The following is a 57,671-nucleotide window of genomic DNA, read 5'->3' on the forward strand; positions in this document are numbered from 1 at the left end:
ACGCCGCCTCGGCCGACAGGCGCGCCGCCCCGGCCATCGTGCCGGCGACGATCGCGACCATGCCGCGCGTGTATTTGTGCGAGTCCGGATCGGGCGCGGCGAGGCGCGGCGGCGCGATCATCGCCACCCGGCCGGCCAGCGCGGAGGCCGGCAATCCGATCGGCACCAGCCGGATCGCGCCCATCGTCCGCATCGCCGGCTGCAAGACGTGCGCAGGCTTGAGGGCGCCGAGCGCCAGGGTGAGCGTGAAGCCGGGTGCGTCCTCCACCAGCAAGGCCCCGTCATCGCTGCCGACGCCCGAGGGCAGGTCGACCGCAACGGCCAGCGCCGCCGCCTCGACCAGCCGGCGGAGCGGATCGGCGATCGCCGGCTCCAGCGGCCGTGACAGGCCCGTCCCGAACAGGGCGTCGACGACCACCGGCGCCGCTGCGGCCTCCGCCACATCCTCGACCGGCCCGCTCCACTGCGACGCGGCGGCCTTCGCCAGGTCGCTTCGCGGCTCGCCGCTGCGCGCGACCCGCACCATATGGCCCATGGCGCGCAGATAGGCGGCCGCGACATAGCCGTCGCCACCATTATTGCCAGGCCCGCACAGCACCAGCACCTCCGCCCCGCCGGCGAGGCGGCGGACCGCCTCCCCCACGCCGCGTCCCGCACGGTCCATCAACCCGCCGAGATCGCCATGCGCTTGTTCGGCCGCGCGCATGGCGTCGGCGGTGACGACGGGGCATCCTTCGATCGATATCATCCCACTGGTCTAGCGCAATTCCATCCGATGAGCGATCCAGCCCTGCCGGTCAGATATCCGCATAGACATGACGCTCGGCCGCCGCACCGGGATGGGTCACCGCGCCTTGATGCGCCGGGCCGACATTCTGCGCGTAGCGCCACAAGGCGCCCGAGCCATAGCCGTTGACGCGCGGGGTCCAGGCGGCGCGGCGCACGGCGAGCACCTCTTCGTCGACCAGCAGGTCGATCGTACCCGCCTCGGCGTCGATGCGGATGCGGTCACCCTGCTCGACCAGCCCGATCGGGCCGCCCTCGGCCGCTTCCGGGCCGACATGGCCGATGCAGAAGCCGCGCGTCGCGCCCGAAAAGCGACCGTCGGTGATCAGCGCGACCTTCTCGCCCATGCCCAGACCATAGAGCGCGGCGGTGGTGGACAGCATCTCGCGCATCCCGGGCCCGCCCTTCGGCCCCTCGTACCGGATGACGACGACCTCGCCCTCCTCGATCGACCGCGCCTCGACTGCGGCGAACGCATCCTCCTCGCAATCGAAGACGCGCGCCGGCCCCTCGAACTGGAGGCGCTGCATCCCCGCCACCTTGACGATCGCGCCATCGGGGGCGAGCGAACCCCGCAGGCCGACGACGCCGCCGGTCGGGCTGATCGGCGTCCGCACGTCGTAGATGACCTTCTGGTCGGGGTTCCACGTCACCTGGTCGATATTCTCGCCCAGGGTGCGGCCGGTGACGGTCAGGCAATTGCCGTCGAGCAGGCCGCCCACCAGCATCGTCTTCATCAACATATAGACGCCGCCCGCCTCGTACATGTCCTTGGCGACATAGCGGCCGCCCGGCTTCAGGTCGGCGATATAGGGGGTGGACTTGAACGCCTCGGCGACGTCGAACAGGTCGAAGTCGATACCGGCCTCGTTCGCCATCGCCGGCAGGTGCAGCGCCGCATTCGTCGAGCCGCCGGTCGCCGCGACGATCCGCGCGGCGTTGACGAAGGCTTCGCGGGTGCAGATGTCGCGCGGACGGATATTCTTCGCCACCAGTTCCATCACCTGCGCGCCCGCCGCGACCGCGATCTGCTCGCGCGTCGTATAGGGGGCGGGCACCATGTTGCTGTTCGGCAGCGACAGGCCGATCGCCTCCCCGACGCATGCCATGGTGTTGGCGGTGAACTGGCCGCCGCACGCGCCGTGGCCGGGGCAGGCGACCTTTTCCAGCTCATGCACCTCGGAGATCGGGCAGGCGCCGGCGGCATATTTGCCGACGACCTCGAACACGTCGACCACCGTCACGTCCCGGTCGTTGTAGCGGCCGGGCAGGATCGAGCCGCCATAGACGAAGATCGACGGGATATTGAGCCGCAGCATGGCCATCATCATGCCGGGCAGCGACTTGTCGCAGCCGGCAAAGCCGACCAGCGCGTCATAGCAATGGCCGCGCACCGAGAGTTCGACCGAGTCGGCGATGACCTCGCGGCTGACCAGCGAGGCCTTCATGCCCTGATGACCCATGGCGATGCCGTCGGTGACGGTGATGGTGTTGAAGCGGCGCGGCATTCCGCCGCCCTGGATCACGCCGGCCTGCGCGGCATCGGCCTGGCCATCGAGCGTGGTGTTGCAGGGCGCGCTGTTGTTGCCGGCGGAGGCCAGGGCAACGAACGGCTTGGCGATATCCTCCTCGGAGATGCCCATCGCGTAATAATAGGAGCGATGCGGCGCCCGCTCCGGACCAACGGAAACGTGACGCGACGGCAGGCGGGATTTGTCGAACTGGCTCATGGCGCACGCCTATGTCGCGGGAGCCCCCTTCAACGCAAGTAGATTGCGTGCGCTTACGCGATCAGAGCAGGTCGAGCGCCTTGCGCACGCCGTCCATCGTGAACGGCTTTTGCAGAACGGGCCGGTCGCGGAACCGCTCGTCGACGCTCTCGTCGCTGCCGCCGGTGGCGAAGACGAAGGGAACCCCCGCATCCGCCAGCGCCTCGGCGATCGGCGTACTCTTCTCGCCGCCGCGCAGGTTGACGTCGAGGATCGCGGCATCGATGCCGCCCTGCCCGACGCGTTCAAGCGCTCCGGCCACGGTATCGACGCTTCCGGCCACCCCCTGTTCGAGGACGTCGAGGAAATCCTCGAGCATCATGGCGATCAAGGGCTCGTCCTCGACGATAAGGATTTGCTTCGCAACGGTCATCGCATGTCTCTTAGCCATGTTCCGACAAGCGACGCAATGACAGGCGTATCCGATTTGATCTGCATCAAGCTGGACGCAGCAGATCGCGGGCGGCTTCGCCCAGTTGCTGAACGGAGAAGGGCTTGGGCAGGAAGGCGACCTTGTCGATGTCGATCGACTTGCGCAACTGCTCCTCGGCATAGCCGGACATGAACAGCACCGGCAACGCGGGATAGCGCTTGCGCACCTCCCGCACCATGGTGGGGCCGTCCATCGTCGGCATCACCACGTCGGAGATGAGCAGATCGGGCTGCCCGCTGGTACGCAGCACTTCCAGCGCCGTCTCGCCATTGTCGGCGGTCAAGACGGTATAGCCCTGGCGCACAAGGGCCCGTTCGGCCACTGCGCGGACCATATCCTCGTCCTCGACCAGCAGCACGACACCCGAGCCCCAGGTGTCGCCCTGGCGCGGCAGGGGCTTGGGCGGCGCGCGCAACGGATCGGCGACGGCGCTGTGCACCGGCAGATAGATGGTGAAGGTCGCGCCCTGACCGGGCTTCGACTCGGCGAAGATCCAGCCGCCCGACTGCTTCACGATGCCATAGACGGTCGACAGGCCGAGCCCCGTGCCCTTGCCCAGTTCCTTGGTGGTGAAGAAGGGTTCGAAGATCTTGCCGATGATGTCGGGGGGAATGCCGGTGCCGGTGTCGCTGACCGACAGGGCGGTATAGTCGGCCGGCGGCAGGATGTCCGACCCCATGGCGCGGACCTCGGCGGCGGTGACGGCGCGGGTCTGGATGGTCAGGGTGCCGCCGCCCTGCGGATTGGCGCTGACGATCGCGTCGCGCGCATTGACCGCCAGGTTGACGACCACCTGCTCCAGCTGACCGGGATCGGCGCGGACGGGCCCCAGGTTGCGGCCATGCGTGACCTCCAGCCGCACGGTCTCGCCCATCAGCCGCTTGAGCAGGTTGGACACTTCCGACACCACGTCAGGCAATTGCAGCACCTGCGGGCGCAGTGTCTGCTGGCGCGAGAAGGCGAGCAGCTGGCGTGTCAGGCTCGCGGCACGGTTCGAATTGGTGCGGATCTGCTGGATGTCGTCATAGTCGCTGTCGCCGGGTGAATGGCGCATCAGCATCAGGTCGCAATGCCCTAGGATCGCGGTTAGGATATTGTTGAAGTCGTGGGCGACGCCGCCGGCCAACTGGCCGACCGCCTGCATCTTGGTGGCCTGCGCCACCTCGCGCTTCAGCCGGCTCTCCTCGCTATTGTCCTTCAGGCTGAGCAGCACCGCCGCATCGCCCAGGCCCCGCGCGCCCGCGATGGTCAGCGCCACCGGCTCGTCCGGATGGTCCTTCAGCCGCACCGCCATGTCGGCGGAATGGGTCGCGCCGCTGGCGAAGCGGCGGATCGCGTCCGCCACCGCCGACTTGTCCTCGCGCACCACCAAGTCTCCCGGATAGAGCGGCGGGGCCGCCGCATCGACACCGGCGGCGCGGACGAAGGCGTTGTTCATCTGGAGGAACCGGCCGTCACGGTCGACCAGCGCCATGCCGAACGGCATCAGCGACACCAGGCTGCGCACATGGGCGGAGGCCGAGGCGCCGATCGCCGGCGCGTCGTGGCGGTCGTCCAGGATCGCGAGCAGGATCGGCATCTCGTCGCCCTCCGCGAAGGGAAGCTGGATCAGCCGCAGCGGCGATCCCTCCAGCCCCTCGCGCTCGAACCGGACCAGGCCCAGGCTGTCGGTGATCAGGCAATGGGCGAAGTCGCGCCCGATGATCGACCCGCTGCCACCGCTCGCCCGCTGCGACAGGACCGGCGTGGCCGCCCGCACCCGGCCGTTCGGGGTGAGCAGCGCGACCATCACGCCGCCCTGTCCGAGCCGGTCGCCGATCGTACCGCCCAGCATCGACTCGATCCGCGCGGCCAAGTCATGCTCGCCGGTGGTGACGAAGCGCCAGACCAGGACATCGGCATCCTCGCCGGCGCGGATGACCGTCGCGTCCAATCCCATTTCCGCGCCGATCAGGCCCTTCACCTCGGCACGGCCGTCCCGCCACGCGGTCCGCCCCGCCTGCCCCAGGGCCGCGACGCCCGCCGTGTCGAGCGGCAGCACGGGCGGCGTCGGCAACCCCTCGAACAGCGCCTCATAGGCATCGTTGGCGCAGACCAGCCGGCCGGCGCGGTCGGTGACGGCCACGGCCGCATCGGTGGTCGCGGCGATGGTGCGGGTGATCGTCCAGTCGATCCGCGCCATCCCCGTCTCGGCCGGCGGCCGCAGCAACCGCCACGCCGCCATCGCACCACCCGCGACGAAACCCGCCGCCAGGAAGCCGCCCGCCATCGCGATGCTGCCGATCGTGACCAGGATGAGCAGCGCCGCCGCCAGCGCCGCCGCGCCGATGGCGAGGGCGGCGACGCGGATCGACGAGGGACTGGGCGTGAAGGAGGGCATCGGGTTATCCGTGTCCACGGGCAATGGCGCGGCGTCAAGCACCGCGCCGCCGATGCCGATGTCCGATCACCAGATGCGGACGCGCTGCTCCGGCGTCAGGTACAGCGTTTCGTCCGACTTGGGCTGATAGGCGGCATACCAGGGATCGAGATTGCGGACGACCCAGGCCCGTTGCTGCGACGGGCTGTGCGGATCAGTCAGCAAGCGATTGCGAAGATTCGCGTCGCGATAGTTGCGCCGCCACACCTGCGCCCAACCCAGATAGAAACGCTGGTCGCCGGTGAAGCCGTCGATCACCGGTGCCGCGCGCCCCTTGAGCGACGCCTTATAGGCATCATGCGCGACCGACAGGCCGGCCAGATCGGCGACATTCTCGCCCAGCGTCAGCGCCCCCTTCACATGCAGGCCGGGCAACGGTTCATAGGCGTCATACTGGCGCACCAGCGCGCCCGTGCGCTGCTTGAAGGCGGCGACATCGGCCGGCGTCCACCAGTCGATCAGCCGGCCCCTGGCGTCGAACTTCGATCCCTGGTCGTCGAAATGATGGCTCAGTTCATGGCCGATCACCGCGCCGATGCCGCCGTAATTGACCGCCGGGTCCGCCTTGGGATCGAAGAAGGGCGGTTGCAGGATCGCCGCCGGAAACACGATCTCGACCATGCCGAAATTGGCATAGGCGTTGACCGTCATCGGCGTCATGCCCCATTCCCAGCGCTGGATCGGCTTGCCGAGATGACCGATATTATAGTCGTGCAGCCACTGCGCCGCCCGCAGGGAGTTGCCGAACGCATCCCCCTTTTCGATGCGCAGGCCCGACAGGTCGCGCCAACGGTCGGGATAACCGATCTTCGGCGTGAAGGCGGCCAGCTTGGCATGGGCGGCCTTCTTGGTGGCCGGGGCCATCCAGTCGAGCTTGTCGATGCGCTGGCCCATCGCCGCCAGCACGTTGCGGACCAGCATGTCCGCCGCCGCCTTGGTCTCGGGCGGGAAATAGCGGGCGACATAGACCTTGGACACATCGTCGGACAGCGCGGCCGAGGTGAAGGACACCGCCCGCTTCCAGCGATCCTCCTGCTGGGGCGTGCCCGACAGGACCGTGCCGTAGAAGGCGAACTGCTCCCGGTCGAAGGCCTGGGGCAGCACGTCGGCGAATTCGTCGAGCGACCGCAGCAGCAACTGGTCCTTCAGCACCGGCAAGGGCGTGGCGGCAATCAGGCCTGCGATCCCCGTCACCGCGCTCGGCTGTGCGACGACGACGTTGTCGACCGGCGTGCCGACCGCCTTCAGATAGGTGGCGAAGTCGAAGCCGGGGGCCGTGCGCGTCAGATCGGCGACGCTCATCCTGTTATAGGTCTTGTCGCGGTCGCGACTGTCGATCCGCGTCCAGCTGACCTGCGCAATCCGGGTCTCGAAATCGAGCACCGCCTTGGCGCGCGCCTCCGCATCCGCCTCGCCCGCCAGCGTCAGCATCTTCGCCAGATGCGCTTGATAGGCGGTGCGCGCCTCGACCAGCTTGGGGTCCGCCGACAGATAATAGTCGCGGTCGGGCATCCCCAGGCCCGACTGGCGGACGCCGACGCTATAGACGTCGGACTGGCGCGCATCCTGGCCGACGCCGCTGGCAAAGGGGATGCCCACGCCGTTGCGGTCCGCCTTTGCGACCAGGGCGGCATAGCCCGCCTTGTCGTTCAGCCTCTTGATCATGTCGAGCCAGGGACGGATCGGCGCCAGTCCCTTCGCCTCGATCGCGGCGGTGTCGAGATAGGAGGCATAGGCCTGGCCGATCTTGCTGCCGCCGGCCGCTTCCAGAATGCCTCGCGTCCGATCGCGCGACAGGTCGGCGAGCGTGTCGAACGCACCATAGCTGGCCTTGTCGGCCGGGATCGCGGTGGTCTTGGCCCATTCGCCATTGGCATAGGCGTAGAAGTCGTCGCCGGGCGAAGTGGTCTTCATCATGCCGGCTTCATCGAAACCGAAGCGGCCGATCTGCGGCGCATCGCCGGCCGGGGCAACGGTCGGCGTCTGGGTCTGGGCGTGGAGCGCGACCGCCGAGGCGGCGGCGAGCAGGCTGGCGAGAAGAAGTCGCGTCATGGCTGTCCTGAATAGCGTCGATAGGCCAGCTTCGCGCCAATCCATTGCCTTCGCAACCGGTTATATCGGGTTTCGCTGAACCTGTACGAAGCGAGGCGCGGGCGAAACCCCGCCGGGTGGAGGGCCCTGTCCGTCGTGACGGACAGGGCCCCATCCCTCACCAGATCCGGACCCGGTCGGCGGGTGCCAGATACATGTCCTGACCCGGCTTCGCGCCGAACGCCGCATACCAGGGGTCGAGGTTGCGGACGGTCAGCGTCCGCTCATGCCCCGGCGAATGCGGATCGGAGAGCAGCGCCTGGCGCAGCGCCGGCTCGCGCCACTTGGTCCGCCACACCTGCGCCCAGCCCAGATAGAAACGCTGGTCGCCGGTCAGTCCGTCGATCACCGGCGCCGGCTTGCCGCCCAGCGACTTGTGATAGGCGTCGAGCGCCACGGTCAGCCCGGCCAGGTCGGCGATGTTCTCGCCCAGCGTCAACTCGCCCTGGATATGCTGGCCGGGGATCGGCTCATAGGCATTGTACTGCGCGACCAGCTTGTCGGTGAAGCTCTTGAACCGCTCCACATCCTGCGGCGTCCACCAGTCGGTCAGCTTGCCGGTGGCGTCGTACTTGCGGCCCTGGTCATCGAAATGATGGCTGATCTCATGCCCGATCACCGCGCCGATGCCGCCATAGTTGATCGCCGGGTCCGCCTTGGGATCGAAGAAGGGCGGTTGCAGGATCGCCGCCGGGAAGACGATCTCGTTCATCACCGGATTGGCATAGGCGTTGATCGTCATCGGCGTCATGAACCACTCGCCCCGGTCGAGCGGCTTGTCGAGCTTGTTGAGCTCACGCTGATATTCGAAGGCATTGGCGCGCGCGACATTGCCGACCAGATCGCCACGCTGGACGGTCAGCGCCGAATAGTCGCGCCACTTGTCAGGATAGCCGATCTTGGGCGTGAAGGCCGCCAGCTTCTGCAGCGCCTTCGCCTTGGTCTCGGGCGCCATCCATTGCAGGTTCTTCAACCGGTCGCCCATCGATGCGATGACATTCTTCACCAGCGCATCGGCGGTCGCCTTGGCCTCGGGCGGAAAGTAGCGCGCGACATATTGCTCGCCGATCGCCTCGCCCATCGCGTTGCTGACGGTCGACACCGCCCGCTTCCACCGGGCCTGCTGCTGCGGCGTGCCCGACAGGGTGGTGCCGTAGAAGGCGAAGTTCGCCTGGTCGACCGGCGCGGCCAGATAGGAGGCGTAGGAGCGCAGGACGCGGAGCATCGCCGCATCCTTCAGCACCGGCAGCGGCGTGTCGGCATAGACCTTGGCCTCGCCGGTCAGCGCGCTGGGCTGCGCGACCAGATACATCGGGCGATTGGCCACGCCCATCTCCGTCAGGAAGGGCTGCCACGGAAAACCCGGCGCCTTGGCGGCGAAGTCGCCGGCCTTCCAGACATTGTAGGTCGCGTCCGCGTCGCGGCTCTGGACGGCGGACCAATGGGCGTTGGCGATCGCCTTCTCCATCTGGAACACCGCCGCCGCGCGCGCCTCGGCATTGGGTTCGCCCGCCAGCGTCAGCATCTTGGCCAGATAGGCCTGATAGGCCGTCCGCACCGCCGCCAGCTTCGGATCGTCCTTCAGGTAGTAATCACGGTCCGGCAGGCCGATGCCGCCCTGCCCCAGGCTGACGACATAGATTTCGGGCGACTTGTCGTCCTGCCCGACCGATACGCCGACCAGGCCGCGCACGCCCTGGCGCTGGAGCTTGGCGATCTCGGTGGCCAGCGCGGTCTTGTCGGCCGCACCCTTGATCGCGTTCAGCCAGGGCCGGACCGGAGTGATGCCCTTGGCGTCGATGGCGGCCTGATCCATGAAGCTCGTATAGAAGTCGCCGGTCTTGTCGCCCGAGCGCTTTGCCGCCTCTTCCAGGATGCCGCGCGTCCGCTCGAGCGACAGGTCCTGGAGGACGTGGAACATGCCATAGGACGACCGGTCCGCCGGAATCTCGGTCGAGGCGTACCAGCGGCCGCTGGCATAGTTGAAGAAGTCGTTGCCCGGCTGCACGCTGGTGTCGCGTCCGGCCATGTCGAAGCCGAAATCGCCGATCTGCGGCTTGTCCGCATTGGCCGGGGCGACCGGGCCGGTCGCGGCCTTGCCGACCGTCCTGGTCTGCTTGGCGGTCTGGGCGCTGGTCTGCGCCAGGGCGGTGGTGGAAACGGTGGAAGCGAGCAGGATCAGGCCAATCAACGGCGTACGCATCGAGTATCCTCAATCAAGGTCAGTGATGCTGTTGTACGTCGCTACGACGCCTCGTCAATGCAGGGTTCGTGACTAATGTTACGATGTCGCCGCGTCGTGGCGGTTGCGCCACTTGCGCGCGATCCACAGCCGCCAGCCGAGCGCCGACAGGCCATAGCCCAGCACCGCGCCGACCGCCGCGATGATGACCAGCCCGGTGACCGTCGCCGGCCCCGCCTCCCACAGCCATTGCAGCCAGCCGGTCGCCGCCTGCGCCACCGGCTGCGCCACCACGGGGGCATCGACATGCAGCACCCAGCGGCCGATCTGATAGGCGGCGATCAATATCAGCGGCGTGGTGAAGGGATTGGTGATGAAGGTGGTCAGCGCCGCCACCGGCACATTGGCGCGGAACGGCAGCGCGATCGCCGCCGCGATCGCGATCTGCGCGACCGGGAACATCACGCCCGCCACCATGCCCAGCGCGACCCCACGCGGCACCGACCGCCGGGTGAAGCGCCACAGTTCGGGTGCCAATACGCGATGCGCGACCGGCCGCAGCATCCGGCTGCGCTCCATCGATTCGCGCGTCGGCAGGTTGCGCCGACACCAGCCGGCCGCACGCTGCCACAGCGAGCGCGGCGCGGCCGTGGCCATCAGCCGCGATCCTTGAGGATGCGTTGCGCCTCCCGCTTCCAGTCGCGCTCCTTGATCGCCTCGCGCTTGTCGTGGTTCTTCCGCCCCTTGGCCAATGCCAGCTCCACCTTCGCCCTCCCCCGCGAGTTGAAATAGACCATTAGCGGCACCAGGGTCATGCCCTCGCGCGCCACCGCGCCGTGAAGCTTGTTTATCTCACGCTCGTGAAGGAGCAGTTTACGCGGCCGCTTGGCCTCGTGGTTGAAGCGGTTGCCGTGGCTGAACTCGGGGACGTTGGCGTTGATCAGCCAGACCTGGTTATCCTTCACCTCGGCATAGCTTTCGGCGATCGACCCCTCGCCGAAGCGCAGCGATTTCACCTCGGTGCCGGTCAGGGCGATGCCGGCCTCATAGGTCGTGTCGATCGAATATTCGAACCGCGCCTTGCGGTTCTCGGCGACGATCTTCTTCTTGTCGAAGGTGGCTGGTTTCGGACGCGACATGGTGGCGATGTAGGCGCGCGATGCCGCTTAGGGAAGCGGCGGTTGCGACCGGTGCGGTGCGAAGCGCGCCCGGACGTCAGAAGGGCTTGGACAGGCGCAGCATCAGCCGGTTGCTCGGCACCCCGCCGACGTTGCCTTGCTCGACCTCGGCCGCCGCCTCGGCGCCGCCGGGCAGCGGCATCGCGGCCTTGGGGATCAGCGGCTGCTCCGGGCGGGGCGGCAGCGGCTTGAGACGGTAGCGATCGTCGTTGCGGCCGCACACGATCACTTCGTCGCTCGCCGCCGGCCTCGCGGGACAAGGCGCATCGGAACGGCGCGGCCGGGCGATCGGCAGGACGGGACCCGAGACCATCTGCAACAGCGCCCACAGCATCGATCGACATCCCCCGCCCGAGGGCGACGAACATCATCCCGGATCATGGCGCAGATATGACAAGCTGGATCAGATCAGCCTCGCCATCGCCAGCCCTGCGTCCACCGCCGCCCGCGCCGCGTCGGACGGCCAGGTCATCGGCAGGCGGAGCGCGGGCGGGAAGTCCGGGCGGACGCGGGTCAGCGCATATTTGACCGGCCCCGGCGAGGCATCGGTGAACATCGCGTCGTGCAGTGCATAGAGCCGGTCGTGCAGGGCCAGCGCCGCCGCGTGATCGCCCGAGGCGCAGGCGGCCTGGAACTCGGCGGACAGGCGCGGCGCGACATTGGCGGTGACCGAAATGCAACCCACCCCGCCCAGCGCGTTATAGGCGAGCGCCAGATCGTCATTGCCCGACAGCTGCGCAAAGTCCGCGCCCAGCGCCAGCCGGTGCTGCGTCACGCGCGGCAGCACGCCGCTGGCATCCTTCACCCCGACGAACAGCGCGGGAAAGGCCTGGACGATCCGGATCAGCGTCGCCGGCTGGATATCGGTGACGGTGCGGCCCGGCACATTGTAGAGGATGATCGGCAGCGGCGCATCGGCGGCCAGCGCCTCGAAATGGCGGAAGATGCCCTCCTGCGAGGGGCGGTTGTAATAGGGCGGCACCATCAGCGCGGCGTCCGCCCCGGCCTCCCTGGCGGCGCGCAGATTGGCGGCGGCGACGCGGGTGTCGTTCGATCCGGCCCCAGCGATCACCGGCACCCGCCCGCGCGCCTGGTCGACGCAGACCCGCACGACATGGAAATGCTCCTCGGCGCTCAGCGTCGCCGCCTCGCCCGTGGTGCCGCAGGCGACCAACGCCGCCGACCCTTCCGCGATCTGCCATTCCACGAAGTCGCGAAAGGCCGCCTCGGCGAACCCGCCGGCCGCGTCGAACGGTGTCACCAGCGCGGGGATAGAGCCTGAAAACATTATGATACTTCGTCCTATTGCGGCGGTTCGCGAGAAGCCGCCAAAATTTCGTTCAGGACAGATACGGGTTCGATCCCTATCCTGTCCACATGATCGCGCCCCTGAAATCGACCCTGCTGCTATCCCTTCTCGCCGGCACGGCCATCCTGCCCCAGTCGCAGGAACAGAGCGACCGCGCCTCCACGCAAGCCGCCAACCGCATCGCCGCCGGCCTGCCGCAACCGACCGCCAGTCCCGCCATCGCCTCGGCTTTGGCCGAATGGCGGGCGCTACGCCAGACCGATGCCCTGCCCTTCGACAGCTATGCCGGCTTCACCCAGCGCCACCCGGGCTGGCCGGGCGAGGCGGCGAACCGGCGGGCGGCGGAGCGCCAGGCGGCCAACGCCGCGCCGGCCAATGCCGTCGCCTTCTTCCGCCGCTATCCGCCGCTGACCGCGACCGGCACGGTGGCTCAGGCACGCGCCTTGCTCGCCACCGGCGATGCCGCCGGGGCACAAGCCGCCGCGCGCGCCGCCTGGCGGATGGGCGCCTTGTCGGGTGCGGACGAGAGCGCGATCCTGACCTATTTCCCCAATGCGCTCCGCCCGGAGGATCAGGACGCGCGGATGGACCGGCTATTGTGGCAGGGCCAGACCAGCCTCGCCCAGCGGCAGCTCGCCCTGGTCAGCCCAGCCAAGCGCCCGCTGTTCGAGGCACGGCTCGCCTTCCGCACCAAGGCGCCGAACGCCGCCGACCTGTCCGCCGCGACCCAGGCCATCTACGCCAACGACCCCGGCTACATCGCCGATCGTGCGGTCTGGCTGCGCAACACGCTGTCGCCCGGCGTGCGCGCCTATCTGGCACAGCCGCGCACGCTGGCGACCCGGCCGGGCGATGTCGAGAAATGGTATGAGGTGCTGCTCGTAAACGCCCGTGCCGCGGCGGCGGACAGCCAGTACCAGCTCGCCTACGATATCGCCCGCCAGGTCGACGATGCCTATCCCGCCGGCACCGACGTGTCGAAGAAGCCCTATGGCGAGCGGGACGATTATACCTCGCTGGTCTGGTTGGGCGGGCAGGTCGCGATGAAGCAGCTCGGCCGCCCCGCCGATGCGATGCCGCTGTTCGAACGCTATGCGCGCGGCAGCCAGGCGCCGCAGACCCGCGCCAAGGGCTATTATTGGGCCGGCCGCGCGGCCGAGGCGGCGGGGCTCCAGCCGCAAGCCGCGCAATTCTATGCGCAGGCGGCGGGCTATCGCGACCAATATTACGGACAGCTCGCCCTGGAGCGGACCGGCCGGCCACTGGCCGCGCCGCCGCCCGTCGCCGCCCCGACGCTCGATCCGGCGGTACGGGCCGCGTTCAACGCGCGCGAGATCGTGACGGCGGCGCGCTTCCTGGGCCAGATCGGCGACTGGCAGGACCAGACCGCCTTCGTCCGCCAGATCGCCGCCGATGCCACGACCGACACCGATCACCTGCTCGCCGAGCAATTGTCGCGCGAGATCGGCCGCCCCGATCTGGGCGTGATGGTCGGGCGCAGCGCGATGCAGAACGGGCTGACCGACTATTCCGCGATCGGCTTTCCCGTGGTGCCGATCCCGGCCGGCTATGACGACAGCTGGACGATCATCCACGCCATCGCGCGCCAGGAAAGCCAGTTCGACCGCGCCGCCATATCGGGCGCCGGCGCACGTGGGCTGATGCAGCTGATGCCCGCCACCGCGCGCGAGCAGGGTGGCAAGATCGGCTTGAGCTTCACGCCGGAGCAGCTGTCGTCCGACCCGTTCATCTCGATCCAGCTCGGGGCCAGCTACTTCCAGCGGGTCTATGCCAATTATGGCAGCTATCCGCTTGCGATCGCGGCCTATAATGCGGGCGGTGGCAATGTGAACAAATGGCTGCGCGCCAATGGCGACCCCCGCACCGGCGCGGTCGACTGGGTCGATTGGGTGGAGGCGATCCCCTATGGCGAGACGCGCAACTATGTGCAGCGCGTGCTGGAGAATGCCGTCGTCTACGACCTGATGAACCCCGCCCGGTCGAAGAGCCGGGGTGCGGCGCGGCTCAGCTGGTATCTGGGCAAGACCCGTCCGGGTTGAGTAAGGGAGGCCGGGTGACCGATCGACCCAATTACATCACCCCCGCCGGCTATGCCGCCCTTCGGACCGAATATGAGCAGCTGTTCGCGACCGAGCGCCCCGCCCTAGTCGAGACGATCAGCTGGGCCGCCGGCAATGGCGACCGGTCGGAGAATGGCGACTATATCTATGGTCGCAAGCGGTTGCGTGAGATCGACCGGCGGCTGGGCTGGCTGTCGCAGCGCATGAAGGCGGCCAAGGTCGTCGATCCCGCCGCCCAGACAGACCGGACGCGCGTCTGGTTCGGCTGCACCGTCACCATCGCCGACGAGGATGATCAGCAGCGTGTGCTCACCCTGGTCGGCGACGACGAAGCGGATGCCGGCCAGGGGCGGGTTGGCTGGTACTCGCCGATCGCCCGTGCGCTGCGGGGCGCAGGCCTGGGCGACCTCCGCCGCGTGACCTTGCCCGCGGGTGAGAAGGAATATGAGATCATGGGCATACGCTACTCGATAGATTGAGGAACATGGGCGTTTGGCGGGCCGTTGGTCATGCAGAAGGAGAGCATGACATGGCTGAGAATCCCCGCACCACCACGGCCCGCGAGACCGACGATCACGAACTGATCGACGCCGCCATCGCCGATTCCGACCCGGCGATCGAAGGCAGCAGCGGCGGTGGCCATTTGCAGACCGATATCGGCAGCCAAGCCGATCGCATCACCGATGTCGACGATCCCGAGGCGCATCTCCGGCCCGAAAAGGCCGATGCCATCGCCAACGACCAGGCCTATGATGGCGATCGGCGCGGCAATAGCGGCTGACGGCTTGCCGTGCGACGCCGGGCTTGCGACACGGGGGCCATGGAAGAAACGCCCACCCGCAACATCGCATTGCTGATCGACGCCGACAATGCGTCCGCCGCCACCATCGATCCGGTGCTGACCGTGCTGGCCGAACTCGGCACGGTCAACGTCCGCCGGGTCTATGGCAACTGGACCAAGCCGGCGCTCAAGGGCTGGCGCGACATGACGGTGAAGCACGGCATCGAGCCGCAGCAGCAGTTCGACCTGACCAAGGGCAAGAACGCCACCGACATGAAGATGACGATCGACGCCATGGACCTGTTGTTCCGCGGCAAGGTCGAGGGATTCGGCATCATGTCGTCCGATTCCGACTTCATGCCGCTGGCGATGCGCATCCGGCAGGAAGGCATTCCCGTCTACGGATTCGGCACCAGCCGCACGCCGGAGGCCTTCAAGCGCGCCTGCACCCGCTTCATCGATGTGGGGGCGCTGGCCGCCCGCGTGCCCGAGATCGCAACGCCCGCTCCGGCCCCGGCCGTCCCGCCGCAGCCACCGCGGGTGACGGCAACCGTACCGCCGGCCGTCGCCAAGCCTCCAAACAAGGATGTGCCGATCGCGGAGTCCCTGCCCCCGGCGATCGTTCCCAATCGACCGGCCAAGGCCAAGACCCCGGTCGATCCCGAACTCGTCGAGCTGCTGGTCGCAGCCTATGATGCGACCAAGCGGGATGAGAAAGGCTTCGTCTCGCTGTCCGCCATGGGGCAACTTGCCGCCAATCGATCGAGCTTCGACGTCCGCAATTACGGCTATCACCGCCTTTCCGACCTGATCGAGGCCGTGCCCATCTTCCAGATCGAGCGGCGCGAGGGCGGCCGCTCTTTCGTCAGGCGGGTTCGCTGACCGGGATCGGCTCTCACGCTTGCCGATAGGGCAATATCAGATACTGATCCACGATAGTTTGTAATGCGGGTGTCGCATTATATCCATAATGGCCCGATCCGACACATGGATTGTCGGGGGACTTGTTGTGGTACTGAATATCTTCCGCTTCGCCGGGGTCGGCGGGGCGTGCCTGTGCTTGGCTGCGCCGCATCTCGCCTTTGCACAGACCGCCGGCACCATCGCCGCCGAGGACATGGCAAAGGACGAGATCGTCGTCACCGGCAGCAAGCATGACGCGACCGGCATCGAAATCCCCAATTCGCCCAAGGCGCGCGCCGTCGTCACCCAGGATTTCATCACCCATACGGTGCCGGGCCAGTCGATCTTCAACGCGCTCAATCTGTTGCCCGGCGTCAACTATGTCGCCAGCGATCCTTATGGCGGCAATGGCGGCACCATCCGCATTCGCGGATTCGATCAGTCGCGCATCGCCTTCACCTTCGATGGCCTGCCGCTGAACGACGCGGGCAACTACGCCATCTATTCCAGCCAGCAGATCGATCCCGAGCTGGTGGAGTCGGTCAACGTCAATTTCGGGGCGACGGACGTCGATACGCCGACCGCAAGCGCCGCCGGCGGCACGGTCAATTACCGCACCATCATGCCGACCCATCAGGTCAGCGCGATCGTCGATTACAGCCATGGCCGCGGCGAGATGAACCGCGTGTTCGGCCTGATCAACACCGGCGACCTGACCGCCAGCGGCACGCGCGCCTGGGTGTCGGCGAGCAACCAGCGTTACGCGCTGCAACCCTATGCGATCGTGCGCAAGAGCCAGTATAATGCCCGCATCTACCAGCCGATCGGGTCGGGCAAGGATTTCGTCTCGCTGGCCGGCTTCTTCTACCAGCACCGCAACATGGGCTTTGGCGGCATGTCGCTCGCCCAGGTCAACACGGTACTGGGCGGTGCACTGCCGATTGCGAGTGCCACGAGCGACCGGCCGTTGCGCGTCGATCTCACCCGCGCGCAATATGACCGGGTCCTGGATGCCAGCGCGCGATATCAGAATGCCGATCATTGCACCCTGGCCTCCGGCACGCCGGGGACGGGCACGATGCAGGACGACCGCAAGCTCTGCGGCAATGTGCGCCAGATCGGCGTCAACCCGGTCGACACCGGCAATGCCCGCTTCAACAGCCTGTTCACCCTGAACGATCGGCTCACGCTGACGCTCGATGGCGGATACAGCTACACGCTGGCCAATGGCGGCGGCTCGACCGTGTTCGCCGAAAGCGACGCCAATGCGGGCAAGGGCGGCGCCTCGCGCAACCAATATGGCCGGATCGGTGCGGGGATCGCCACTGGCCGTGACCTGAACGGCGATGGCGACCGGCTGGACTATGTCCGCGTCTTCTATCCCTCGAACACGCAGACGCACCGGCTGATCGGCATTGCCGGCCTGCGCTATGACATCGACCCGTCGAACCTCGTGCGCCTGGCCTATACCTGGGACCGCTCCCGCATCCGCCAGACGGGTGAGGCCGGCGCGTTGCAGGTCGATGGAACGCCGGTCGGCGTCTTCGGCGGACGCGATCCCCAGGCGGCGGTACGCGACGCGACGGGCGCGGTACTCAACAAGCGCGACCGCCTGACCTTCGCCGTCCTGCACCAAGTGTCGGGCGAATATCGCGGCAAGCCCCTGTCCGACGACCTGTCGATCACGCTGGGGCTGCGCGCGGCGTTCTTCCGACGCAATATGAGCAACGCCTGCTACACCATCCCGAACAGCAGCAGCGAAGCCTTCTGCACGTCGCAGGCCGCCAGCATCGTGGCGGCCGACAGCCGCACGGCCGGGTTCGGCGCGCCCTATACGGGCCGCATCCGGGAATATCGCGCCCTCCTGCCCAGTGCCGGACTGGTCTGGCAGATGGACCCGGCGGTCAGCCTCTATGCCAGCTATAACAAGGGCTTCTCCGCCCCCACCACCGACATCTATTCCTATGACGACAAGGCGATCTCGCTGAAGGACAAGGAAGCGGTGCCGGAAAGGACCGACTCCTACGATGTCGGCCTGCGCTATATCACCGGGCCGGTCCAGGTGCAGTTGGGCGGCTGGTACATCCGCTACGCCAACCGGCTGGTCACCACGACCACGCCGCTGGAAGGCGGCGGTACGATCAGCGCCAGCCGCAATGTCGGCGGAGTCGACAGCAAGGGGATCGACGCGACCCTGTCGCTGATGCCCACCTCCTGGCTGTCGGTCTACGGCTTCGGCTCCTATCTGGGATCGACGTTGAAGGAGGATGTGCTGGATGGCGCGACCGGCAAGGTGCTGATCGCGACCAGGGGCAAGGCGCTGGTCGACACGCCCAACTGGCAATATGGCGGCCGCGTCCAGGCGTCGCTGCCGTTCGCCGTGGTCGGCGTCTCCGCCAAGCATGTCGGCGACCGCTTCATCACCGACGAGAATGACGCCAAGGCCGCCGGCTATACCCTGGTCGACCTGGATGCGCAGGCGACGCTGGGTTGGGCCGGATTGGACAAGACCTATCTCCAGCTCAACGTCACCAACCTGCTCGACAAGCGCTATTTCAGCAATGTCTGGTCGGCCCCGCGCATCGCCAATGGCGGGTCGCTGAACTTCGGCAACGGGCGCACCGTGATCGTCAGCCTGCACTTCCAGTTCTGACGGCGTCTTGCACGTCGGCCGCATCCGCGACCCTTTAGAGGGTTTCGGTGCGGCCGAACTATGGGCATGAGCCCGTCGTGACGATACCGGTACCAAATGTCCGGGCAAGCGACAGGAGAATGGGGTGCAGCAGGCCGACCGCAGGATGATGACACAGACGATGCGCTGGTTCGGTCCGGCCGACCCGGTGGCCTTGCGCGACATCCGCCAGGCCGGGGCGACCGGCATCGTCACCGCGCTGCACGAACTGCCCAATGGCGTGGTCTGGCCGCTGGAGACGATCCTCGCCCGCCAGTCGATGATCCGCTCGGCGGGCCTGGACTGGGACGTGGTCGAGAGCCTGCCCGTCCATGAGGGGATCAAGACGCGGGGGCCCGACTGGGACCGATTGATCGACGCCTATCATCAGAGCCTGCGCCATCTGGCGGCGGCGGGTATCCGCACCGTCACCTATAATTTCATGCCGTTGCTCGACTGGACGCGCACCGATCTGGCCTGGGCGATGCCGGACGGCGCGCTGGCGCTGCGGTTCGAGCTGGAGGCGGTCGCCGCCTTCGACATCCACCTGCTCGAACGGCCCGGCGCCGCCGGCGACTATACGCCCGCCATGGTCGAGGCGGCCGCCGCCCGCATCGCCGGCATGGACGCCGAGGCGCGGCACCGGCTAGAACGGACGATCATCGCCGGCCTGCCGGGCAGCGAGGAAAGCTTCACCGTCGCGCAGTTCCGCGACGCCATCGCCGGTTATGACGGCATATCGGCCGACGATCTGCGCGCCAACCATGTCGCCTTTCTGGAAGCGGTCTGCCCGGTGGCGGACGAGGTCGGCGTCCAATTGGTTGTCCATCCCGACGATCCCCCCTTCCCGATCTTCGGCCTGCCCCGCGTCGTCAGCACCGAGAGCGACGTGGCCGCATTGTTCGCGCGGGTGCCCAACCGTTCGAACGGCCTGTGCTTCTGCACCGGGTCGTTCGGGGTCCGCGCCGACAACGACCTGCCCGGCATGATCGACCGGCTGGGTGAGCGGATCGGTTTCCTGCATCTCCGCGCCGTCGCGCGCGAGGCGAACGGCGCGTTCCACGAGGCACCGCATCTGGAGGGCAATGCCGACATGCCCGCCGTGGTCGCCGCGGTCAGCCGGTTGCAGCAGCGCGAGGATCGCAGCATCCCGATGCGCCCCGACCACGGCCACCAGATGCTCGACGACCTGACCAAGCGCACCAATCCCGGCTATTCGCTGCTCGGCCGGATGCGCGGCCTCGCCGAACTGCGTGGGCTGGAACGCGGCATCCTCCACGCGGATGGCTGACCGGCATCGCCGCAGGAGGGTTTGGCGCGACCGGGGGCTGGGCGGTGCGGGAGGCGGAGACGCGGTCATGGTCGCGATCGACCTTCCACAATCCGGCGAAACTGGGTGCCTCCCGGCCTTCGACCGTGACCCATGAATGACGATCGTCGGGAATTCGGCGATCGTCCGCCGCCCTGGGTTGGGCAAAGCCATGGGGTGGTCGATGTTCCGGCTGTTGCCCCTTCGCGATGATGCAGGCCGATGCGACGCTGAAGCCCCAAAGCATGGCATCATCCTTTCGGTGCCGTAACGCCTTGACCATTGGCCGATAAATCTGGAACATATAGCGAACAAATGAGTCGCTACAGCCATGTCCCACTTTGCCCCTGACGATCTGCCGGACGATCCCCCCGCCAAACGGATCGCCGCGCTCCGCACCGCGCTCGACCAGGGGGTGCGGCCGCGCGGGGCCGGCGTGCTGCCGTTCGGGGTGGATGCCATGGACGGGCGGCTGGCCGATGGTGGGCTGGCGATGGGCGGCCTGCACGAGGTCGCCGCCGCCGCGCCGACGCTGAACGACGATGCCGCCGCGACGCTGTTCACGGTCGGCATCGCCGCTCGCGCCGCCGTGCTCAAGGGTCGGCGCGTGCTATGGGCCCTGACCCGGTTCGACCTGTACGCGCCCGGCCTGGAACAGGCCGGCCTCGACCCCGCCATGCTGCTCTTCGTCGAGGCGCGCGAGGACAGCCAGGTGCTGGCGGTGATGGAGGATGGCCTGCGCCATGGCGGGCTGGCGGCGGTGGTCGGCGAGGTGAAGCGCGCTGACATGGTCGCGACCCGGCGGCTGCAACTGGCCGCGATGAACGGCGACGCGCCCGCCCTCCTCGCCCGCCACTGGCGAAGGCCGGCCCTCTGTCCGCTGGCCGAGCATTCGGCGGCGATGACCCGCTGGCGGATCGGCTGCGCGCCCTCGGTGCGGTTGCCGGCGCCCGGTGTCGGCCGCGCGCATTGGACGGTCGAGCTGACGCGCCAGCGCGGCGGACCCGGATTCACCCTGGAACTGGAGGCATGCGATGCGACGGGTTGCCTCGCTCTACCTGCCGCATCTCGCGATCGAGCGGTTGCGGCGGCTGGAGCGACCACCGCACGCGCGGCCTGATCGGCCGGTCCGCACGGCGCTGCTGCCGGTGGACGACGATCCCGGCGCCTGCTCGGTGCCGCGCGGCGGCGGCTGGCGGCCCGGCGCGCGCTGGGCACGGGGGGAAGCGATCAAGGCACTGCCGCTCCATCAGCGACCGACGATGCGCGAACTCGGCCGCCGATCCGAAGCGGCCGAGCATCCGTTCAAGCACATGACGCCCCCCGCCCCGATCGCGCCGCACCCCGGGGAGCCGGGGCCCGAAGCCCGGCCGATGGTGCTGGCGGCGCAGGTCGGCCAGCGTCAGCTCGTGACCGCCGCCTGCCCCGCGGCGCTGGCGCTGGGGCTCGCGACCGGGATGGCGGTGACGCAGGCGCGGGTGCTGGTGCCCGCGCTCGACATCCGCCTCGCCGAACCGGCGGCGGACGCGGCATGGCTGGACGGCCTTGCCCGTCATGCCGTGCGCCACTGGACGCCGATCGCCGCGCCCGACGGCCCGCAGGGCCTGTGGCTGGATCTGAGCGGCGTCTCGCACCTCCATGGCGGCGAGGCGGGGCTGTGTCGGCGGCTGCTCCATTTCTGCCGCCGGCTGGGTTTTTCGGCGCGGGTGGCGGTGGCCGGCACGCCAGGGGCCGCCCATGCGCTGGCGCGGTTCGGCGGGCAGCCCATCCTGCGGATCGCCAATGGCCATGAGGCGCAGGCGCTCCGCGCTTTGCCTCCCGCCGCGCTACGCCTGACACCGGAGGCCTGCACCGCCGCTGGCCGGTTCGGACTGGATCGGATCGGCGACCTGATCCCGATGCCGCGTGGACCGCTGGCGCGCCGATTGGGCCTCGCCACGGTGAGGCGGCTGGACGAGGCATTGGGTCGCATACCCGAGCCGATCGCGCCCGTCCTCGCCCCCGACACCCCATATGCCAAACGCCGGCTGCTGGAGCCGATCGGCACGGCGGACGCGATCGCGCAGGTGGTCGGTGACCTGCTCGCCGATCTGGTCGAGCGGTTGCGCGACCGGGGACTGGGCGCGCGGATGCTGCTGCTGATCCTCGACCGGATCGACGGGAGCGAGCAGCGGCTGGCGATCGGCACCGCGCGCGCCAGTCGGGACGCGGCCCATCTCGCCCGCCTCTTCGCCTTGCGCATCGACCGGATCGATCCCGGCGAGGGGATCGAGACGATGCGCCTCGCCGCGACCCGCACCGATCCGCTGGGCGCGACGGCATTGGGAGCGAGCCTGGCCGGGGACGATGCGCCCGCCGATGTCGCGACGCTGGTCGACCAGATCGCCGGCCGGGTCGGAGGGGCTGCGCTGTTCACCGCCGCACCGGTCGAAAGCGACGTACCAGAGCGCGCGGTTCGCCGCGCCGATCCGCTGGACGCGCCTGGCGGCTGGCCCGACTGGCCTCGGCCCGTGCGCCTGCTCCTTCGTCCCGAGCCGCTGGAGGCGGTACTCGCGCTCCTGCCCGACCAGCCGCCCCGTCGCTTCACCTGGCGGGGACAGGTCCATGCCGTGGTCGCGGGCGACGGGCCGGAACGCGTCCATGGCGAATGGTGGCGACGCGACGGCGAGATGTGGAGCTGCCGCGACTATTTCCGCGTCGAGGACAGCCGGGGCGCGCGGTTCTGGCTGTTCCGGCGCGGCGATGGCGAAGACCCGGCGACCGGCGACCTGTCCTGGCATCTGCACGGGCTGTTCGGTTGATGGCGAGCCCCACCACCTATGTCGAGCTTCAGGTGACGAGCCACTTCTCGTTCCTGCGCGGTGCGTCCAGCCCCGACGAACTGTTCAGCGCCGCCGCCCTGCTCGGCCACCGGGCGCTGGGCATCGCCGATCTCGGCTCGGTCGCCGGACTGGTGCGGGCCTGGGCGGCGCAGAAGGCGACGGGCGTGCGGCTGATCGCGGGCGCGCGGGTGGTGCTGGACGATGGCCGCGCGTTGCTCCTCTATCCGATCGACCGGCCCGGCTGGTCGCGGCTGACCCGCCTCCTGTCGATCGGCAAGGCGCGCGCCGGCAAGGGTGGCTGCACGCTCGGCTGGGCGGACCTGCCGGAGTGGCAGGAGGGGCTGATCGCAATCCTGCTGCCGGGCGATCCGGGCGCGGCGGCGGCGCGCGACCTGGCCGACCTGCGCGCGGTCTTCGGCGACCGGGGCTATTGCGGCCTGACCTTTCGTCGCCGTCCGAACGACGCGATGCGGCTGCACGAACTTGCCCGCCAGGCCGGCATGGCGGGGGTGCGTGCGGTCGCGCTGGGCGATGTGCTCTATCACGCGCCCGAGGTGCGGCCGCTCCAGGACGTCGTCACCGCGATCCGCGAGAAGCGGACGATCGACACGCTCGGCTATGCGCGCGAGCGCCATGCCGACCGGCATCTGAAATCGCCCGGCGAGATGGAGCGCCGCTTCGTCGCCTTTCCCGACGCGATCGCCGCCACCGCCACGATCGCCCGGGCCTGCACCTTCGACCTGGGCGAGCTGAGCTACCAATATCCGCACGAACGCGTGATGGACGGGCTGACCGCGCAACAAGCGCTCGAACGGATGACCGGGGAGGCGGCGGAGCGCAAATTTCCGGACGGGGTGCCGGAAGCCTATCGCCGGCAGATCGACCACGAACTGCGCCTGATCGGCGAACTGGGCTATGCGCCCTACTTCCTCACCGTCAACAGCATTGTCGCGGAAAGCCGACGACGCGGCATTCTGTGCCAGGGGCGCGGGTCGGCGGCGAACAGCTGCGTCTGCTACCTGCTCGGCATCACCAGCATCGATCCGATCAAGCACGAGCTGCTGTTCGAGCGCTTCGTCTCCGGCGAACGGCGCGAGCCGCCCGATATCGACGTCGATTTCGAGCATGAGCGGCGCGAGGAGATCATCCAGTGGATCTACGACAGCTACGGCCGCACCCATGCGGCGCTGACCGCCGTCGTCACCCGCTACCGTGCGCGCGGCGCCATGCGCGAGGTCGGCAAGGCGCTGGGCCTGCCCGAGGATCTGACCCGCGCGCTCGCCGGCCTGGTCTGGGGGTGGAGCGAGGAGGGCGTGGGCGAGAAGCAGGTCGGCCAGCTCGGCCTCAACATGGACGACCGGCGGCTGCGCCTCGCGCTCGATCTCGCACGCCGGCTGATCGGCACGCCGCGTCATCTGTCGCAGCATCCCGGCGGCTTCGTGCTGACCCATGACCGGCTCGACGACCTCGTGCCCATCGAGCCGGCCGCGATGGACAAGCGGCAGGTGATCGAATGGGACAAGGACGATATCGACGCGCTGCAGTTCATGAAGGTCGATGTGCTGGGGCTGGGGATGCTCGGCTGCATGAACCGCGCCTTCACCCTGCTGGCCGACGCCAAGGACGTGCATGTGGGAATGGCCGATCTCCAGGACGACGATCCGGCCGTCTATGCGATGATCCAGAAGGCGGACACGCTCGGCACCTTCCAGATCGAGAGCCGCGCGCAGATGGCGATGCTGCCGCGCATGAAGCCGGCCGAATTCTACGACCTCGTCATCGAGGTCGCGATCGTACGGCCGGGACCGATCCAGGGCGACATGGTCCACCCCTATCTGCGCCGACGCGAGAAGATCGAGAGACCGGACTATCCGCGTCCCGAACTGCGCGCGGTATTGGAGAAGACGCTGGGCGTGCCGCTGTTCCAGGAACAGGCGATGAAGGTGGCGATCGTCGGCGCCGGCTTCACCCCTGCCGAAGCCGACCAGCTCCGCCGCGCCATGGCGACGTTCAAGTTCACCGGCGGGGTCCATCACTTCTACGAGAAGCTGGTCGGGGGCATGGTGGCGAACGGCTATCCCCGCGACTTCGCCGAACGTACGTTCAAGCAGATCGAGGGGTTCGGCTCCTATGGCTTTCCCGAAAGCCACGCCGCCAGCTTCGCCAAGATCGCCTATGCCAGTTGCTGGATGAAGCATCATCATCCGGACGTGTTCTGCGCCGCGCTGCTCAACGCGCAGCCGATGGGCTTCTACGCGCCTGCCCAGATCGTTCGCGACGCGCAGGAGCATGGCGTCGAGATCCGCCCGGCGTGCATCAATGCCAGCCGCTGGGACTGTACGCTGGAAGCGACCGCCGGCCGCTATCTGGCGGTGCGGCTGGGCCTGCGCCAGGTACGCGGGCTGGCCAATGTCCATGGCGCGGCGATCGTCGGCGCACGCGGGCACCTGCCGTTCGAGTCGGTCGAGGATCTGTGGCGACGGGCCGACATCCCCCGCGCCGCGATCGAGCGGCTGGCGGAGGCCGATGCCTTTCACAGGCTGGGGGCCGACCGGCGCCAGGGACTATGGAAGGCGCGGGGTCTGGACGAAGCGCCCCTGCCCCTGTTCGCGGCGGCGGCGGGGCGCGAGCCGGAGGTCGCCTTGCGTCCGTTGACCGAGGGGCGCGAGGTGGTGGAGGATTATCGCGCGCTGCAATTGTCGCTGCGCGCGCACCCCCTCGCCTTCCTGCGTGACGAGCTGACCCGACGCGGCGTCACCCGCGCCGCCGATCTGGCCCAGCTTCGCGACGGACGGCATGTCGAGGTGGCGGGGCTGATCCTGGTCCGGCAGAAGCCGGGCAGCGCCAAGGGCGTGCTGTTCATCACCATCGAGGACGAGACCGGCATCGCCAACGGCATCCTCTGGCCCGACCGGTTCGAAGCGCAACGCCGCACCGTCATGTCGGCCTCGATGATCGGCATGAAGGGCCGCGTCCAGCGCGAGGGGCAGGTGATCCACGTCATCTGCGACCGGATCGTCGATCATGGCGATCTGCTCGCCCAGGTCGGACGGATGGACTTCCGCCCCAGGACCGGGCGCGGCGACGGCGCGCGCCATCCCGGCGCGCCCGATCGCGGCGATGCCGGCTGGCGGCCGGGTCCGCGCGACAGCTACTGGCCAAGCCATGCCACGGGGATGGACCCGGAGCAGGTGGTGCGGATCAAGTCGCGCGACTTTCACTGACCCCGCGCGCCAATCGGCGCTCCAGCCGCAGGATCACCCATTCCGCCACCTGGTGCAGGATCGCGCCGACCAGGGCGCCGAGCAGCACCTCCTGCGCGCGATCCCATCCGGTCTCGAGGACGGTGCCGCCGGTCGGCACGGTGGTCAGCACGATGACGGCCGTCCACATGCAGACCCGCGTCTCCGGCCGCCAGCGGGTGATGCTCGCCGCGATCCCGACCGCCACCGCCAGCCGCAGTTCCGCCGATCCGGCGGGCACGACCATGGCGGAGAACAGCGCCACCACCAGCCCGATCAGCGTCGCCGCGACCCGCCAGCCCAGCGCGCGGTGCGTGTCGCCGATCCGGTCCTGCGACACGACCAGCGCGGAGACGCAGGCCCAGACCGGATGGCCCAGGCCCAGTCCCTCCGCCAGCCCCGCGGCGACGACCGCCGCCGCCGTGCAGCGCAGAACAAAGGCGACGGACCGCAAGGCCCCGGACGGAGGCGCCGCCGCCATGGCCCCGCCCTTCCCCGTCACCGGAACAGATTGGCCCGCGCCAGCTCGATCACCTCCGTGCCCCGTCCGCTCATCACCGCGCGCGCGGCATAGAGGCTGAACCCCTTGACCTGCTCGGCCTTGATCTTGGGCGGCATCACCAGTTCCAGCCCCTCGGTCACCACATCGACCAGCGCGGGGCCGTCATGCGCGAAGGCGGCGCGCAGCGCTCCTTCCAGCGCGTCCGACCGCGTGACCCGCTCGGCGACATAGCCCATTTCGCGCGCGATCGCGGCGAAGTCGGGATTTTGCAGGGCGACATTGGCATCGACATAGCCGGAGGCCTTCTGCTCCAGCTCGACGAAGCCGAGCGTGCCGTTGTTGAAGATGACGATCTTGATCGGCAGTTTCATCTGGATCGCGGTCAGCATGTCCCCCATCAACATGGTCAGGCCGCCATCGCCCGACAGCGACACCACCTGTCGCCCGGCAAAGGCCGCCTGCGCGCCCAGCGCCTGGGGCATGGCATTGGCCATGGAGCCATGGTTGAACGATCCGATCAGCCGCCGCTGGCCGTTCATCCGCAGATAGCGCGCCGCCCAGACCGAGGGCGTGCCGACATCGGCGGTGAAGATCGCGTCCTCATCCGCCAGCCGATCGATCGTCGCGGCGACGAATTGCGGATGGAGCGGCTTGTCGCCGTCGCGCGGCGTCGCCAGTTCGTCCAGGCCCTTGCGGGCATCGCGATAATGCTCCTTCGCCTTGGCCAGGAACGCGCCGTTGCGGCCGCCCCGGATCAGCGGGCGCAGCGCGCGTGCGGTCTCGCCGACATCGCCGACCACGCCCAGGTCGAGCGGCACGCGCCGGCCGAGCGCGGTGGCCTCGCGATCGACCTGCACCACCCGCGCCTTGTCGGGATAGAAGTTGCGATAGGGGAAGTCGGTGCCCAGCATCAGCAGCGTGTCGCACTCCATCATCGCGTGATAGCCCGACGAGAAGCCGATCAGACCGGTCATGCCGACATCGAAGGAATTGTCCCATTCGATCCACTCCTTGCCGCGATAGGCGTGGACGATCGGGGCCTGCAACGCCTCGGCCAGCGCGACGACATCGTCATGCGCGCCCGCCACCCCGGCACCGCAGAGCAGGGTCACCCGGTCCGCATCGTTGAGCAGCGCGGCGACCTGCGCCAGCGTCGCATCATCTGGCAGCAGGCGCGGCGTGGCCGGCAGGGCGAAGGGCACGTCGCGCGTTTCCGGCGCAGGCAGCAGCGCCACATCGCCGGGGATGACCAGCACCGCGACGCCGCGCCGGCCGACGGCGGTGCGGATCGCGCGGTGAAGCAGCTCGGGCATCTGCTTGGCGTCCTGCACCATCTCGCAGAAATGGCTGCATTCGCGGAACAGATCGGTCGGATGCGTCTCCTGGAAATAGGACAGGCCGATCTCGCTCGACGGAATATGGGCGGCAATCGCCAGCACCGGCACATGATTGCGATGGCAATCGTACAGGCCGTTGATCAAATGGAGGTTGCCTGGACCGCAACTGCCCGCGCAGACCGCCAGCCCGCCCGTCGCCGCCGCCTCGGCTCCGGCGGCGAAGGCTCCCGCCTCCTCGTTGCGGACATGCATCCACTCGATCGCACCCGACGTCCGCAGGCTTTCGTTGAAGGCGTTCAGGCTGTCGCCCGTCACGCCCCAGATCCGTTCCACCCCGGCCTCGACCAGGGTGCTGGTGAGAAGATCCGCGATCGTCCGTGCCATGATCCGATTTGTCCTTGTTGCGACGCATCACCATCGAATTGGTGCGGTGCGATAACGATTATGATCGCGATTGTATTCCTTGCAATCGCAAGCCGGCAGCAGTTCGCGACAAAGGACCGCGTCGGCACAATTTTTTTATCCAGACGGAGCCGCACGTTCGGCTGGTGCATTAGAAAACCCGACAAACCGGGAGCCGTCATGAACCATTTGACCAGCCGGAGGCTCTTGGCCTCCACCCTTTGCGCGACCATGGCATTGCCCACTGCGGCGCATGCGCAGACTCCGCCGGCCGGCACCGCCACCAAAGCCGTCCTGGGCGCGGAGAGCCAGCCGCAGCCCTATGCGACCGAGTCGGTGGTCAATCACCCCCGCACCATCGGCTGGCCCGAGGGTCGCACGCCGGTCGCGCCGCGTGGGTATCAGGTGGTGAAGTTCGCCGGCGGCCTGGATTATCCCCGCCAGGCGCTGCTGCTGCCCAATGGCGACGTGCTGGTCGCCGAGGCGCGCACCAAGCCCAAGCTCGACGCCGAGCCGGAGGTGCAGCGCGGACAGGCCCTGTCCAAGACGACCGGCTTCAGCGCCAACCGCATCACCCTGTTGCGCGACGCGGATCGTGACGGGGTGGCGGAGCAGCGGTTCGTGCTGCGCGACAGGCTGAACCAGCCGTTCGGCATGCAATATGCCGGCGGTCGGCTCTATGTCGCCAATACGGACGGCGTGGTCAGCTTCCCCTTCCAGCCGGGCCAGACGCGCATCACCGCCGCGCCAGCGCCGGTCGCCAGCCTGCCGGCGGGCGGCTATAACAATCACTGGACGCGCAACCTGCTGCTCAGCCCGGATGCGCGCACGCTCTATGTATCGGTCGGGTCCGCCTCCAACGTGGCCGAACATGGCATGGACGAGGAGAAGCGCCGCGCCGCCATCCTGGCGATCGACCTCGCCACCGGGCGCGAGCGGCTCTATGCCAGCGGCCTGCGCAATCCCGTGGGCATGGACTTCGCCCCGACCACCGGCACGCTCTGGACCGCAGTGAACGAGCGCGACCATTTCGGCGACGATATCGCGCCCGACTATCTGGTCGGGGTGCGCGAGGGTGGCTTTTACGGCTGGCCATATAGCTATTATGGTCGGCAGGACCCGCGCCACGCCAATGAACGGCGCGACCTGCTCGCAACCACGCTGATGCCCGATGTCGCGGTCGGTCCTCATGCCGCCGCGCTGGGCCTCGCCTTCGCCAAGGATCGCCCCGGCACGGACCAGCTTGCCTTTGTCGCGCGGCACGGTTCGTGGAACCGGGCATCGTTCATCGGCTATGACGTGCTGGCCGTCCCCTTCGCCCAGGGCCGCCCCACCGCTGAGCCGCGCCCCTTCCTGACCGGCTTCGTCGCGGATGCCAGGAAGGGCGAGGTCTATGGCCGGCCGGTCAGCGTCCAGACGCGCGGCGATGGCGCGGTGTTCGTGGTCGACGACGCCGGCGACACGGTCTGGCTGGTCCGTCGCGCTTCGTGAGGGCGTGGCTGGGGGCCGCATCGGCGCTGCTCGCACCGGTTTCGGCCCAGGCGGCGGAGCGCCAGTCGGTGCCGGTGATCGATACCGAGGACGCGACGCTCGGCACCACCCAGGTGCCGGCCGGCGCGTTCCACGGCACCCTGTCGCTGGACATACGCAACGGCGATTATGCGCGCGGGGCCTATGACGACGACGATGCCGACCTGTCGCGCCTGCCGGTCCATGTGGCCGTCGTCTTCGCCGGAGTGCTGGCGCGCGATGCTGCGGGGGATGCGCGGCTGTTCCTGATCGGGCAGAGTTCCAACGGCTTCCACGCCCCCTCGGCCGACGAACGCACCCGCCCCCGCAGCTGGTATGAGAGCAACACCATCGTCGCGCTCGCATGGCAGCCGGCAAAGGGCCTGACCACCGCCGCCGCCTATTCGATCAAGGCCAGCCCCAACGGCATCGCGGGGACGACGCATGAGGCGAGCCTGTCGGTGCGCTATGCCGGTGGCCGGGGCATCGGCTGGTGGCGGCCGAACCTGGTCGTCACGCGTCGAACCCAGGGTGATGGCGGTGTCTTCACGCTGGTCGGCCTGTCGCCGGAGGTGCGGCTGGGCGAGACGACGCTGTCGGCGCCACTGGTGGCGGGCATCGGCTGGAGCGGGTTCTACGGGCCGGACAGCGGCGATCGGCGCTATGCCAGCGCAGGGATCTCGGTGCAGCACCCGCTGGGTCGCGCCGCCAGCCTGCGGGCGGAAATCCTGGCGATCGCGCGTGACCAACGCCTGCGCCGGCTCGACGCGCCCGGCGGCGCCACCGCCCCGGTCGTGCCGCTGGCGACGATCGCGCTCAGCGTGCCCTGGTAGGGTTCGGGCGGATACAGGGGGTGTAGACGCGCATCCGTCGCTTCCCGCGCGGAGCCGTGCCCGCAAGGCAGTAGTCGCGGGACAGTGCCGTCGTCACCGCAGCCAGGCTGGCGGGATTGAAGAACGACCTCTCGCGATCAAGCGTCACCACAACCGATGGGCGGCTCGCCATGATCCGCGCTACCTCTGCACCTTCGTCAACGCCGCTTGCTCCACCTTCGATCGCACTCGCCAACGTGTTCGGAAAGGCGAAGGCCGTCGGAATGCAGGCATTCGCCAGATAATAGAGGATGGAGGGCCCCCCGAACACATAGGGGCAGGCTCCCGCTTGGCCGTCCCTTTGCATCAGTGCAACAATCGGCGCGATGGCCGCCTGGTCATCGTGTCGGTTCACGCGCTCGCCGGCGAAGACCAGCATCGACAAAATGATTACGACGTTGCGCAAGCGGCGGGATTGGCCCAGCGACACGCCCGCGAGTGCGGCTAGCGGGGGCAACAGCGGCAGGGCATAATGCTCGTAGAACGTACCGATGCACAGAAATCCGACCAACGCAGCGAGCAGCCAGCCGATCGCCAGCGCGTGGACCGCATGACGTGCGGCGCGGGGGCCGATCCGCGCCAGCGTGACGCCGGCCGCGATCACCAAGGGCAGGATCAGACTGATCGCCACCACAAGGTTGAGCAGCATCTTGCCCGCCGGATAGGCCTGCCGCAGGGTAATCGACACGAAGTTGGCGAACCAGAAGGCCTGGAACGCCCCTGCCCCCATCATGGCATAGGCCAGACCGACCACCAGTGTCGGCGCGATCCCCGCCACGCCCCAGGCCAACGTCCAGCCGATCGTCGCGCCCGGCCGCCGGACCCGCACGATCGCCCAGAGATGCGCCAGGCCGATGAACAGTCCCTCGAACGCGGCGGTGTACTTGATCTGGATCGCCAGGCCGCACAGTGTGCAGGCGGCCAGGCCGTTGCGCCCGATCGCCTGTGCCGCCCGCTCGGCGGTGAGGGGGGGCAGGCGCAAGGTCAGCAGCGCCGCCAGCGCGACCGGAAGATTGTAGAAGACCGGGGACTGCCCGCCCTGCCCGCCGATCACCGCCATGGTCAGCAGGTAGAGGATGCCCGCGCTCCAGGCACCGACCGGGGCCGCGCCCAGGCGACGGGCGATGTGCAGGATCACCGCCGCGGTCGCACCCGCGAACAGGGCTGCCGCCACCTGATAGACGATGATGCCATCCGCCGGAATCAGCCGGAACCCCGCGAACAACAGGAAGAGGCCGTACGGCTTGCGGTCCCAAAGGTCGATGAACGGCACCGCGCCGTGCAGCATCCGGTCGCCGACCAGCAGATACCATTGCTCGTCGATATCAAGCACCGGATTGCCGAAATCCCAGCCGCGCAGCAGCAGCGCCAGCACCAGCATCGCCGCCAGTACGACGGCTGGCCGCTGCCCCGAAGGCAATGATCCTGGATCGCGATGCACCGTTAAAAACCTGATCCTGATCAAACAGCCGGGACCGTCCCGGTAGGCGAGCCGCGAGCAGGCGGCAAGCAGTGTCGGGAACGCAGGCCGGAACTCATGCGTCCATGACCGCGCTGATCGAGGAACCGCCATGACCCAACATCCCTTGCGCATCGTCATCACCGGCGCATCCAGCGGCATCGGGGCCGCCACCGCGATCGCCTTCGCAAAGGAGGGCGCGCAACTGATCCTGGCCGCGCGCGGTGCGGAGGGACTGGCCGATATCGCCGCGCGCTGTCGCGCCGCCGGCGGCACGGCGGAGACGCAGGTGCTGGACGTCACCGACGCGGCGGCGGTATCCGCCTTCGCCCAGACGGCGCAGCAGATGCTCGACGGCATCGACCTGTGGTTCAGCTGCGTCGGGGTCGGGGTGGTCGGCCGGTTCCAGCAGGTGCCCATCCAGGATCACGCCCGCGTCATCGACACCAATCTGACCGCGCACATGAACGAAGCCCATGCCGTGCTGCCGATCTTCCTGGCGCAGGAACATGGCACCTGGGTCAACATGATCTCGGTCGGCGGCTTCGTCGCGACGCCCTATGCCGCCGCCTATGCCGCCAGCAAGTTCGGCCTGCGCGGGCTGTCCCAGGCCCTGCGCGGCGAAGTCTCGAAATATCCGCGCATCCATATCTGCGACGTCTATCCGACCTTCGTCGACACGCCGGGAATCGATCATGCCGGCAATTATACGGGTGCGCGCCTGTCGCTGCCGCCCGGTGCGCTCTCGCCGGACAGCGTGGCGAAGGCGGTGGTGCGGCTGGCCCGGCATCCGCGCAACACGACGGTGATCGGCGCGCCGGCGTTCGCCCTGAAGCTGGGGCAGTTCGCCATGCCCAATCTGATGGCGGCGACGATGAACGGCTTCATGGACGTCTGGTCCCGCCACGCCGAGCGCGGCGAGGATGGTAGCGGCGCGGTCCATCGCCCGCCCGCCGGCGCGAGCGGCCCGGATGGCGGTCGCCGCGATCCCGAGCGGGGCCGCAAGGCGGCGACCGGAGCCGCGCTGGCCCTGGGTCTGGCGGGTATCGGCGCATTGCTGTGGCGACGGCGACGGTGAGCGCACCGCCGGTCACCCCCGATGGACGCTATATCGTGGTGCGCGGCCGGCTGTGGCGACGCGCCGACCCGGATTTGCCGGAGGCCGAGCGGCAGGCGCATGTCACCGCATTGATGACCGCCCGCCGGGCCGTCCGCAGCGCGCTGGCCGATGGCGATACCAATGCCCTTCGTGCCGCGCGCTCCGCCGTCGATGCCGCCAAGGTCGCGCTCGGCGAACGGGGTCCGGTCTGGTGGCCGGGCGAGGAGGATCTGAACCGTCACCTCGCCCGCAACACCCATTATGCCGACTGGTATGCCGGGTTGGCGCTCGACGCCTGATCGATCACAGATTCGCCTGTTCGTCCTCGGGCAGGTCGGCGTCTGGCGGATAGTAGAGCTTCGCGCATTCCTCGCGCAGGCAACCGCCCTCGATCACGATGTCGTCGCGATAGGCATCGGTGATGAAGGCCAGCGTATCGACATGGCGTGCCTCGAAATACATCGGATGCACGTCCTCGCGCTCCGCGCCATAGACAACCCGTCCGACCTTGGACCAGATCGATGCCATGGTGCACATGCCGCAGGGTTGCAGCGTCGAATAGAGCGTCGCGCCGCGCAGCTCCAGCTCGCCGCTGGCCTCGCATCCGCGCCGGATCGCCATCATCTCGGCATGGGCCGTGGCATCGGGCAGCTCATGCGTCTGATTGCGCTCCGCCGCGATCACCCGTCCGTCCACCACGATCACCGAGCCCAGCGGCGAGGTGGACGGGTCGGAGCCCTTGGATCGGGCGATGCGGATCGCCTCGCGCATCCAGCGTTCATCATCTTCGGTCATCGCCGTCCAACGCAAAGCCTGCCCGAAGGTGCCGCGGCGATGGCCGGGCATCGTCATCGCGCCCCATTGACCTTTCCCCGGTGGCCGGGGCACCACCCCGCCATGCGATCTTCGTTCCTGTCGGCCTGACCCGCACTTGCCCCGCTCCCCCGGCCGCCCTCGCGGCGTGACCATCATCGATGTCGCCCGACATGCCGGTGTCTCGCCGATGACGGTGTCGCGCGTCATCAATGCCGAACCCGGCGTCCGCGACGAAACGCGCCGGCTGGTCGAGGCGGCGATCGCGACGCTCAACTATACGCCCAATCTGATGGCGCGCAGCCTGGTCACCTCGCGCGAGATCCGGATCGGCGTTCTCTATTCCAATCCTAGCGCCGCCTTCATGAGCGGCTTCCTGGCCGGCGTGTTCGAGGAGGCCTCGGCGCGCGGCGCGCAGCTCCAGCTGTTGAAGGGCGAGGCGGGCAAGCCCCCCGCCCCCGCCGCGATCGAGCGGCTGATCGCCGGGCGGATCGGCGGCGTCGTGCTCGCCCCGCCGATGGGGGAAAACGACGCGGTGCGGGCGATGCTCGCCGACGCGAAGCTGCCCGTGGCGGTGGTCGGTGGCGTGGCCGCCGGCACGATCTGCATCGGCATCGACAATCGCCGCGCTGCCTATGACATGACCCGCCATCTGCTCGGACTGGGTCACCGCCGCCTCGGCTTCGTCCTCGGCAATCCCGACCAGTCCGCCAGCCGCGAGCGTCTCGCCGGCTTCCAGGGAGCGGCGGCGGAATGCGTTGAGGCGACCGTCCGGATCGTGCCCGGCGATTTCGGCTATGCCAGCGGCCTGGTGGCGGGCGAGACGCTGCTCGACGATCCCGCCCCGCCGACCGCGATCTTCGCCAGCAACGACGACATGGCGGCGGCCATCGTCTCGGTCGCACATCGCCGTCATCTCGATGTGCCGCGCGACCTGACCGTGGTCGGCTTCGACGACAGCACTGCCGCGGTCACGCTCTGGCCGCCGCTCACCACCATCCGCCAGCCGGTGCGCGCGCTGGCGGCGGAGGCGATGCAGCGCCTGATCGAGGCGATGCGGCGCGGCCGGGTGAGCTGCAGCGCCGCCCCCCATGTCCTCGATCATCTGCTGGTCGAACGCCAATCCACCGCCCCGCCCCCGGCCTGATCCGGGAACGACGGCGCGCCTCTACGAAATTCGATCGCACGGCCAGGGTTTAACGGCTTGGTCATCGGTACGTAACTATTGAGGTGCAAAGGGTCCACGGAGCCGCTGACCATGAGGATTTTTGCTTTGCCCCAGGCGCTACTTGGCCGGATGCACCGGCATCGCAGCCTGTCCACCCTGCGCGATTGGGCGGACACGCAGCCGGACGACCGCAGCCTGCTGCGCCAGTCAGCCGCGCGCCAGCGCGGCCAGCGCTGAGTCCACCGCGCCGTAGCAATCGCGGGCCAGCGCCACGAAGCGATCACGCGGAAACTCGCCGAGCCGGTTGGCATAATGACCCAGCGCGCCGAGCAGGTGCACGCGGATCATCGCCAGCCCCAATGCGCCGCCACCCAGCGCCTCTTGATACCATAGCAGTTCGCGTCGCAACCGGTCCGACGACAGGTTGAACGACTGGTGGAAGCGGATCAGGTCGTAAATGGCATAGCCGGCGGCCGTGCCCCCCGCCCAGTCGATCACCACCAACTCGCCGCTACCCGGCCGGACCATGATGTTGTTGCGCCACAAATCCCCGTGCATCGGCACGTGGCGCGGCCTGAGCGTGCCGGCCGTGATGTCCGTATCCAGCCGCTCGGCGTCCGCCCGCAGGGATTCGGGCAGATCGTGCATGTCGACCAGCGCGCGAAGCGATCGTCGGAACTCCTCCGTCTCCGCACGATCGTCCGCTGCACCGTCCGCGACGGTCGCCCCCACCAATTGCCGCAGCCACCCCAGGATCGCCGCCGCCACCTTCGGCGTCTGGATCAGGCGACGGAGCCGGCCGCCGGCCAGCGGTTCGCAGCGTGGCAGGATCAGGAAACTGCGGTCCACCAGCGTGCCGGTCGCGGTGACCGGCAATATCCGCTCCGCCATGACCGGACCCAGCCCGGCCATCGTCTGCGTCGCCTGGGCCTGAATCGCCGCCGCATCCGGATGTGCTGCTGGTGACAGGAACAATACATGGTCGTGATCGAGCAGGAAGATCGCCGCACCGTCCGCAACCATGGACTGGGTACGGATGACCTCGACCTTGTCGATTCGACGACCATCTGGATAGAGCGCGTCCGATAATACCGAAATTACGGCATCCGACGATAGCGGCCGGTCGGACGGTGACGTCTCTTGAAGGTAGTTCGCGATAGGCATCACCTGATAGCTAATGTTACAGATGTGTTAAAACAATCGGTTAACGTGTTGATCCAGGTGGTTTATCAGGACTTGCTCGCCTGAGCAGTCTCGACTTGGCACGAAAGCATCGAGGAGGATTACCGTCCTCGACATTCTATATCGCGATACACAGCGACCTGTGTGGTCATTTGTTCCGATGGCGGCCACGATCTTCCTCTTGTTGGACAATTGACGCCGGCCGGTCGAACCGCGAGGATGTTCGAAACAGGAGGATTCGGCGATGCATCAGTATCTTGCGAGCATGGTTCATCGTCGGTGGCGTGGGGTGACGGGCAGTGCCGCCGTCGCACTGGCGTTGGCAGCCACAACGCCGGCCGCGGCGCAGGACGACCGCATGGCGCCGATCGCCACGCCCGCCCAACCCGGTGCCATCACGCTCGATACCGGCCTCCTTCCCGGCGCCACCGCAAAGGAGGCATGGCACAGCCAATATGGCAGCGTCTTCGCGCGGAACGTCACGGTCGCGACGCTGACCCCCTTCCTGCCCGATCCGGGGAAGGCGACCGGCGCGGCCGTCGTCGTGGCGCCGGGCGGCGGCTTCACCACGCTGTCGATGCAGAATGAAGGCTGGGACGTGGCCAAGGCCTTGGCCGCGCAGGGTGTCGCCGCCTTCGTGCTCAAATACCGACTGAACCCGACGCCCGCCGACATGGCCGGCTATGAGCGCGAGATGCGCGAGCGCTTCTCGGGCACCAACCCGCGCCCCCGCCCCTCGACCGAGGCGATGATGGCCGGCATCGCGCCGCAGATCGCCGATGCGCGCGCCGCCTTCAAGCTGATCCGCGCGCGCGCGGGCGAGTGGCATGTCCAGCCGGACAAGATCGGCATGGTCGGCTTTTCCGCCGGCGCGATGCTGACGATGGCCACCGCGCTGACCGGACAGGATGCCAAGCCCGCCTTCATCGCGGACATCTATGGCCCGCTATCCACCGTCACCGTGCCGGCGGACGCCCCGCCTCTGTTCGCGGCGCTGGCCGCCGACGACCCCTTCTTCGCCAATGGCGGCTTCGGCCTGATCGAAGCCTGGAAGGCGGCGAAGCGCCCGGTCGAGTTCCACCTCTACGAACAGGGCGGCCATGGGTTCGGCATGTACCAGAAGCCGACGACCAGCACCGGCTGGTTCGACGCCTTCTCCCGCTGGATGACGATGCACGGCTGGATCGCCGCGCGACCCTGATCGTTGGGCCTCGGCCTCGCCACTGGCCGGGGCCAATCGTTCAGCCGATCGCTTCGTCATAGGCGAACCAGGCGAAATCCGCCGCACGTCCGGTGCCCGCCATGTCCTGGCAGGCCATGCCGACGAAGGTCCCGGTGAAATTGGGCAGGCCCGGCAAGGTCGCCTCGTCGGACAGCAGGCTGGCGTCGACCGTCTCCGACAGCCAATGCCATTCCGCCGCCGCCTCGGCCCGCCAGGCGAAGCGCAACACGGCATGATCCGCCGAGGCACGAAGCGCGATCGGCCCGGCGGGTAGCGGGATCGGATCGGTCGTCACGCTCTGCCCCTCGCCGATCGGCAGGATCGAGAGCAGTTGGAGCACCCGTCGGCCGTCATCGTCGGCCGTGACCTGCAGAAAGACATATTTAGTGCTGTTGTAATAACAGACCAGCCCGGCGGCCTGCTGGAAATGCTCGGGCGCGAAATCGACCAGCGTCTGCGCGTCGTAGCGGAACGCGGTCTGCCGGCGCGCGACCAGCGCCTGTTCGAAATGGCTGCCGATCGTCTCGCGTCCGAACAGCCGCAATTGGCCGGGCCGTGCCGCCAGGCTGAACAGGTGATCCGGCTCGGGCGAGCGGAGCCATTGAAAGGCGTCGGGCAGGTCGGGCCCGTCGAACCGCTCGAATGCGGTGACCGGCCGCTCGTCGATGGTCACGGGCGGCGGCGCGGCGGCGCGGAGCCAGCCATCCGCGTCCCAGCGCATCGGCTGGATCGCCGTCTCGCGCCCCAGCACGCAGCGATCGCTTCCCGGCATCGGCCGGCCGCACAGATGCACCATCCAGGGCGTCCCCTCCGGCGTCTCGACCAGATCGCCATGGCCGACCCGCTGCAACGGCGCGTCCGGCGTGTCGCGCGCGGTCAGCACCGGGCCATCGGGATGGACGTCATAGGGACCGAACAGGGTGCGCGACCGCGCCATGGTCACCGCATGGCCGCGCTCCGTCCCCCCTTCGGCGACGAGCAGATGATACCAGCCGTCGCGCTTGTAGAGATGCGGCCCCTCGGTGAAGCCCAGCGCCGTGCCCTGGAAGATCACGCGCCGCTCACCGACCAGCCGCCGCGCGGCCATGTCCAGTTCCTGCACGACGATGCCGGCGAAGCGCTTGCGGCCGGGGCGATGGTCCCACAGCATGTTGAGCATCCAGCTCCGCCCGTCATCGTCATGGAACAGCGCGGGGTCGAAGCCGCTGCTGTTGAGATGCACGGGATCGGACCAGGGGCCATCGATCCGGTCGCTCCACACCCAGTAATTGTGGAAGTCGCGCAAGGACGCGCCGCGTGCGCCATCGACCGTGGTGCGCCCGTACCGCTTCACGTCGGTATAGATCAGGTGGAAGCGCCCGTCCTTGTAGCTCAGGTCCGGAGCCCAGACACCGCAGGAATCCGGATCACCGCGCATGTCGAGCTGACTGGCCCGCGACAGCGGCCGGGCCGCCAGCCGCCAGTCGGCCAGGTCGCGGCTGTGATGGATCTGCACCCCCGGAAACCATTCGAAGGTCGAGGTGGCGATATAATAATCCTCCGCCACCCGGACGATCGACGGATCTGGGTTGAAGCCACGCAGGATCGGATTGGCGGGCGTGATAGGGTCAGCGGTCATGCGGGTTTTCGCACCAGGGTCCAGAGCAGGGCGGCCCCGCCCAGGTCGAGCAGACCGAGCAGGATGAAGAAGGGTTGGTAGCCGACCTGGTCGACCAGCGCGCCCAGCGACAGCGTGAAGATCAGCACGCCCAGATTGGCGGCGGTTCCCGAGACGCCGGTCGCGGTCGCGACCTGATCCTGCGGGAACAGGTCGGAACACAGGGTGATGACGGTCACCGACAGCGTCTGGTGCGCGAAGCCGCCCAGGCACAGCAGCGCGATGGCCGCGATCGGGCTGGTCACGCTGCCGACGAACATCATGCCCGTCATCAGCACCGCGCCGAGCGTGAAGGCGCCGCGCCGCGCATCCACCAGCTCGACACCGCGCCCTTGCAGGAAGGCGACCAAGGCCGGCCCGAACAGGCAGCCCAGATCGGCCGCCAGAAAGGGCAGCCAGGCGAAGAGGGCGATCTGAGACAGGTCGAAATGCCGGGCCTGGACCAGATAGAGCGGCATCCAGAGCGACAGCATCCCCCAGACCGGATCGGCCAGGAAACGCGCCGCCGCGATCGCCCACAGATTGCGTCGGCGCAGCAGTTCGCCGAGTGGCGGACGCCGCCGCTGCCGCACCAGCGACGCCTCCTGCCCCTCGACGATCAGCCGTCGCTCGCCCTCGGACAGGCGGCGGTGCCGGGCGGGCGGCGCATACCAGACCAGCCAGGCGACGACCCAGGCGAGGCCCAGGCCACCCGCGACGAAGAAGGCCGCGCGCCAGCTGTGGTTGAAGACCGCCCAGGCGACCAGGGGCGGCGCGAACACCGCGCCGAACGAGGCGCCGATCTGATAGATGCCGCCGGCCACGCCGCGCTCGCGCGCCGGAAACCATTCGGCGACCAGCTTCATCCCCGCCGGCTGCGCCGATCCTTCGACCAGCCCCAGCGCACCGCGCAGCCCGGCGAACCCCATCCAGCCATTTGCGAAGCCATGGCCCAGGGTGATGCACGACCAGATCGCGACGAAGAGCGTGAACCCGATCTTCAAGCCGATGAGGTCGAGCAGATAGCCGGCGACCGGTTGGAACATGATGCCGAACTGAAAGGCGCCGGTGATCCAGCTATATTGTTCGGAGGAGATGTGCTGCTCGGCCATGATCGCCGGCGCCGCGACACCCAATATGCTGCGGGTCAGATAGTTGATGACCATCGCCACCACGAACAGCGCGATGATCGTCCAGCGAATATAGGGAAAACCCCGCAAGCCCCCCTCCCTACGGTAACGTTATCATCCGGTTCTAGGACGGGTTGGCCGATCAGGGCAAGCACCGTTCTGCGAAACCCCGACGGGCATGATGGAACGCAGGCCGTTCGGCTGACTTTTACAGGATGCCGGCGCCTCCCGAAAACAGCAGGTCGGCCGCCACGATACGGATGCGCCCGCCCGCCCGGCGCATCGCCTCCGCCCGGCGATAGCGGGAGTCCTGTTGCAGGGCGGGACCGGCGGGCGCGGTCGGGGCGATCGCCAGCAGCGTGGTCGACGGGCCAACCGCGCTGACCACGCGCCCGCCCAGCGCGGCGATGCGATGCGCGAGCGGACCGTCGCGCGGCTCGCCCAGGATCGCGATCCGCTGCCCGGCCAGGGGCCCGTGCGCGGCCGGCGACGGCGCGGGCGGGCGCTTGGGCGGTTTGCCGGGGGAGAGCCAATCGGCGAGCGGCCGGCCGCTATGTTCGATCGCACGCACCACGACCAGGCCGGCGACACGCGCGTCGCTCAGGGCATCATGATGCCGATGCTCCAGGCCCAGATGGCGGGCAAGCACGTTCAACCGGTGGCTGCTCAATTCGGGCCAAGCCCGCTGCGCGACGCGGACGCTGTCGAGCCAGGTGGTAGCGATCTCCGGCCGATCATGGACGCGACAGGCGGCGGCGAGCGCCCCCTTGTCGAAATGCGAGTGGGCGACGGTGATCCGCCCCGCCAGATGACCATCGACGATCGAATGCAGGTCACCGAAACAGGGCTGGCCCAGCACATGGTCGGCCGTGATGCCATGGATATTGACATTGAAGCCGCTGAACGTGTCGCGCGGATCGACCAGCGTTTCATATTCGAAGCAGACCGCGCCGTTGCGGAACCCGACGATGCCGATCTGGCAGATGCTGCTGACGCGGGAACAGGCGGTCTCGACATCGATCACGACGAAATCGAGCGACTCCCCATGGGCAGGGGCGATCGGGGCGGATGGGCTCGGCAGCATCCCATATGATAGCGACCCCGCGCCGGCCGGATCAAGTCGAGCCGGCCGCGCTTCTTTCGTCACCCGGCCGGTAATCGCCGTCACGGCGATATCATCGATCACATTGCCGGGACTGCGGGCCATGTCCGGCACGGCCTGCATCGTCCGCAGCAATCGCGGACCAGTTCCGATTCCACGTCGCTCGGTCGCGACCAAGCAAACTATCCTTCCGATGCAGCAACTTGCTGCGAGTGAAAAAGGAAGTCAGCATGACCGTCGAATTCCCCCCCGTCGTCTCCGCCGACCGTCACCCTTCGCGTCACCATCCCCTCCCCTCCCGTCCGGATGGCCATCATCCCTTCGCCTATGGCGAATTGGAGGTGGAGTTCGATCCGGCGCTCGACGCGCTCTGGACCTTCATGCGCGCGCGTGACCGACCGAGCTTCAATCCGTCACTGCTCACGGAGTTCGGCCTGTGGCAGCAGGATATCGTGGAGGCGTTGCGGTCCGAGGAGATGCCGATCCGCTACCTCGTGCTCGGCTCGCGCCATCCGGGCATCTTCTCGCTGGGCGGCGATCTCGACCTGTTCGCCGCGAAGATCCGGTCCGGCGATCGATCGGCGCTGGTCGATTATGGCCGTGCCTGCGTACGCATCCTCCATCGCAACATGATGAGCCTCGACCGGCCGATCATCACCATCGGGCTGGTGCAGGGTGACGCCCTGGGCGGCGGGTTCGAGGCCTTGCTGTCGTTCAACGTCGTCATCGCCGAGCGGGGCGCGCGCTTCGGCCTGCCCGAGACGGCGTTCGGCCTGTTCCCCGGCATGGGGGCGCATTGCTTCCTGTCGCGACGGCTGGGCGCGGCGCGGGCCGAACAGATGATCCTCAGCGGCCGCATCTACAGCGCGGAGGAGCTGTACGACCTCGGCATCGTCCATGGCCTGGCCGAGGCCGGCCAGGGGCGCGCGGCGGTGGAGGACTATATCCGCCTCAACCGGCGGCGGCACAGCGGCCATTGCGCGATCTATGAGGCGTCGCGCTCGGTCAATCCGCTGCCGCTGGCGGAGTTGGAGGCGGTGGTCGACCTCTGGGCCGACGCGGCCCTGCGCCTGAGCGAGACCGACTTGAAGCTGATGCAGCGCCTGGTGCGGGCGCAGAGCCGATTGTCCGGCCCCGCCATCGCATAAGCGGGCATCACCGGCCGGGCGGGCGCTTCGGCGTCTGCCCGGCCATGATCAGGAGTTTCGACGGTGCCGCTTGCCCGTCTGGCTGAAGAGGGCGCCGAACGCATCGGCGGGCAGCGGATGGCCGAGCAGGAAGCCCTGGACCGAGTCGCACCGGGTCCGCCGCAACTGGTCGAGCTGCGCCTGCGTCTCCACCCCTTCGGCGGTGGTGCGCATGCCCAGTTTCCGCGCCAGTTCGATGACCGTCTGCACGATCGCCACCGAGGCCGGATTGCGCTCCAGGTCGGTGACGAAGGACCGGTCGATCTTGAGCGTCTGGAACGGGAAGCGGGTCAGGTAGCTGAGCGACGAATAACCCGTGCCGAAATCATCCAGCGTGGTGTGTACCCTCAGCCGGTTGATCGCATCGAGCGCCGCCAGCGATGCGTCGATGTCGTTGAGCAGGACCGTCTCGGTCACTTCCAGCTCGAGCCGTTCGGGCGGCAGGCCACTCGCGGCGAGCGCCCCCAGGATCACGGCCGGCAATTCGGCCGAGCGAAGCTGGATGGGCGACAGGTTGACGGCGATCGTGATGTCGCCCCAGTCGCGGCCGATCCGACAGGCTTCACGGATCACCCAGCCGCCGATTGCCACGATCAGCCCGCTCTCTTCCGCGATCGGGATGAACTCGGCCGGCGATACGTCGCCGTGGCGTCGATTGGTCCAGCGCAGCAGCACCTCGCCCGCCGTGATCCGCTCGCCCGCCAGGTCGAAGATCGGTTGCACCGCCAGATGGAACTCACCCCGCTCCAGCGCGCCTTTCATCTCGCCCGCGAGATCGCGCTCGCGCTCGATCTTCTCGTCCATCCGCGGCTCGAAGATGCGCATCTCGCCCCGCCCGCCATCCTTGGCGCGGTAGAGGGCGAGGTCGGCATTCTTGAGCAGGCGGTCGGGATCGACACCGTCCTTGGGCGCGATCGCCACGCCCAGCGACCCGCTGACCCGGAGCGGCGCACCGTCATGCGCGACGGGCAGCGCAACGAGATCGAGGATGCGATTACCGATCACCGCCGCCTCCCCTTCGTCGCGGATCGTGCAGACCAGGGCGAATTCGTCGCCACCCAGCCGGGCGACGATGTCGCGGTCGCCGAACGCCTCGTTCATCCGCCGCGCGACGGTGGCGAGAAGTTCATTGCCCGCCAAGTGCCCGTACGAATCGTTGATCTCCTTGAACCGGTCCAGGTCCAGCCAGAGCAAGGCGAGCATCCCCTCGCCCTGCGCCACCGCCTCCAGCCTGGCCTCGAACCGTTCACGAAAGGCGGTCCGATTGGCGACCCCGGTCAGGTCGTCGCGGCGGGCGATCGCGGCATGATGCTCGGCCAGCGCCGTCTTCTCGATCGCACCCACCGTCGCCTTCAAGATGACGCCATAGGTCTGGAGCGTGATGTCCATCATCGCCACGATGAAGAGCAGGATGACGCCTGCGAGCAGCGCCTTGAGCGGCATCAGCGACCATAGCAGCCCGGCGACCAGCGGCAGCGAGGCGAAACAGAGCTGCGACAGCGCGATCCAGGGTCGACCGGCATTGCGACCGGCGATCCCCGCCGCATAGCCGATCGTGGTGGTCACGGCGAGCAGTTGCAGCACGCCGTCATCGGTTCCGGTCAGCGTCAGCAGGCCGAACAAACCGAGCAACGCGGAATAGCTGAGCGCCCCGGCGCGGTAGATCAGTTCCTGATGACGCGGCCGCTCGGCAGTCCGAGCCGGGACGGCAGGCATCCGCATCACGTCGATGATGCGGATGCCCGCCACCGCAACGATGGTCAGTGCGACGCCCAGCATCAGGCCATTGCCGCTGATCGCGGCCACGGTCATGGTGATCGCGCTGCTGGTCAGCGCGCCGATCACCAGCGACTGTGGCGAGGCATAGAGGGACTCGACCAACGTCTCGCGCACATGCGCGGCGATCGTGCCGTCAGACGCATGTAGCTGCCGCAAGCGGGAGATCAGACGGCTCATCGCACCCTATCTGGAGCCTTTGGGTTGAATTACCACTAACGCTACAACGCACCTCGGCAAAGCACGTCCCCGTCGCCACGCTCTTTTCGCCGCATTTCTGCTATCCGGAGACGCAATCCTTGCGGCATGCCAAGCGCTTGGCGCACCGGTTAGGATGGGCTAGCGAAAGAATGTTAAGGGGCAAGCGCGTGAGAAAAACTCGTTGAAACGGTTGGAGGATTTTACGACGCTGACGCCCGAGGAGGCGGACGCGGTCCGCGCGCTCGGCGGCCCGACCATCCGACTCGATCGCCTGCGCGAGATACGGCGCGAGGGTGAGCCGGCCACGGGCTTCTATATGCTGGAGAAAGGCTGGGCGATGGCGTCGCACATCCTGCCCAGCGGTAGTCGCCAGATCCTCAAGATCCATCTGCCGGGCGACATATTGGGCACGCCCAGCATGTGCAGCGACCAGGCGGTCGAGACGCTGTCCTCGATCACGCCGGTGGTGATTCGCTTCGTGCCGCTGACCCAGTTCGGCGCGCTGATCGATGCGCACCCGCGGCTCAGCGCGTTGTTCCTGCTCAGCGTCCAGGCCGAGCGGCTGGCGTTGATGGACCAGCTGGCGGAAATGGGGCGCACTACGGCCGAGGCGCAACTCGCCGCCTTCCTCCTCGACATCGCCAGGCGCCTGGATCGGCTCGGCGAGGTGCAGAATGACAGCTTCGCGCTGCGTTTGACCCAGGAGCATATCGGCGACCTGCTCGGCCTGACCAATGTCCATGTGAACAGGATGATACGGTTGCTGGAGGACAAGCTGCTGATCCGCCGCGATCGGGAGCGGATCACGATCCTCGATCGCCCCGGCCTCACCAAGCTGGCCAGCCGGCCCCAGCGCGAGAAGCGCAAGGAATTGAGCTGGCTGCCGAAAAGTCGCTGAACCGATGGGCTGGGGTCAGATCGCCCGGGCGTAGACCCGATCGTCGTGCCAGGTCGCCCCGACCAGGAAGCGACGCTCGCCGACGATCGCGAAGCCCTGTCGCTCGTAGAAGTTGCAGGCGCGCCGGTTCGTCGCCAGCACGCCTAGTAGCATCCGGTCATGCCCCATGGCGCGGGTATCGGCGATCGCCTGCGCCATCAGCGCCGCCCCCAGACCCGTCCCACGCGCCACCGACAAGGTGTAGATACGCCGAAGTTCGATATCGCCGGGCCGGACCGCGCCGACATCCTCCGGGGTGGTGAGCAGGCTGTAGCCGACCGGTGCGTCCCCGTCGGGATGCGTCGCCAGCGTCACGCGGCTCGCGGGATCGGCGATCCAGGCGGCGAAACGCTCGGGCGCGCTCTTCCGCCCGACATGCGCGACGATGTCCTCGCCCGACAGGATGCCGGCGAAGGTTTCCAGGAAGCTCGCGGCCGCGACGAGCGACACGGCCGGCGCATCCGCCGGCGCCGCCCGTCGCAGCCGCCAGCGCATCAGCCGACGATCTCTTCCGGCTTGAAGAAATAGGCGATCTCGATCGCCGCATTCTCGTCCGAATCCGAACCGTGCACGGTGTTCGCCTCGATGGACTCCGCCAGTTCCTTGCGGATCGTGCCGGGCTCGGCATTGGCGGGGTTGGTCGCGCCCATGATGTCGCGGTTGCGCTGCATGGCGTTCTCGCCCTCCAGCACCTGCACGACCACCGGGCCGGAGATCATGAACGACACCAGGTCGTTGAAGAACGGGCGCTCCTTGTGGACTGCATAGAAGCCCTCGGCCTGCTCGCGGGTCATCTGGATGCGCTTGGAAGCGACGACGCGCAGACCGGCCTCTTCCAGCATCTTGGTGACCGCGCCGGTCAGGTTGCGGCGGGTGGCATCGGGCTTGATGATCGAAAAGGTACGGTTCGCGGCCATGACGGTCACGGGCTCCTGCTGGCAAGGTGGAAAGTCGCGTCGCCCTAGTCGCGGGCGGGCGGATTGGCAACCGCCCTCACCCGCGCTCGTCCTGGCGATCGCTCAGGCCGCCTGTTCCCAGCGGCCGGCGTCGTTCTGCTTCCAATAGCGTCGCTCCACGCCGTCGCGGTCGGCCAGCCCCTTCCAGGCCAGTCGCGCCTCGCGGATGCGGTCGTCGTCGAAGAAGTGGAAGGCCCGGTCGAACGCCAGCGCCGCGTCGCGCCATTGCCCGTCGACGATCGCGACGAAGCGCGCGCCGTTCGCCGGCTCGACCTGGGGGGCGATCAGGATCGGTTGCGCGGCCTCCGCCCCGTCCCCGATGGCGGCATGGGGCAGGAAGCTGTCGGGCGCGTAGCTCCACAGCCAGCGGTCGAGATGCCGGCGCTGCTCCTCCGGCTCGGCGACGATCAGCAGCCGGCCACCGCTTGCCAGCACGCGCTCCGCGATCTGCGGCAACGCGCGCTCCAGCGGCGTGGCGGTGAGATGGTAGAAGTCGACCTGCATCGCGGACGATCGCTCTCCAAGGGTAGCGGACCGGCGAACCGGCCCGCCACCAGCGGATCAATCCTCGAACCGGTCGGCGACGAACCGGTCGAGCAGCTTCACGCCATAGCCGGTCGCGCCCTTGTCCCAGGTCGTGCCGGGCTTGTCGGACCAGACCATGCCGGCGATGTCGAGATGCGCCCAGCGGACATCCTTGTCGACGAAGCGCTGGATGAACTGCGCCGCCGTGATCGATCCGGCTCCGCGCGGACCGACATTCTTCATGTCGGCGATCGGGCTGTCGATCAGCTTGTTGTAGGTGTCCGACAGCGGGAAGCGCCACAATTTGTCGTCCGTCGCGATGCCCGCCGCCACCAGCGCGTCGGCAAGCGAATCGTCGTTGGCGAACAGGCCGCCATATTCATTGCCCAGGCTGACGATCATCGCGCCGGTCAGCGTCGCCAGGTCGACGATCGTCTTGGGGCGGAAGGTCTTCTGCGTCCAGGTGATGACATCGGCCAGCACCAGCCGCCCTTCGGCATCGGTGTTGATCACCTCGATCGTCTGACCCGACATGGAGGTGACGACATCACCGGGACGCTGCGCATTGCCGTCGGGCATGTTCTCGACCAGCCCGCAGACGCCGACGACGTTCGCCTTGGCCTTGCGACCGGCGATCGCCTTCATCGCACCAACCACCGCGCCGGCGCCCCCCATGTCCCATTTCATATCCTCCATGCCGGCACCCGGCTTGAGCGAGATGCCGCCGGTGTCGAAGGTCACGCCCTTGCCGACAAAGGCCAGGTCGGGATCGCCCGCGCCCTTGCCGTTCCAGCGCAGCGCCAGGATGCGGGCGTCGCGCACCGACCCCTGGCTGACGCCGAGCAGCGCGCCCATGCCGAGCGAGCGCATCTCCTCCTCACCCAGCGCGGTGATCTCCAGGCCCAGCCCGTCGACCGACTGCCGGACCCGCTCCACGAAGCTTTCCGGATAGACGATGTTCGGCGGCTCGGCGACCAGCGTGCGGGTCAGTTCCAGGCCGTTCGTCACCGCCTCCTGCACGGTCCAGGCGTCGTCCGTACCGGTCGGCGCGGCGGCCAGCACCAGCTTGGCAAAGGTCGGCTTCTGCGCCTCCGGCAGGGTGGTGCGATAGATGTCATGCCGCCAGGCACGCTGCGCCGCCGCGCCCGCGAACCGCGCTGCGGCCTGCGCGCTCGGCGCGGTGGCGAGCGCGGCGAAATCCACCGTCGCCTCCGTGGCGGAGGTCAGCAGCTTCGCGGTCAGCGCGCCGCCCGCCTTGATCCAGTCCTTGTCGGCCCCCGCGCCGATGCCGAGCAGCAGCACGCGCCGCACGCCGCTCGCCGCCGGCACGAACAGCTCGACCGTCGCACCCGCTTCGCCGGCGAAGCGATGCGCCGTGGCCGCGGCTTCGGCGACCGGGGCCGCCCCCTCGCCCAATTGCCCCCAGCCGATGCGCGCCACCCCGTCCTTCTCGACGGGGAGAACGAGCAGCGCGGCATCCGCGGCGCCGGGGGCGAAACTGATCTGCATGGGGAAAACCTCGTTGACTGATCCTGTGCATCTAAGCCGCATGTCGCCGCTGGCAAGCGTTGCGGCTTGAACGAGGGTGCGATAGGCGAGCGGAAGCCCGATCGCGTGGCGGGATCAGGGCGGTCGAACCGTGTGCGCCAAAAGGGGAAGTTGTTTGTCGCGTATCAGCCTTCTTGCCGGCTGCGCCCTGGGGATCGTGCTTGCCCTGCCCGCCTCGGCGCAGGATCTCCAGACCCCCGTCGTGCCGCCGCCGCCGCCCGCCGCCGCGCCGCCCGCCGATGACGATCAGGTTAAGTTCAGCGCCAATGCGCTGGAATATGACACCAACGACGATGTCGTGACCGCGACCGGCGACGTGCGCATGTTCCGTACCGATGGCCGGTTGCGCGCCGACAAGGTCGTGTGGAACCGCAAGACCGGCAAGGTCGTCGCGACCGGCGACGTGGCGATCGTCGGCGAGGAGGGCGACACCGCCTATGGCGACAGCATCGACCTGACGGACTCGCTGAAGGACGGCGTGGTCGACAACATGCTGGTCGTGCTGAACCAGGGCGGCCGGCTGGCGGCCCGCCGCGGCACGCGCGCGACCGATGGCCGGATCGACCTGGAACAGGCCGCCTACACGCCCTGCTCGGTCACCAATGCCGAGGGCTGTCCCAAGGAGCCGAGCTGGAAGATCACGGCGGTCCGCGTCGTCTATCGCCCCAATCGCGAGCGCGTCTATTACCAGGGCGCACAGCTCCACCTGTTCGGCCTGCCGTCGATCCCGCTGCCGCAATTCTCGCACCCGGTCGGCGGCGGCAGCGACAGCGGCCTGCTCAGCCCGAATATCCAGTACAGCCGGGTCAACGGGGTCGAGGTCGCGCTACCCTATTATTTCCGGCTCGCGCCCAATCGCGGGCTGACCCTGACGCCGCACGTCTATTCCAGCGTGCTGCCGATGGCGGACGTCGAATATCAGCAGCTCAGCGAAGTCGGTGCGTTCCGTCTGCGTGGCTATGCCACCGAAAGCCGGCGCAGCGACGACCTGAACACCATCGACCCGACCGATACGCGCATGGCGTTTCGCGGCTATCTGGACGGCGTCGCGCGCTACCAGTTCACGCCCGAATGGAGCCTGAGCGGATCGCTGCGCGTCACCACCGACCGCACCTTCCTGCGCCGCTATGACATTTCGCGCGACGACCGGCTGCGCAACACCGCCTCGCTCCAGCGGATCGGCACCGACAGCTATTTCGCGGTGACGGGCTGGGCGGTGCAGACGCTGCGGGTCAACGACCGGCAGGGGCTGCAACCGATCGCCCTGCCCGAGATCGACTATCGCCGCCGCTTCGACGACGGCATCGCCGGCGGCAAGGTCGAGCTGCAACTGAACAGCCTGGCGCTGACCCGCACCGCCGGGCAGGACACGCAGCGCGCCTTCGCCAGCCTGCGCTGGGACCTGCGCCGCCTGACCAACTGGGGCCAGGAATTGACCTTCACCGCCTTCGCACGCGGCGACGCCTATAATGCGCACGACACGCTGGAGACGACGCAGATCGTCTATCGCGGGACCGAGGGGTTCCAGACACGCGCGATCGGCGCGGTGGCGGTCGACATGCGCTGGCCGTTCGTCGGCAGCATCGGCGCGGGCACCCAGCGGGTGACACCCCGCTTCCAGATCGTCGCCGCGCCGCGCATCAAGAATTTTTCGATCCCCAACGAGGATTCGCGCGCCGTCGACCTGGACGATTCCAACCTGTTCGCGCTCAATCGCTTCCCTGGCTATGACCGGTTCGAGGACAGCTCGCGCGCGACCTATGGCGCGGAATATGGCCTGAACCTGCCCGGCTTCAGCCTGGATGCGGTGGTCGGGCAAAGCTATCGCCTGTCGGCCCGGCCCAGCATCCTGCCGGACGGCACCGGCCTGTCGGACCGCTGGTCGGACATCGTCGGGCGCACCGAATTGCGGTTCCGCGACTTCGTGTCGGTCGTCCATCGCTACCGCCTGGACAAGGACAATTTCTTCGTTCGCCGCAACGAGGTGGACGCGACCATCGGTTCGCGCAGCACCTATGCGCTGATCGGCTATCTCAAGCTCAACCGCGACATCACCACGGTCGAGGATCTGCGCGACCGCGAGGAGGTGCGCCTCGCCGGGCGCGTGCAATTCGCGCGCTTCTGGTCCGCCTTCGGCTCGGCGATCGTCGACCTCACCGATCGCAACGAGGATCCGCTGGGCGTGGCGGACGGTTTCAGTCCGATCCGCCACCGGCTCGGCATCGAATATCAGGACGATTGTCTGCGGCTGGGCGCGACGTGGCGACGCGACTATCGCCAGATCGGCGACGCGCGCCAGGGCAACAACTTCCTCTTGACGCTGGCGTTCACCAACCTCGGCCGCTAAGCGCGGGTTCAGTTAGCCTGCACTAGCCGTCGCCGTTCCGGCCGGCTTTGCGGCCGAGTGGGGACGGATCGAACACGTGAAGCAGAATCGTCGTTGGGCTGCACGCAGCGGCCGGATGCTGGGATTTGTCGCGCTGACCGCCATGGCGGCGGGCGCGGTCGCCCAGTCCGCGCAGCAGGGATCGCCTGCTCAGGAGGCGCCGGGGGCCGATAACGGCCTGAACATTCCGGCCGATTCGCAGATCTTCGGCAAGTTCGACCCCAATGTCCGCAAGCCCACCGCGATCGTGAACGACACGGTGATCACCGGCACCGATGTCGACCAGCGCGTCGCGCTGGTGCTGGCGGCGAACAATGGCGGCCAGATCAGCCAGGCCGATCGCGACCGGCTGAAGCTGCAGGTGCTGCGCCAGCTGATCGACGAGACGCTGGAGATCCAGGAGGCCAAGTCCGCCGAGATCACCATCACGCCCGACGAGATCACCCAGAGCTACAACCGGGTCGCGCGCAACTTCAACCGCACGCCGCAGCAGATGACCGACTATCTGCGTCAGAACGGATCGTCGGATCGCTCGCTCAAGCGGCAGATCGAGGGCGAACTCGCCTGGCAGCGCTATCTGCGCCGCAAAGTGGAACCGTTCGTCAATATCGGCGACCAGGAGGTGAAGGGCATCCTCGACCGCCTGGAGGCCGCCAAGGGCACTGAGGAATATAACCTCCGCGAGATCTTCCTCGCCGCCAACGACGCCAATGCCGCGCAGATCGCGGAGCGCGCCAAGGGGATCATCGGCGAAATCCAGAAGGCGCAGCAGCCCTTCGACTTCTTCGCCCGGCAATATTCGGAGGCCTCGACCCGCTCGGTCGGCGGCGATCTGGGCTGGGTACGCGCCGCCGTGCTGCCCGCCGAACTGGCGAGCGCCGCACAGCAGATGCAGGTCGGGCAGGTCGCCGGGCCGATCCCGATCCCCGGCGGCTTCTCGATCCTGTACCTGACCGACAAGCGTCAGGTGCTGACCGCCGATCCGCGCGACGCCCGGCTCAGCCTGAAGCAGCTGACCGTCCACTTCGCCCCCGGCACCACCCAGGCCCAGGCGACACAGCGCGCGGCCGCGTTCGGCGAAGGGCTGAAGAAAATCCAGGGCTGCGGCACCGTCGCCAAGATCGCGGCCAGCGTCGGCGCGGAAGTGGTCGACAACGACACGGTCCGCATCCGCGACCTGCCGCCGCAGCTGGCCGACATCATGCTGCAGCTCCAGATCGGCCAGGCGACGCCGCCCTTCGGTTCGGCCGAATCGGGGGTCCGCGCCTTGGTGCTGTGCGGCCGCGACGATCCGCAATCGGGCCAGCTTCCCTCGTCCGACCAGATCCAGAACCAGTTGCAGCAGCAACGCGTGAACCTGCGTGCCCAGCAGAAGCTGCGCGACCTGCGTCGCGACGCGGTGGTCGAGTATCGGTGATCCGATGACGCCGCTCGCGGTATCGCTGGGCGATCCGGCCGGGGTCGGGCCGGAGATCGTCGCCAAGGCCTGGGACCGGCGGACGGACAAGGCGCTGCCGTCCTTCTTCGCGGTCGGCGATCCGCGCGCGGTCGCCCGGGTCTGGACCGGGCCGGTCATCGAGATCGCCGATCCCTCGGAGGCGAAAGCGGCGTTCGCGACCGGCCTGCCCATCCTCCCGGTGCGGGGCGCGGGCACGATCCAGCCGGGACAGCCCGATCTGGCGGGTGCGCAGGTCGCGCTCGACAGCTTGGAACAGGCGATGGCGCTGGTGCTGGCCGGACGCGCTGGCGCACTGGTCACGGCGCCGGTGTCCAAGGCGCAACTCTACGAGATCGGCTTCCGTTATCCGGGCCAGACCGAATTCGTGACCGACCGTTGCGGCTTGCACACGGCGGACACGGTGATGATGCTCGCCGGGCCGGGCCTGCGGGTCGTGCCGATGACCACGCATGTGTCGCTGTCGGCCGTACCCGCGCTTCTGACGCCCGACCTGATCGCCGCCAGCGCCCGCGTGACCGCCCATGGCCTGCGCCGGGATTTCGGCATCGCCGCGCCGCGCCTGGTCCTCGCCGGCCTCAACCCTCATGCCGGTGAGAGCGGCGCGATCGGTCGCGAGGAGATCGAGGTGATGGAGCCGGCTATCGCCCTGCTCCGGGCGGAGGGGATCGACATCACCGGGCCACATGCCGCCGACACGCTGTTCCACCCGCGGGCGCGCGAGCGCTATGACGCGGCGCTGTGCGGCTATCACGATCAGGCGTTGGTGCCGATCAAGACGCTGTTCTTCGACGACGGCGTCAACATCACGCTCGGCCTGCCGGTGGTGCGGACCTCGCCCGACCATGGCACCGCCTTCGGCATCGCCGGACAGGATCGGGCGGTGCCCGGCGCGATGATCGCCGCCATCGCCATGGCCGGCGCGGCCGCCACCCGCCGCGCGGCGGCGCGCGCATGACCGTCACCCTGCCCCCCTTGCGCGACGTGATCGCGCGGCACGGCCTGTCCGCCTCCAAGGCGCTGGGACAGAATTTCCTGTTCGACGGGCAATTGCTCGGCCGCATCGCGGCGGTTCCCGGTCCGCTCGCCGATCAAGAGGTGCTGGAGGTCGGCCCCGGCCCCGGCGGCCTGACCCGCGCCTTGCTGGCGACGGGCGCACAGGTGACCGCGATCGAGCGCGACCATCGCTGCATTCCCGCGCTGGAGGAACTGGGCGAAGCCTATCCGGGCCAGCTGCGGCTGATCGAGGGGGATGCGCTGGCGATCGACGCGCCGTCGCTCTTCGCCGGCCGGCCGCATATCGCCTCCAACCTGCCCTATAATGTCGGCACCGCGTTGTTGATCGGCTGGCTGTCGGCCAACTGGTCGCCCGAACCCTGGTGGCGGTCGCTGACGCTGATGTTCCAGCGCGAGGTGGCGGATCGGATCGTCGCCGCTCCCGGCTCGTCCGCCTATGGCCGGCTGGCGGTGCTGGCGCAGTGGCGCTCGACCGCGCGCATCGCGATGCCGGTCCACCGTTCCGCCTTCACCCCGCCGCCCAAGGTCATGTCGGCGGTGGTCCATCTGACCCCGACGCCGACGCCCGAGGGGGTCCGGCTGGCGGTGCTGGAACGACTGACCGCCGCCGCCTTCGGCCAGCGGCGCAAGATGCTGCGACAGAGCCTCAAGGGCGTGGCGGGCGCGGATGCGGCGATGGCGGTGGTCGGCGTCGATCCGTCGCGCCGGGCGGAGACCGTTTCGGTGGCGGAGTTCGTCGCCATGGCCCGGGCCATGGATGCCGCCCCGCCGGCCTGATCCGTCCGCCTCAGCTGCTATGGTCGCTGACGATCCGCCAGGCCCTGCCCTGACGCTCGAAGACCAGCGACGTCAGGCCGGTCTCCGACTTGTCCTCGGCGGTCAGCGTCCAACGGGCGATCAGCAGGCGGTGGGTGGCATCGATCGGCCGCTGGTACAGCGTCTCGAAAGACAGCCGCCCCCGCGCGTTACCGCCGGATCGAAAGGACGGAGCATAGCGCGCCGCGATCGCCGCCCGTCCCCGCACCAGCCCCTTGGCGGTGACGAACACCGCATCCTCGGTATAGACCGCCACGAAAGCCGACAGGTCGCCCCGGTTCCAGGCGGCGGCACTGTCGGCCATGGCGGCTCCGACGCCGCCCGGCTGCACCGCCGCCGCCGCGAGCAGGATCATCGGCATCTTCATCACGATTGCTCCACCAAGGCGACCAGTTCCTCCTCCCGCAACGGACCGGCGCACAGAAACCCCTGATACCAACCGCATCCCTCGGCCGAGAGCAGCGCCAGCTGCGCGGGTGTCTCCACCCCCTCGGCAATGACGGCAAGGCCCAGGGCACGGGCGATGTCGATCACCCCGCGCACCACCACCCGGTCGCGCGGGCTGCCGGCGATCTCGTCGACCAGGGCCTTGTCGAGCTTCACATAATCGAGCGGCAGCGCCTTGAGATAGGCGAGGCTGGAATAGCCGGTGCCGAAATCGTCGATCGCGATCCGGCATCCGGCCGCGCGCAATTCGGCAAGCAGGCCCGCGACCGTCTTCATCTCGCGGATCATGCCCGTCTCGGTCAGCTCCACGGTCAGCCGCCCGCGCGGGAAGCCGCTGGCATCCACCCGGTCCAGGAAGGTCGCGGCGAAGCCCCGGCGCGCGACATCGGCGGCGGTCAGGTTGAGCGACAGCCGCAACGCGCCCAACGCGCGCGGCCAGGCGGCGGCGCGCGACAGGACCAGGGCCTGGATCTGGTCGGACAGCGCGATGCCCAGATCGGCGCGCTCGGCCGCGGCGAACAGGGTGGCCGCGCCCAGCGGTCCCCAGCGGGGATGCTCCCAGCGGGCCAGCGCCTCCACCCCGACGATCCGACCGCTGGCGACCTCCACCTGCGGCTGGAACACGACGCCGATCTCGCCGCGCGACAGGCCCAGATGCAGATCGACCGCGAGCGCGTCGATCGGCGCCACCCCCTCCGGTTCGGCGAGGTGGATGGTCGCGCCATCGCTCTCCCGCGCGCCGTGCAGCGCCTGATAGGCGCGACGGATCATCGCCTCGGCATCGTCGCCTGGCTCCGGCGTGGCGAATCCGACCCGGCTGCCCAGCACCACCCGCACCCCGCCGGTCAGCACCGGTCGGGTCAATTCCTCGCCCAGGATCGCCAGCATGTGATCGGTGCTGCCATCCTCCATCGCCAACAGCACATGCTCGCCGCCGGCGCGTGCGATGATGGCGTGCCCCTCGACGGCGATGCTGAGCCGTTCGAGCAAGGCCGAGATGGCGGCGTCGGTGCGGCTTCGCCCATGCGCGGCGTGGACCAGGTCGAGCCGGGAGAGCGCCACCGCCGCCACCGCGCAATTGGCCCCATTGGCCAGCCGCCCGGCCAGCCAGCGGTGCAGCGGCCCAGGCGCAATGGCCGCCGTGGCGCCATGTCGTTGCGGCAGGCCGCCCCCTGCCGCGCGCACCGCCAGCGCGATCGCGTCCGGCTCGCACGGATCGAGCAGGAAATGCGTCGCCCCCGCCGCGACCAGCGCCCCGGCATCCTCCAGCGTATCCACCAGGACCAGCACCGGGCCGCGCTGCGCCGCCGATTCGACGGATTGCGCGGCCCGCGATCCGCGCCCCCGTGCATCGATCACGGCGACTCGCCCCGCCGAGCCGCGCTCGGTGGGCGGCAGGGGTATCGTGGCGGTGCCACTGGAATGGGTATCGCTCATTGATACCTTTTTGCGTCCTTTCCCGTCCGGCGGCAAGCAATCCCGGCTTGCGACGGAGCCTGTCCCCGCTTAGCGCGTTACGGCGATGGTGAACCATACTGTCCCTGCCCAGCCCGCGCTGATCGATGCGCACGGCCGCGCCATCCGCTATCTGCGCATCTCCGTCACCGATCGCTGCGATCTCCGCTGTCGATATTGCATGGCGGAGGCGATGACCTTCCTGCCGCGCAAGGCGTTGCTGGCGCTGGAGGAGATCGCGGTCATCGCCGAACGCTTCGTCGCGCGCGGAGTCACCAAGATCCGCCTGTCCGGCGGCGAGCCGCTGGTCCGGCGCGACGTGGGCGAACTGATCCACCGGATCGGACGTCTGGTCGGTCAAGGCCTGGACGAACTGACGCTGACCACCAACGGCACGCGGCTGGCCGATCATGCCGAGACGCTGGTCGCGGCGGGCGTGCGCCGGGTCAATGTCAGCCTGGACACGCGCGATCCGGATCGCTTCCGCTACATAACCCGGCATGGCGACGTGCATCAGGTGCTGGGCGGCATCCGCGCCGCGCAGGCAGCGGGGCTGCGGGTCAAGATCAACGCGGTCGCGCTGAAGGGGTTGAACGACGCCGAACTGCCCGACCTGCTGCAATGGTGCGTGGACGAGCAGCTCGACCTCTCCCTGATCGAGACGATGCCACTCGGCGCGATCGATGAGGACCGGGTCGACCGGTTCCTGCCCCTGACGGTGGCGATGGAAGGGCTGCAACGCCGGTTCCCCCTGGTGCGCGATGCGCATCGCACCGGCGGCCCGGCCCGCTACTGGCGGGTCGAGGGCACGAACACCCGACTGGGCCTGATCTCGCCGCTCACCGCCAATTTCTGTGACGGCTGCAACCGCGTGCGCCTGACCACCGAGGGCAAGCTGTATCTGTGCCTGGGCCATGACGATCAGGTGGACCTGAAGCATGCCCTGCGCGAGGGCGGCCTGCCGGCGCTGGATGCCGCGATCGACCTGGGCCTGGCGCGCAAGCCCGCGCGGCATGACTTCCAAATTGCTACCGGTGCGTCCCCCGCCGTGGCGCGACATATGAGCGTCACTGGCGGATGACCCGATACCCACGGCGCGCATTGCTCGCCTCTCCGACCGCGCCGGCGCAGCAGGCGGCGAAATCCCTGGCCGATGCGGCGGACTGGGTCGACTGGGAGGAGGCGGACATGGTCGTCGCGCTCGGCGGCGACGGCTTCATGCTCCAGACGCTCCACCGGATGCTGGAACGCCGCAAGCCGCCGGTGCCCGTGTTCGGCATGAACCTGGGTACGGTCGGCTTCCTGATGAACGAATGGCAGCTGCACGGCCTGAACGCCCGGCTGGACGCGGCGCGGCCGTTCAAGGTCACGCCGCTCCAATGCACGATCACCGGCTCGGACGGCCGCATCCATGTGCTGCCGGCGATCAATGAGGTGTCCGTCCTGCGCGAGACGCGACAGACCGCCAAGCTGGAGGTCACGGTGAATAACCGCGTCGTCCTGCCCGAACTGGCCTGCGACGGCATATTGGTGGCGACCCCGGCGGGATCGACCG

Annotated in this window: 49 protein-coding genes (2 of these 49 cut by a window edge); 24 read left to right on the top strand and 25 right to left on the bottom strand. The window is 68.5% G+C overall.

Translation table 11 applies throughout. The annotated features are described in order from the left end of the window. The 10 genes from BRX43_RS04955 to dapA all read right to left on the bottom strand — a co-directional run. On the bottom strand, positions 1 to 748 hold the 5' portion of the coding sequence (locus BRX43_RS04955; RefSeq protein ID WP_125993753.1) for an NAD(P)H-hydrate dehydratase. 638 nt of this gene lie to the left of the window's left edge; only the first 748 of its 1,386 coding nucleotides appear in the window; its start codon is at positions 746 to 748; its stop codon lies beyond the left edge, outside the window. A gap of 49 nt (positions 749 to 797) precedes the next feature. Continuing rightward, entirely contained in the window at positions 798 to 2,516 is a 1,719-nt protein-coding gene (gene ilvD, locus BRX43_RS04960) for a dihydroxy-acid dehydratase (protein ID WP_125993754.1), read from the bottom strand. Between the two features lie 61 nt (positions 2,517 to 2,577). After that, positions 2,578 to 2,928 (bottom strand): response regulator, encoded by a 351-nt coding sequence (locus BRX43_RS04965; RefSeq protein ID WP_125993755.1) that lies wholly within the window; start codon positions 2,926 to 2,928, stop codon positions 2,578 to 2,580. Between the two features lie 64 nt (positions 2,929 to 2,992). Continuing rightward, positions 2,993 to 5,368, bottom strand: a complete 2,376-nt coding sequence (locus BRX43_RS04970; RefSeq protein WP_125993756.1) for a response regulator — start codon at positions 5,366 to 5,368, stop codon at positions 2,993 to 2,995. 66 nt (positions 5,369 to 5,434) lie between these two features. After that, on the bottom strand, positions 5,435 to 7,459 hold the full coding sequence (locus BRX43_RS04975) for a M13-type metalloendopeptidase (RefSeq protein WP_125993757.1): 2,025 nt from the start codon (positions 7,457 to 7,459) through the stop codon (positions 5,435 to 5,437). A gap of 157 nt (positions 7,460 to 7,616) precedes the next feature. Then, complete coding sequence (locus BRX43_RS04980; protein ID WP_125993758.1) at positions 7,617 to 9,701, bottom strand: M13 family metallopeptidase; 2,085 nt, start codon at positions 9,699 to 9,701, stop codon at positions 7,617 to 7,619. Between the two features lie 78 nt (positions 9,702 to 9,779). After that, complete coding sequence (locus tag BRX43_RS04985) at positions 9,780 to 10,337, bottom strand: DUF2062 domain-containing protein (protein ID WP_125993759.1); 558 nt, start codon at positions 10,335 to 10,337, stop codon at positions 9,780 to 9,782. Continuing rightward, on the bottom strand, positions 10,337 to 10,819 hold the full coding sequence (smpB, locus tag BRX43_RS04990) for an SsrA-binding protein SmpB (protein WP_125993760.1): 483 nt from the start codon (positions 10,817 to 10,819) through the stop codon (positions 10,337 to 10,339). Before smpB ends, BRX43_RS04985 begins: the two co-directional genes overlap by 1 nt. 76 nt (positions 10,820 to 10,895) lie before the next feature. Next, positions 10,896 to 11,192, bottom strand: coding sequence for a hypothetical protein (locus BRX43_RS04995; RefSeq protein WP_125993761.1), 297 nt, complete (start codon positions 11,190 to 11,192; stop codon positions 10,896 to 10,898). A gap of 69 nt (positions 11,193 to 11,261) precedes the next feature. Beyond that, positions 11,262 to 12,146, bottom strand: a complete 885-nt coding sequence (gene dapA / locus BRX43_RS05000; protein WP_125993762.1) for a 4-hydroxy-tetrahydrodipicolinate synthase — start codon at positions 12,144 to 12,146, stop codon at positions 11,262 to 11,264. A gap of 89 nt (positions 12,147 to 12,235) precedes the next feature. Here dapA and BRX43_RS05005 point away from each other — a divergent pair, with 89 nt between their 5' ends. The 9 genes from BRX43_RS05005 to BRX43_RS05045 all read left to right on the top strand — a co-directional run bounded on the left by BRX43_RS05005 (position 12,236) and on the right by BRX43_RS05045 (position 25,958). Beyond that, positions 12,236 to 14,227: a lytic transglycosylase domain-containing protein gene (locus tag BRX43_RS05005; RefSeq protein ID WP_125993763.1), complete on the top strand. Its 1,992-nt coding sequence runs from the start codon at positions 12,236 to 12,238 to the stop codon at positions 14,225 to 14,227. Between the two features lie 14 nt (positions 14,228 to 14,241). Further along, complete coding sequence (gene greB / locus BRX43_RS05010) at positions 14,242 to 14,727, top strand: transcription elongation factor GreB (RefSeq protein WP_125993764.1); 486 nt, start codon at positions 14,242 to 14,244, stop codon at positions 14,725 to 14,727. A 50-nt stretch (positions 14,728 to 14,777) separates the two neighbouring features. After that, complete coding sequence (locus tag BRX43_RS05015) at positions 14,778 to 15,029, top strand: hypothetical protein (protein WP_125993765.1); 252 nt, start codon at positions 14,778 to 14,780, stop codon at positions 15,027 to 15,029. Between the two features lie 39 nt (positions 15,030 to 15,068). Beyond that, on the top strand, positions 15,069 to 15,911 hold the full coding sequence (locus BRX43_RS05020) for an NYN domain-containing protein (RefSeq protein WP_125993766.1): 843 nt from the start codon (positions 15,069 to 15,071) through the stop codon (positions 15,909 to 15,911). Positions 15,912 to 16,038: 127 nt separating this feature from the next. Further along, entirely contained in the window at positions 16,039 to 18,585 is a 2,547-nt protein-coding gene (locus tag BRX43_RS05025) for a TonB-dependent receptor (RefSeq protein WP_241214781.1), read from the top strand. A gap of 148 nt (positions 18,586 to 18,733) precedes the next feature. After that, positions 18,734 to 19,894, top strand: a complete 1,161-nt coding sequence (uxuA, locus tag BRX43_RS05030; protein ID WP_241214782.1) for a mannonate dehydratase — start codon at positions 18,734 to 18,736, stop codon at positions 19,892 to 19,894. Between the two features lie 349 nt (positions 19,895 to 20,243). Next, positions 20,244 to 21,032: a protein ImuA gene (locus BRX43_RS05035; protein WP_241214783.1), complete on the top strand. Its 789-nt coding sequence runs from the start codon at positions 20,244 to 20,246 to the stop codon at positions 21,030 to 21,032. Next, positions 20,947 to 22,713, top strand: a complete 1,767-nt coding sequence (locus tag BRX43_RS05040) for a DNA polymerase Y family protein (protein WP_125993769.1) — start codon at positions 20,947 to 20,949, stop codon at positions 22,711 to 22,713. Before BRX43_RS05035 ends, BRX43_RS05040 begins: the two co-directional genes overlap by 86 nt. Then, positions 22,713 to 25,958: an error-prone DNA polymerase gene (locus tag BRX43_RS05045; protein ID WP_125993770.1), complete on the top strand. Its 3,246-nt coding sequence runs from the start codon at positions 22,713 to 22,715 to the stop codon at positions 25,956 to 25,958. The genes BRX43_RS05040 and BRX43_RS05045 overlap by 1 nt, the downstream gene beginning before the upstream one ends. Here the strand turns inward: BRX43_RS05045 and BRX43_RS05050 are convergent. Both BRX43_RS05050 and poxB read right to left on the bottom strand, forming a co-directional pair. Beyond that, positions 25,936 to 26,457 carry an FUSC family protein gene (locus tag BRX43_RS05050; RefSeq protein ID WP_125993771.1) on the bottom strand — a complete coding sequence of 174 codons (522 nt, stop codon included), beginning with the start codon at positions 26,455 to 26,457 and terminating at the stop codon, positions 25,936 to 25,938. The two genes, BRX43_RS05045 and BRX43_RS05050, sit on opposite strands and share 23 nt — an antisense overlap. Before the next feature lie 17 nt (positions 26,458 to 26,474). After that, positions 26,475 to 28,199, bottom strand: a complete 1,725-nt coding sequence (gene poxB, locus BRX43_RS05055; RefSeq protein ID WP_125993772.1) for a ubiquinone-dependent pyruvate dehydrogenase — start codon at positions 28,197 to 28,199, stop codon at positions 26,475 to 26,477. 249 nt (positions 28,200 to 28,448) lie between these two features. On the opposite strand from poxB, the gene BRX43_RS05060 reads away from it, so the two are divergent. Together BRX43_RS05060 and BRX43_RS05065 are read left to right on the top strand one after the other, a co-directional pair. Continuing rightward, a complete protein-coding gene (locus BRX43_RS05060; protein WP_125993773.1) occupies positions 28,449 to 29,708 on the top strand; it encodes a PQQ-dependent sugar dehydrogenase in 1,260 nt (419 codons plus the stop codon). Further along, entirely contained in the window at positions 29,705 to 30,559 is an 855-nt protein-coding gene (locus BRX43_RS05065) for a hypothetical protein (protein WP_125993774.1), read from the top strand. Before BRX43_RS05060 ends, BRX43_RS05065 begins: the two co-directional genes overlap by 4 nt. Here the strand turns inward: BRX43_RS05065 and BRX43_RS05070 are convergent. Continuing rightward, complete coding sequence (locus BRX43_RS05070; RefSeq protein ID WP_125993775.1) at positions 30,543 to 32,018, bottom strand: hypothetical protein; 1,476 nt, start codon at positions 32,016 to 32,018, stop codon at positions 30,543 to 30,545. The genes BRX43_RS05065 and BRX43_RS05070 overlap by 17 nt on opposite strands. A gap of 151 nt (positions 32,019 to 32,169) precedes the next feature. Here BRX43_RS05070 and BRX43_RS05075 point away from each other — a divergent pair, with 151 nt between their 5' ends. Together BRX43_RS05075 and BRX43_RS05080 are read left to right on the top strand one after the other, a co-directional pair. Next, positions 32,170 to 33,135, top strand: a complete 966-nt coding sequence (locus tag BRX43_RS05075) for an SDR family oxidoreductase (protein WP_125993776.1) — start codon at positions 32,170 to 32,172, stop codon at positions 33,133 to 33,135. Continuing rightward, positions 33,132 to 33,455, top strand: a complete 324-nt coding sequence (locus BRX43_RS05080; RefSeq protein ID WP_125993777.1) for a hypothetical protein — start codon at positions 33,132 to 33,134, stop codon at positions 33,453 to 33,455. The genes BRX43_RS05075 and BRX43_RS05080 overlap by 4 nt, the downstream gene beginning before the upstream one ends. A gap of 4 nt (positions 33,456 to 33,459) precedes the next feature. Here BRX43_RS05080 and BRX43_RS05085 read toward each other — a convergent pair whose 3' ends face one another. Continuing rightward, positions 33,460 to 33,951 (bottom strand): nucleoside deaminase, encoded by a 492-nt coding sequence (locus BRX43_RS05085; protein WP_125993778.1) that lies wholly within the window; start codon positions 33,949 to 33,951, stop codon positions 33,460 to 33,462. Between the two features lie 166 nt (positions 33,952 to 34,117). Between BRX43_RS05085 and BRX43_RS05090 the strand changes: the two genes are divergently transcribed. Beyond that, positions 34,118 to 35,116 (top strand): LacI family DNA-binding transcriptional regulator, encoded by a 999-nt coding sequence (locus tag BRX43_RS05090; protein ID WP_277600155.1) that lies wholly within the window; start codon positions 34,118 to 34,120, stop codon positions 35,114 to 35,116. A 111-nt stretch (positions 35,117 to 35,227) separates the two neighbouring features. Then, positions 35,228 to 35,374 (top strand): hypothetical protein, encoded by a 147-nt coding sequence (locus BRX43_RS20205; RefSeq protein WP_164523529.1) that lies wholly within the window; start codon positions 35,228 to 35,230, stop codon positions 35,372 to 35,374. Here BRX43_RS20205 and BRX43_RS05095 read toward each other — a convergent pair. Continuing rightward, positions 35,345 to 36,160 (bottom strand): phosphotransferase, encoded by an 816-nt coding sequence (locus BRX43_RS05095; protein WP_241214784.1) that lies wholly within the window; start codon positions 36,158 to 36,160, stop codon positions 35,345 to 35,347. The two genes, BRX43_RS20205 and BRX43_RS05095, sit on opposite strands and share 30 nt — an antisense overlap. A 424-nt stretch (positions 36,161 to 36,584) precedes the next feature. On the opposite strand from BRX43_RS05095, the gene BRX43_RS05100 reads away from it, so the two are divergent. Continuing rightward, positions 36,585 to 37,520 carry an alpha/beta hydrolase gene (locus BRX43_RS05100; RefSeq protein ID WP_241214792.1) on the top strand — a complete coding sequence of 312 codons (936 nt, stop codon included), beginning with the start codon at positions 36,585 to 36,587 and terminating at the stop codon, positions 37,518 to 37,520. 40 nt (positions 37,521 to 37,560) lie between these two features. On the opposite strand, the gene BRX43_RS05105 is transcribed toward BRX43_RS05100, so the two are convergent. The 3 genes from BRX43_RS05105 to BRX43_RS05115 form a co-directional block, all read right to left on the bottom strand. Next, the gene (locus tag BRX43_RS05105) at positions 37,561 to 39,159 is read right to left on the bottom strand and encodes a glycoside hydrolase family 43 protein (protein ID WP_125993782.1); all 1,599 of its coding nucleotides are present in this window, start codon (positions 39,157 to 39,159) and stop codon (positions 37,561 to 37,563) included. Beyond that, positions 39,156 to 40,397 carry an MFS transporter gene (locus tag BRX43_RS05110; RefSeq protein WP_125993783.1) on the bottom strand — a complete coding sequence of 414 codons (1,242 nt, stop codon included), beginning with the start codon at positions 40,395 to 40,397 and terminating at the stop codon, positions 39,156 to 39,158. Before BRX43_RS05110 ends, BRX43_RS05105 begins: the two co-directional genes overlap by 4 nt. Positions 40,398 to 40,515: 118 nt before the next feature. Next, positions 40,516 to 41,514, bottom strand: coding sequence for an exonuclease domain-containing protein (locus tag BRX43_RS05115; protein ID WP_346962847.1), 999 nt, complete (start codon positions 41,512 to 41,514; stop codon positions 40,516 to 40,518). Positions 41,515 to 41,639: 125 nt separating this feature from the next. Between BRX43_RS05115 and BRX43_RS05120 the strand changes: the two genes are divergently transcribed. Then, positions 41,640 to 42,557 (top strand): crotonase/enoyl-CoA hydratase family protein, encoded by a 918-nt coding sequence (locus tag BRX43_RS05120; protein WP_125993784.1) that lies wholly within the window; start codon positions 41,640 to 41,642, stop codon positions 42,555 to 42,557. A 48-nt stretch (positions 42,558 to 42,605) separates the two neighbouring features. On the opposite strand, the gene BRX43_RS05125 is transcribed toward BRX43_RS05120, so the two are convergent. Further along, complete coding sequence (locus tag BRX43_RS05125) at positions 42,606 to 44,552, bottom strand: EAL domain-containing protein (protein WP_125993785.1); 1,947 nt, start codon at positions 44,550 to 44,552, stop codon at positions 42,606 to 42,608. A 202-nt stretch (positions 44,553 to 44,754) separates the two neighbouring features. Between BRX43_RS05125 and BRX43_RS05130 the strand changes: the two genes are divergently transcribed. Beyond that, entirely contained in the window at positions 44,755 to 45,471 is a 717-nt protein-coding gene (locus tag BRX43_RS05130; RefSeq protein ID WP_125993786.1) for a Crp/Fnr family transcriptional regulator, read from the top strand. A gap of 15 nt (positions 45,472 to 45,486) precedes the next feature. Here BRX43_RS05130 and BRX43_RS05135 read toward each other — a convergent pair whose 3' ends face one another. The 4 genes from BRX43_RS05135 to BRX43_RS05150 form a co-directional block, all read right to left on the bottom strand. Beyond that, complete coding sequence (locus tag BRX43_RS05135) at positions 45,487 to 46,005, bottom strand: GNAT family N-acetyltransferase (RefSeq protein ID WP_206433109.1); 519 nt, start codon at positions 46,003 to 46,005, stop codon at positions 45,487 to 45,489. Then, on the bottom strand, positions 46,005 to 46,427 hold the full coding sequence (gene ndk / locus BRX43_RS05140) for a nucleoside-diphosphate kinase (protein ID WP_125993787.1): 423 nt from the start codon (positions 46,425 to 46,427) through the stop codon (positions 46,005 to 46,007). Before ndk ends, BRX43_RS05135 begins: the two co-directional genes overlap by 1 nt. 102 nt (positions 46,428 to 46,529) lie before the next feature. Next, complete coding sequence (locus BRX43_RS05145) at positions 46,530 to 46,970, bottom strand: DNA polymerase III subunit chi (protein WP_125993788.1); 441 nt, start codon at positions 46,968 to 46,970, stop codon at positions 46,530 to 46,532. A 57-nt stretch (positions 46,971 to 47,027) separates the two neighbouring features. After that, on the bottom strand, positions 47,028 to 48,500 hold the full coding sequence (locus BRX43_RS05150) for a leucyl aminopeptidase (protein WP_125993789.1): 1,473 nt from the start codon (positions 48,498 to 48,500) through the stop codon (positions 47,028 to 47,030). Between the two features lie 154 nt (positions 48,501 to 48,654). Between BRX43_RS05150 and lptD the strand changes: the two genes are divergently transcribed. From lptD to rsmA, 4 genes are all read left to right on the top strand, one after another. After that, complete coding sequence (gene lptD, locus BRX43_RS05155; RefSeq protein WP_125993790.1) at positions 48,655 to 50,886, top strand: LPS assembly protein LptD; 2,232 nt, start codon at positions 48,655 to 48,657, stop codon at positions 50,884 to 50,886. Between the two features lie 76 nt (positions 50,887 to 50,962). Continuing rightward, positions 50,963 to 52,342, top strand: coding sequence for a peptidylprolyl isomerase (locus BRX43_RS05160; protein ID WP_309660191.1), 1,380 nt, complete (start codon positions 50,963 to 50,965; stop codon positions 52,340 to 52,342). Positions 52,343 to 52,346: 4 nt separating this feature from the next. Next, a complete protein-coding gene (gene pdxA, locus BRX43_RS05165; protein WP_125993791.1) occupies positions 52,347 to 53,339 on the top strand; it encodes a 4-hydroxythreonine-4-phosphate dehydrogenase PdxA in 993 nt (330 codons plus the stop codon). Further along, on the top strand, positions 53,336 to 54,175 hold the full coding sequence (gene rsmA, locus BRX43_RS05170) for a 16S rRNA (adenine(1518)-N(6)/adenine(1519)-N(6))-dimethyltransferase RsmA (protein WP_125993792.1): 840 nt from the start codon (positions 53,336 to 53,338) through the stop codon (positions 54,173 to 54,175). The genes pdxA and rsmA overlap by 4 nt, the downstream gene beginning before the upstream one ends. 10 nt (positions 54,176 to 54,185) lie before the next feature. On the opposite strand, the gene BRX43_RS05175 is transcribed toward rsmA, so the two are convergent. Both BRX43_RS05175 and BRX43_RS05180 read right to left on the bottom strand, forming a co-directional pair. After that, positions 54,186 to 54,581: an SgcJ/EcaC family oxidoreductase gene (locus BRX43_RS05175; protein WP_125993793.1), complete on the bottom strand. Its 396-nt coding sequence runs from the start codon at positions 54,579 to 54,581 to the stop codon at positions 54,186 to 54,188. Then, positions 54,581 to 56,098: a GGDEF domain-containing phosphodiesterase gene (locus BRX43_RS05180; protein ID WP_125993794.1), complete on the bottom strand. Its 1,518-nt coding sequence runs from the start codon at positions 56,096 to 56,098 to the stop codon at positions 54,581 to 54,583. The genes BRX43_RS05175 and BRX43_RS05180 overlap by 1 nt, the downstream gene beginning before the upstream one ends. A gap of 85 nt (positions 56,099 to 56,183) precedes the next feature. On the opposite strand from BRX43_RS05180, the gene moaA reads away from it, so the two are divergent. Further along, complete coding sequence (moaA, locus tag BRX43_RS05185) at positions 56,184 to 57,197, top strand: GTP 3',8-cyclase MoaA (RefSeq protein WP_125993795.1); 1,014 nt, start codon at positions 56,184 to 56,186, stop codon at positions 57,195 to 57,197. Further along, positions 57,194 to 57,671, top strand: partial view of an NAD kinase gene (locus BRX43_RS05190; RefSeq protein ID WP_125993796.1) — the 5' portion only. The gene runs 302 nt beyond the window's last position; 478 of the gene's 780 nt are visible here — the first part of the coding sequence; the start codon lies at positions 57,194 to 57,196; its stop codon lies beyond the right edge, outside the window. Before moaA ends, BRX43_RS05190 begins: the two co-directional genes overlap by 4 nt.

The sequence above is a fragment of the Sphingomonas sp. S-NIH.Pt15_0812 genome, assembly GCF_003951315.1.
Lineage (GTDB): Bacteria > Pseudomonadota > Alphaproteobacteria > Sphingomonadales > Sphingomonadaceae > Sphingomonas.

Excerpts from the sequence above, each read along its gene's own strand:
- pdxA (WP_125993791.1), top strand. The coding sequence starts at position 52,347 with ATGACGCCGCTCGCGGTATCGCTGGGCGATCCGGCCGGGGTCGGGCCG.
- BRX43_RS20205 (WP_164523529.1), top strand. The coding sequence starts at position 35,228 with ATGAGGATTTTTGCTTTGCCCCAGGCGCTACTTGGCCGGATGCACCGG.
- ilvD (WP_125993754.1), bottom strand. The coding sequence starts at position 2,516 with ATGAGCCAGTTCGACAAATCCCGCCTGCCGTCGCGTCACGTTTCCGTT.
- dapA (WP_125993762.1), bottom strand. The coding sequence starts at position 12,146 with ATGTTTTCAGGCTCTATCCCCGCGCTGGTGACACCGTTCGACGCGGCC.
- BRX43_RS05050 (WP_125993771.1), bottom strand. The coding sequence starts at position 26,457 with ATGGCGGCGGCGCCTCCGTCCGGGGCCTTGCGGTCCGTCGCCTTTGTT.
- BRX43_RS05015 (WP_125993765.1), top strand. The coding sequence starts at position 14,778 with ATGGCTGAGAATCCCCGCACCACCACGGCCCGCGAGACCGACGATCAC.
- BRX43_RS04980 (WP_125993758.1), bottom strand. The coding sequence starts at position 9,701 with ATGCGTACGCCGTTGATTGGCCTGATCCTGCTCGCTTCCACCGTTTCC.
- BRX43_RS04995 (WP_125993761.1), bottom strand. The coding sequence starts at position 11,192 with ATGCTGTGGGCGCTGTTGCAGATGGTCTCGGGTCCCGTCCTGCCGATC.
- BRX43_RS05045 (WP_125993770.1), top strand. The coding sequence starts at position 22,713 with ATGGCGAGCCCCACCACCTATGTCGAGCTTCAGGTGACGAGCCACTTC.
- BRX43_RS05105 (WP_125993782.1), bottom strand. The coding sequence starts at position 39,159 with ATGACCGCTGACCCTATCACGCCCGCCAATCCGATCCTGCGTGGCTTC.
- BRX43_RS05020 (WP_125993766.1), top strand. The coding sequence starts at position 15,069 with ATGGAAGAAACGCCCACCCGCAACATCGCATTGCTGATCGACGCCGAC.
- BRX43_RS04975 (WP_125993757.1), bottom strand. The coding sequence starts at position 7,459 with ATGACGCGACTTCTTCTCGCCAGCCTGCTCGCCGCCGCCTCGGCGGTC.
- BRX43_RS05035 (WP_241214783.1), top strand. The coding sequence starts at position 20,244 with ATGTCCCACTTTGCCCCTGACGATCTGCCGGACGATCCCCCCGCCAAA.
- BRX43_RS05005 (WP_125993763.1), top strand. The coding sequence starts at position 12,236 with ATGATCGCGCCCCTGAAATCGACCCTGCTGCTATCCCTTCTCGCCGGC.
- BRX43_RS05095 (WP_241214784.1), bottom strand. The coding sequence starts at position 36,160 with ATGGTTGCGGACGGTGCGGCGATCTTCCTGCTCGATCACGACCATGTA.
- rsmA (WP_125993792.1), top strand. The coding sequence starts at position 53,336 with ATGACCGTCACCCTGCCCCCCTTGCGCGACGTGATCGCGCGGCACGGC.
- BRX43_RS05150 (WP_125993789.1), bottom strand. The coding sequence starts at position 48,500 with ATGCAGATCAGTTTCGCCCCCGGCGCCGCGGATGCCGCGCTGCTCGTT.
- BRX43_RS04985 (WP_125993759.1), bottom strand. The coding sequence starts at position 10,337 with ATGGCCACGGCCGCGCCGCGCTCGCTGTGGCAGCGTGCGGCCGGCTGG.
- smpB (WP_125993760.1), bottom strand. The coding sequence starts at position 10,819 with ATGTCGCGTCCGAAACCAGCCACCTTCGACAAGAAGAAGATCGTCGCC.
- uxuA (WP_241214782.1), top strand. The coding sequence starts at position 18,734 with ATGACACAGACGATGCGCTGGTTCGGTCCGGCCGACCCGGTGGCCTTG.
- BRX43_RS04965 (WP_125993755.1), bottom strand. The coding sequence starts at position 2,928 with ATGACCGTTGCGAAGCAAATCCTTATCGTCGAGGACGAGCCCTTGATC.
- BRX43_RS05060 (WP_125993773.1), top strand. The coding sequence starts at position 28,449 with ATGGCATTGCCCACTGCGGCGCATGCGCAGACTCCGCCGGCCGGCACC.
- ndk (WP_125993787.1), bottom strand. The coding sequence starts at position 46,427 with ATGGCCGCGAACCGTACCTTTTCGATCATCAAGCCCGATGCCACCCGC.
- moaA (WP_125993795.1), top strand. The coding sequence starts at position 56,184 with ATGGTGAACCATACTGTCCCTGCCCAGCCCGCGCTGATCGATGCGCAC.
- BRX43_RS05075 (WP_125993776.1), top strand. The coding sequence starts at position 32,170 with ATGACCCAACATCCCTTGCGCATCGTCATCACCGGCGCATCCAGCGGC.
- poxB (WP_125993772.1), bottom strand. The coding sequence starts at position 28,199 with ATGGCACGGACGATCGCGGATCTTCTCACCAGCACCCTGGTCGAGGCC.
- BRX43_RS05085 (WP_125993778.1), bottom strand. The coding sequence starts at position 33,951 with ATGACCGAAGATGATGAACGCTGGATGCGCGAGGCGATCCGCATCGCC.
- BRX43_RS05040 (WP_125993769.1), top strand. The coding sequence starts at position 20,947 with ATGCGACGGGTTGCCTCGCTCTACCTGCCGCATCTCGCGATCGAGCGG.
- BRX43_RS05115 (WP_346962847.1), bottom strand. The coding sequence starts at position 41,514 with ATGGCCCGCAGTCCCGGCAATGTGATCGATGATATCGCCGTGACGGCG.
- BRX43_RS05125 (WP_125993785.1), bottom strand. The coding sequence starts at position 44,552 with ATGAGCCGTCTGATCTCCCGCTTGCGGCAGCTACATGCGTCTGACGGC.
- BRX43_RS05100 (WP_241214792.1), top strand. The coding sequence starts at position 36,585 with ATGGTTCATCGTCGGTGGCGTGGGGTGACGGGCAGTGCCGCCGTCGCA.
- BRX43_RS05145 (WP_125993788.1), bottom strand. The coding sequence starts at position 46,970 with ATGCAGGTCGACTTCTACCATCTCACCGCCACGCCGCTGGAGCGCGCG.
- BRX43_RS05175 (WP_125993793.1), bottom strand. The coding sequence starts at position 54,581 with ATGAAGATGCCGATGATCCTGCTCGCGGCGGCGGCGGTGCAGCCGGGC.
- BRX43_RS05180 (WP_125993794.1), bottom strand. The coding sequence starts at position 56,098 with ATGAGCGATACCCATTCCAGTGGCACCGCCACGATACCCCTGCCGCCC.
- BRX43_RS05120 (WP_125993784.1), top strand. The coding sequence starts at position 41,640 with ATGACCGTCGAATTCCCCCCCGTCGTCTCCGCCGACCGTCACCCTTCG.
- BRX43_RS05135 (WP_206433109.1), bottom strand. The coding sequence starts at position 46,005 with ATGCGCTGGCGGCTGCGACGGGCGGCGCCGGCGGATGCGCCGGCCGTG.
- BRX43_RS04970 (WP_125993756.1), bottom strand. The coding sequence starts at position 5,368 with ATGCCCTCCTTCACGCCCAGTCCCTCGTCGATCCGCGTCGCCGCCCTC.